This window comes from Rhizobium sp. P2_G2 (genome assembly GCF_056403555.1).
In genome coordinates, this window is sequence record NZ_JBFUFF010000022.1 from 1 (window position 1) to 55,537 (window position 55,537).

58 protein-coding genes and 1 pseudogene (1 of these 59 cut by a window edge) are annotated in these 55,537 nt (G+C 61.2%); 29 read left to right on the forward strand and 30 right to left on the reverse strand.

Annotation, left to right across the window (positions count from 1 at the left end):
* Together AC1D06_RS17390 and AC1D06_RS17395 are read left to right on the forward strand one after the other, a co-directional pair.
* Positions 1-151: transposase domain-containing protein (locus AC1D06_RS17390; RefSeq protein ID WP_477987275.1), on the forward strand; the 151-nt coding region annotated here is incomplete at its 5' end.
* A 19-nt stretch (positions 152-170) separates the two neighbouring features.
* A complete protein-coding gene (locus tag AC1D06_RS17395; RefSeq protein WP_477987177.1) occupies positions 171-1,166 on the forward strand; it encodes a hypothetical protein in 996 nt (331 codons plus the stop codon).
* Between the two features lie 389 nt (positions 1,167-1,555).
* Here the strand turns inward: AC1D06_RS17395 and AC1D06_RS17400 are convergent, their stop codons facing one another.
* Positions 1,556-2,527, reverse strand: a complete 972-nt coding sequence (locus AC1D06_RS17400; RefSeq protein WP_477987178.1) for a fumarylacetoacetate hydrolase family protein — start codon at positions 2,525-2,527, stop codon at positions 1,556-1,558.
* Between the two features lie 22 nt (positions 2,528-2,549).
* Positions 2,550-3,473, reverse strand: a complete 924-nt coding sequence (locus AC1D06_RS17405) for an NAD-dependent epimerase/dehydratase family protein (RefSeq protein ID WP_477987179.1) — start codon at positions 3,471-3,473, stop codon at positions 2,550-2,552.
* A 173-nt stretch (positions 3,474-3,646) separates the two neighbouring features.
* Here AC1D06_RS17405 and hisD point away from each other — a divergent pair, with 173 nt between their 5' ends.
* From hisD to AC1D06_RS17430, 5 genes are all read left to right on the forward strand, one after another.
* Positions 3,647-4,963, forward strand: coding sequence for a histidinol dehydrogenase (gene hisD, locus AC1D06_RS17410; protein ID WP_477987180.1), 1,317 nt, complete (start codon positions 3,647-3,649; stop codon positions 4,961-4,963).
* A gap of 5 nt (positions 4,964-4,968) precedes the next feature.
* Positions 4,969-5,733, forward strand: coding sequence for an SDR family NAD(P)-dependent oxidoreductase (locus AC1D06_RS17415; RefSeq protein WP_477987277.1), 765 nt, complete (start codon positions 4,969-4,971; stop codon positions 5,731-5,733).
* Positions 5,734-5,888: 155 nt separating this feature from the next.
* Positions 5,889-7,049 carry an alpha/beta hydrolase family protein gene (locus AC1D06_RS17420; RefSeq protein ID WP_477987182.1) on the forward strand — a complete coding sequence of 387 codons (1,161 nt, stop codon included), beginning with the start codon at positions 5,889-5,891 and terminating at the stop codon, positions 7,047-7,049.
* A gap of 74 nt (positions 7,050-7,123) precedes the next feature.
* Positions 7,124-7,474, forward strand: coding sequence for an antitoxin Xre/MbcA/ParS toxin-binding domain-containing protein (locus AC1D06_RS17425; protein ID WP_477881057.1), 351 nt, complete (start codon positions 7,124-7,126; stop codon positions 7,472-7,474).
* Complete coding sequence (locus AC1D06_RS17430) at positions 7,475-7,972, forward strand: RES family NAD+ phosphorylase (RefSeq protein ID WP_477987183.1); 498 nt, start codon at positions 7,475-7,477, stop codon at positions 7,970-7,972.
* Between the two features lie 6 nt (positions 7,973-7,978).
* Here the strand turns inward: AC1D06_RS17430 and AC1D06_RS17435 are convergent, their stop codons facing one another.
* Positions 7,979-8,989, reverse strand: coding sequence for an SMP-30/gluconolactonase/LRE family protein (locus AC1D06_RS17435; RefSeq protein ID WP_477987184.1), 1,011 nt, complete (start codon positions 8,987-8,989; stop codon positions 7,979-7,981).
* 205 nt (positions 8,990-9,194) lie between these two features.
* Between AC1D06_RS17435 and AC1D06_RS17440 the strand changes: the two genes are divergently transcribed.
* Together AC1D06_RS17440 and AC1D06_RS17445 are read left to right on the forward strand one after the other, a co-directional pair.
* Complete coding sequence (locus AC1D06_RS17440) at positions 9,195-10,784, forward strand: phytoene desaturase family protein (protein ID WP_477987185.1); 1,590 nt, start codon at positions 9,195-9,197, stop codon at positions 10,782-10,784.
* Positions 10,781-10,999, forward strand: a complete 219-nt coding sequence (locus tag AC1D06_RS17445; protein ID WP_477987187.1) for a hypothetical protein — start codon at positions 10,781-10,783, stop codon at positions 10,997-10,999. Before AC1D06_RS17440 ends, AC1D06_RS17445 begins: the two co-directional genes overlap by 4 nt.
* Here AC1D06_RS17445 and AC1D06_RS17450 read toward each other — a convergent pair.
* The gene (locus tag AC1D06_RS17450; RefSeq protein ID WP_477987189.1) at positions 10,994-11,776 is read right to left on the reverse strand and encodes an SDR family NAD(P)-dependent oxidoreductase; all 783 of its coding nucleotides are present in this window, start codon (positions 11,774-11,776) and stop codon (positions 10,994-10,996) included. The two genes, AC1D06_RS17445 and AC1D06_RS17450, sit on opposite strands and share 6 nt — an antisense overlap.
* Positions 11,776-12,372, reverse strand: a complete 597-nt coding sequence (locus tag AC1D06_RS17455) for a cupin domain-containing protein (RefSeq protein ID WP_477987190.1) — start codon at positions 12,370-12,372, stop codon at positions 11,776-11,778. Before AC1D06_RS17455 ends, AC1D06_RS17450 begins: the two co-directional genes overlap by 1 nt.
* 182 nt (positions 12,373-12,554) lie before the next feature.
* Here AC1D06_RS17455 and AC1D06_RS17460 point away from each other — a divergent pair, with 182 nt between their 5' ends.
* Both AC1D06_RS17460 and AC1D06_RS17465 read left to right on the forward strand, forming a co-directional pair.
* Positions 12,555-13,163, forward strand: coding sequence for an NAD(P)-dependent oxidoreductase (locus tag AC1D06_RS17460; protein ID WP_477987192.1), 609 nt, complete (start codon positions 12,555-12,557; stop codon positions 13,161-13,163).
* Positions 13,164-13,279: 116 nt separating this feature from the next.
* Positions 13,280-13,669, forward strand: a complete 390-nt coding sequence (locus AC1D06_RS17465) for a DoxX family protein (protein WP_477987193.1) — start codon at positions 13,280-13,282, stop codon at positions 13,667-13,669.
* Positions 13,670-13,696: 27 nt separating this feature from the next.
* Here the strand turns inward: AC1D06_RS17465 and AC1D06_RS17470 are convergent, their stop codons facing one another.
* The 7 genes from AC1D06_RS17470 to AC1D06_RS17500 are packed head-to-tail and all read right to left on the reverse strand — an operon-like array spanning position 13,697 to position 22,534.
* Positions 13,697-14,695 (reverse strand): FAD:protein FMN transferase, encoded by a 999-nt coding sequence (locus AC1D06_RS17470; protein ID WP_477987194.1) that lies wholly within the window; start codon positions 14,693-14,695, stop codon positions 13,697-13,699.
* On the reverse strand, positions 14,688-15,251 hold the full coding sequence (locus tag AC1D06_RS17475) for a nitrous oxide reductase accessory protein NosL (protein WP_477987195.1): 564 nt from the start codon (positions 15,249-15,251) through the stop codon (positions 14,688-14,690). The genes AC1D06_RS17470 and AC1D06_RS17475 overlap by 8 nt, the downstream gene beginning before the upstream one ends.
* Complete coding sequence (locus AC1D06_RS17480; RefSeq protein WP_477987196.1) at positions 15,248-16,075, reverse strand: ABC transporter permease; 828 nt, start codon at positions 16,073-16,075, stop codon at positions 15,248-15,250. The genes AC1D06_RS17475 and AC1D06_RS17480 overlap by 4 nt, the downstream gene beginning before the upstream one ends.
* The gene (locus AC1D06_RS17485) at positions 16,072-16,992 is read right to left on the reverse strand and encodes an ABC transporter ATP-binding protein (RefSeq protein WP_477987197.1); all 921 of its coding nucleotides are present in this window, start codon (positions 16,990-16,992) and stop codon (positions 16,072-16,074) included. The genes AC1D06_RS17480 and AC1D06_RS17485 overlap by 4 nt, the downstream gene beginning before the upstream one ends.
* Positions 16,989-18,359: a nitrous oxide reductase family maturation protein NosD gene (locus AC1D06_RS17490; RefSeq protein WP_477987198.1), complete on the reverse strand. Its 1,371-nt coding sequence runs from the start codon at positions 18,357-18,359 to the stop codon at positions 16,989-16,991. The genes AC1D06_RS17485 and AC1D06_RS17490 overlap by 4 nt, the downstream gene beginning before the upstream one ends.
* Positions 18,359-20,281 carry a TAT-dependent nitrous-oxide reductase gene (nosZ, locus tag AC1D06_RS17495; RefSeq protein WP_477987199.1) on the reverse strand — a complete coding sequence of 641 codons (1,923 nt, stop codon included), beginning with the start codon at positions 20,279-20,281 and terminating at the stop codon, positions 18,359-18,361. Before nosZ ends, AC1D06_RS17490 begins: the two co-directional genes overlap by 1 nt.
* A gap of 45 nt (positions 20,282-20,326) precedes the next feature.
* The gene (locus AC1D06_RS17500) at positions 20,327-22,534 is read right to left on the reverse strand and encodes a 4Fe-4S binding protein (RefSeq protein WP_477987201.1); all 2,208 of its coding nucleotides are present in this window, start codon (positions 22,532-22,534) and stop codon (positions 20,327-20,329) included.
* Positions 22,535-22,726: 192 nt separating this feature from the next.
* Here AC1D06_RS17500 and AC1D06_RS17505 point away from each other — a divergent pair, with 192 nt between their 5' ends.
* Entirely contained in the window at positions 22,727-23,605 is an 879-nt protein-coding gene (locus AC1D06_RS17505; RefSeq protein ID WP_477987202.1) for a ferritin-like domain-containing protein, read from the forward strand.
* A 58-nt stretch (positions 23,606-23,663) separates the two neighbouring features.
* Here AC1D06_RS17505 and AC1D06_RS17510 read toward each other — a convergent pair whose 3' ends face one another.
* The 4 genes from AC1D06_RS17510 to AC1D06_RS17525 form a co-directional block, all read right to left on the reverse strand.
* Positions 23,664-23,948, reverse strand: coding sequence for a cytochrome C oxidase subunit IV family protein (locus tag AC1D06_RS17510; RefSeq protein ID WP_477987203.1), 285 nt, complete (start codon positions 23,946-23,948; stop codon positions 23,664-23,666).
* A gap of 5 nt (positions 23,949-23,953) precedes the next feature.
* Positions 23,954-24,499, reverse strand: a complete 546-nt coding sequence (locus AC1D06_RS17515; protein WP_477987204.1) for a cytochrome c oxidase subunit 3 family protein — start codon at positions 24,497-24,499, stop codon at positions 23,954-23,956.
* A gap of 103 nt (positions 24,500-24,602) precedes the next feature.
* Positions 24,603-26,207, reverse strand: coding sequence for a copper resistance CopC/CopD family protein (locus AC1D06_RS17520; protein ID WP_477987206.1), 1,605 nt, complete (start codon positions 26,205-26,207; stop codon positions 24,603-24,605).
* 21 nt (positions 26,208-26,228) lie between these two features.
* Positions 26,229-26,753, reverse strand: coding sequence for a YcnI family copper-binding membrane protein (locus tag AC1D06_RS17525; protein ID WP_477987207.1), 525 nt, complete (start codon positions 26,751-26,753; stop codon positions 26,229-26,231).
* 413 nt (positions 26,754-27,166) lie between these two features.
* Here AC1D06_RS17525 and AC1D06_RS17530 point away from each other — a divergent pair, with 413 nt between their 5' ends.
* The 5 genes from AC1D06_RS17530 to AC1D06_RS17550 all read left to right on the forward strand — a co-directional run bounded on the left by AC1D06_RS17530 (position 27,167) and on the right by AC1D06_RS17550 (position 31,116).
* On the forward strand, positions 27,167-27,613 hold the full coding sequence (locus AC1D06_RS17530) for a pseudoazurin (protein WP_477987208.1): 447 nt from the start codon (positions 27,167-27,169) through the stop codon (positions 27,611-27,613).
* Between the two features lie 217 nt (positions 27,614-27,830).
* The gene (locus AC1D06_RS17535) at positions 27,831-29,342 is read left to right on the forward strand and encodes a PAS domain S-box protein (RefSeq protein WP_477987209.1); all 1,512 of its coding nucleotides are present in this window, start codon (positions 27,831-27,833) and stop codon (positions 29,340-29,342) included.
* Positions 29,329-29,964, forward strand: a complete 636-nt coding sequence (fixJ, locus tag AC1D06_RS17540; protein WP_477987210.1) for a response regulator FixJ — start codon at positions 29,329-29,331, stop codon at positions 29,962-29,964. The genes AC1D06_RS17535 and fixJ overlap by 14 nt, the downstream gene beginning before the upstream one ends.
* 84 nt (positions 29,965-30,048) lie before the next feature.
* Entirely contained in the window at positions 30,049-30,393 is a 345-nt protein-coding gene (locus AC1D06_RS17545; protein WP_477987211.1) for a hypothetical protein, read from the forward strand.
* 81 nt (positions 30,394-30,474) lie between these two features.
* Positions 30,475-31,116 carry a helix-turn-helix domain-containing protein gene (locus tag AC1D06_RS17550; protein ID WP_477987212.1) on the forward strand — a complete coding sequence of 214 codons (642 nt, stop codon included), beginning with the start codon at positions 30,475-30,477 and terminating at the stop codon, positions 31,114-31,116.
* Positions 31,117-31,185: 69 nt separating this feature from the next.
* Here the strand turns inward: AC1D06_RS17550 and AC1D06_RS17555 are convergent, their stop codons facing one another.
* Entirely contained in the window at positions 31,186-31,365 is a 180-nt protein-coding gene (locus AC1D06_RS17555) for an AbrB/MazE/SpoVT family DNA-binding domain-containing protein (RefSeq protein WP_477987278.1), read from the reverse strand.
* 218 nt (positions 31,366-31,583) lie between these two features.
* On the opposite strand from AC1D06_RS17555, the gene pepT reads away from it, so the two are divergent.
* From pepT to AC1D06_RS17590, 7 genes are all read left to right on the forward strand, one after another.
* Positions 31,584-32,816, forward strand: coding sequence for a peptidase T (gene pepT / locus AC1D06_RS17560; RefSeq protein WP_477987214.1), 1,233 nt, complete (start codon positions 31,584-31,586; stop codon positions 32,814-32,816).
* Between the two features lie 78 nt (positions 32,817-32,894).
* Positions 32,895-34,580 (forward strand): hypothetical protein, encoded by a 1,686-nt coding sequence (locus AC1D06_RS17565; RefSeq protein WP_477987215.1) that lies wholly within the window; start codon positions 32,895-32,897, stop codon positions 34,578-34,580.
* Between the two features lie 115 nt (positions 34,581-34,695).
* Positions 34,696-35,115: a DOPA 4,5-dioxygenase family protein gene (locus AC1D06_RS17570; protein ID WP_477987217.1), complete on the forward strand. Its 420-nt coding sequence runs from the start codon at positions 34,696-34,698 to the stop codon at positions 35,113-35,115.
* Positions 35,112-35,813 (forward strand): SDR family NAD(P)-dependent oxidoreductase, encoded by a 702-nt coding sequence (locus AC1D06_RS17575; RefSeq protein ID WP_477987218.1) that lies wholly within the window; start codon positions 35,112-35,114, stop codon positions 35,811-35,813. Before AC1D06_RS17570 ends, AC1D06_RS17575 begins: the two co-directional genes overlap by 4 nt.
* 131 nt (positions 35,814-35,944) lie before the next feature.
* On the forward strand, positions 35,945-36,544 hold the full coding sequence (locus AC1D06_RS17580) for a GNAT family N-acetyltransferase (protein WP_477987219.1): 600 nt from the start codon (positions 35,945-35,947) through the stop codon (positions 36,542-36,544).
* Between the two features lie 259 nt (positions 36,545-36,803).
* Entirely contained in the window at positions 36,804-37,061 is a 258-nt protein-coding gene (locus AC1D06_RS17585; protein WP_477987220.1) for a type II toxin-antitoxin system VapB family antitoxin, read from the forward strand.
* The gene (locus tag AC1D06_RS17590) at positions 37,058-37,462 is read left to right on the forward strand and encodes a type II toxin-antitoxin system VapC family toxin (RefSeq protein WP_477987221.1); all 405 of its coding nucleotides are present in this window, start codon (positions 37,058-37,060) and stop codon (positions 37,460-37,462) included. The genes AC1D06_RS17585 and AC1D06_RS17590 overlap by 4 nt, the downstream gene beginning before the upstream one ends.
* A gap of 10 nt (positions 37,463-37,472) precedes the next feature.
* Here the strand turns inward: AC1D06_RS17590 and repC are convergent, their stop codons facing one another.
* The 3 genes from repC to repA form a co-directional block, all read right to left on the reverse strand.
* A complete protein-coding gene (gene repC / locus AC1D06_RS17595) occupies positions 37,473-38,759 on the reverse strand; it encodes a plasmid replication protein RepC (protein WP_477987222.1) in 1,287 nt (428 codons plus the stop codon).
* A 249-nt stretch (positions 38,760-39,008) separates the two neighbouring features.
* On the reverse strand, positions 39,009-40,070 hold the full coding sequence (gene repB, locus AC1D06_RS17600; RefSeq protein ID WP_477987224.1) for a plasmid partitioning protein RepB: 1,062 nt from the start codon (positions 40,068-40,070) through the stop codon (positions 39,009-39,011).
* Positions 40,067-41,311, reverse strand: coding sequence for a plasmid partitioning protein RepA (repA, locus tag AC1D06_RS17605; RefSeq protein ID WP_477880998.1), 1,245 nt, complete (start codon positions 41,309-41,311; stop codon positions 40,067-40,069). The genes repB and repA overlap by 4 nt, the downstream gene beginning before the upstream one ends.
* A 612-nt stretch (positions 41,312-41,923) precedes the next feature.
* Here repA and AC1D06_RS17610 point away from each other — a divergent pair.
* Positions 41,924-42,334 (forward strand): DoxX family protein, encoded by a 411-nt coding sequence (locus tag AC1D06_RS17610; RefSeq protein WP_477987225.1) that lies wholly within the window; start codon positions 41,924-41,926, stop codon positions 42,332-42,334.
* A gap of 228 nt (positions 42,335-42,562) precedes the next feature.
* On the opposite strand, the gene AC1D06_RS17615 is transcribed toward AC1D06_RS17610, so the two are convergent.
* From AC1D06_RS17615 to AC1D06_RS17645, 7 genes are all read right to left on the reverse strand, one after another.
* Positions 42,563-43,447 (reverse strand): NmrA family NAD(P)-binding protein, encoded by an 885-nt coding sequence (locus AC1D06_RS17615; RefSeq protein WP_477987227.1) that lies wholly within the window; start codon positions 43,445-43,447, stop codon positions 42,563-42,565.
* 112 nt (positions 43,448-43,559) lie between these two features.
* Entirely contained in the window at positions 43,560-44,378 is an 819-nt protein-coding gene (locus tag AC1D06_RS17620; RefSeq protein ID WP_477987228.1) for a helix-turn-helix transcriptional regulator, read from the reverse strand.
* Between the two features lie 67 nt (positions 44,379-44,445).
* Positions 44,446-45,798: an LLM class flavin-dependent oxidoreductase gene (locus AC1D06_RS17625; protein WP_477987229.1), complete on the reverse strand. Its 1,353-nt coding sequence runs from the start codon at positions 45,796-45,798 to the stop codon at positions 44,446-44,448.
* Positions 45,799-45,819: 21 nt separating this feature from the next.
* Complete coding sequence (locus tag AC1D06_RS17630; protein WP_477880989.1) at positions 45,820-46,590, reverse strand: ABC transporter ATP-binding protein; 771 nt, start codon at positions 46,588-46,590, stop codon at positions 45,820-45,822.
* Positions 46,591-46,601: 11 nt separating this feature from the next.
* On the reverse strand, positions 46,602-47,609 hold the full coding sequence (locus tag AC1D06_RS17635) for an ABC transporter substrate-binding protein (protein ID WP_477880987.1): 1,008 nt from the start codon (positions 47,607-47,609) through the stop codon (positions 46,602-46,604).
* 53 nt (positions 47,610-47,662) lie between these two features.
* Positions 47,663-48,508 carry an ABC transporter permease gene (locus tag AC1D06_RS17640; protein ID WP_477880985.1) on the reverse strand — a complete coding sequence of 282 codons (846 nt, stop codon included), beginning with the start codon at positions 48,506-48,508 and terminating at the stop codon, positions 47,663-47,665.
* Positions 48,509-48,535: 27 nt separating this feature from the next.
* Positions 48,536-49,882 (reverse strand): LLM class flavin-dependent oxidoreductase, encoded by a 1,347-nt coding sequence (locus AC1D06_RS17645; RefSeq protein WP_477880984.1) that lies wholly within the window; start codon positions 49,880-49,882, stop codon positions 48,536-48,538.
* 340 nt (positions 49,883-50,222) lie between these two features.
* Between AC1D06_RS17645 and AC1D06_RS17650 the strand changes: the two genes are divergently transcribed.
* Positions 50,223-50,807: a deoxynucleoside kinase gene (locus AC1D06_RS17650; RefSeq protein WP_477880982.1), complete on the forward strand. Its 585-nt coding sequence runs from the start codon at positions 50,223-50,225 to the stop codon at positions 50,805-50,807.
* A gap of 72 nt (positions 50,808-50,879) precedes the next feature.
* On the opposite strand, the gene AC1D06_RS17655 is transcribed toward AC1D06_RS17650, so the two are convergent.
* Positions 50,880-51,782 carry a LysR substrate-binding domain-containing protein gene (locus tag AC1D06_RS17655; protein WP_477987230.1) on the reverse strand — a complete coding sequence of 301 codons (903 nt, stop codon included), beginning with the start codon at positions 51,780-51,782 and terminating at the stop codon, positions 50,880-50,882.
* Positions 51,783-51,889: 107 nt separating this feature from the next.
* Here AC1D06_RS17655 and AC1D06_RS17660 point away from each other — a divergent pair, with 107 nt between their 5' ends.
* The 3 genes and pseudogenes from AC1D06_RS17660 to AC1D06_RS17670 all read left to right on the forward strand — a co-directional run bounded on the left by AC1D06_RS17660 (position 51,890) and on the right by AC1D06_RS17670 (position 53,268).
* The gene (locus tag AC1D06_RS17660; protein ID WP_477987232.1) at positions 51,890-52,291 is read left to right on the forward strand and encodes a tautomerase family protein; all 402 of its coding nucleotides are present in this window, start codon (positions 51,890-51,892) and stop codon (positions 52,289-52,291) included.
* A 14-nt stretch (positions 52,292-52,305) separates the two neighbouring features.
* Positions 52,306-52,680: pseudogene (locus tag AC1D06_RS17665) on the forward strand (cupin domain-containing protein); the annotation flags it as partial.
* A gap of 33 nt (positions 52,681-52,713) precedes the next feature.
* Positions 52,714-53,268 (forward strand): DUF4865 family protein, encoded by a 555-nt coding sequence (locus AC1D06_RS17670; RefSeq protein WP_477880975.1) that lies wholly within the window; start codon positions 52,714-52,716, stop codon positions 53,266-53,268.
* A gap of 89 nt (positions 53,269-53,357) precedes the next feature.
* Here AC1D06_RS17670 and AC1D06_RS17675 read toward each other — a convergent pair whose 3' ends face one another.
* Both AC1D06_RS17675 and AC1D06_RS17680 read right to left on the reverse strand, forming a co-directional pair.
* Positions 53,358-54,113 (reverse strand): alpha/beta hydrolase, encoded by a 756-nt coding sequence (locus tag AC1D06_RS17675; RefSeq protein WP_477880974.1) that lies wholly within the window; start codon positions 54,111-54,113, stop codon positions 53,358-53,360.
* Positions 54,114-54,169: 56 nt separating this feature from the next.
* A protein-coding gene (locus AC1D06_RS17680; protein ID WP_477987233.1) for a cytochrome c biogenesis protein DipZ crosses the window boundary here: on the reverse strand, positions 54,170-55,537 show its 3' portion. The gene runs 399 nt beyond the window's last position; 1,368 of the gene's 1,767 nt are visible here — the last part of the coding sequence; its start codon lies off the right edge, out of view; the stop codon is at positions 54,170-54,172.

Below are 55,537 nucleotides of genomic sequence, written 5' to 3' on the forward strand. Positions count from 1 at the left end.
CAGTCTCATCGGCACTTGCAAAATGAACGGCGTTGAGCCCTACGCCTATCTGTGCGACCTCTTCACCCGCCTCGCAAACGGCCACCTCGTCAAAGACATCGATGCTCTGATGCCATGGGCTTACGCCGCCCGCATCAAGGCCTCACAATGAGCTCGTCAGATACTCGTCGGTGAGCTCACACCGGCCCCCAGGCAAACCTATCAAGCCGCTGCAACTGACAAATCAATGGGGCGCAGACGCCGCATACGGTTATTACGGTGAGGTCAAGAAATTGTTAGAGCATATGGCTATCGCCTATGTCGGGCAGGGTGAGGATAACATTAAAGGTATTGCTTACCTTCTCATAGTGGTTGGGGCGATTATTGCAGGGATTGTAACCCGTTCAAATGCGGAGATGGGGCGTGCGCATTATTTCGCGTATGGGATGCTCATTTTATTCCTCTCAAGTTTCGTGGAATTGGTTTGGCTTTTTAGTGTACCGGCAATTATCGGCGGCTACCTCTGGGTCTTTGTGGCTCTTTCGTTTTTGGCGTATTTGGTGTCGGGTTTTTTTGGGTGTCGTGCGGCGATTGCAAGGTCGCGAGATGCCTTTGGACATGGCCGCAGAGCGTTTCTTGCATTTATACCGATCGCTAGTTTGTGGCTTTTGTTTAAGGAGTCGCAACAACCAGCATCGCCCAATAAAATGCCAACAATAGCGATTTTTTCCGGGGGCTTAGGCGTCGTTACAGGCTTTGTCCTTCTTGCGGCGACGGTGTGGGTGACTGTATTTTTGCAAGAACAAGCGCAGGCGATGTCGCAGCAACAGGCACAAAATAATCCAGATGCAGAGAGAGCAGGTGTGGATTTATTGATCGGGTCAAAAGGTCTCGAAGGCGCTTTGCGTGCTATGGCTGCGGCGGCGCATACCCCGATAAAGGTTGATGAGATTACATCAATCTCCAAGATTGAGGCTATAGGAATGCAATTGCAACGCACCTACACCGTGGATGGCGAGAATATGGCAATGCCAGAGACACTTCGCTCAAGGCATCGGGAGCAAATTTGCGCTAGCTCTTTCGTATCGATTTTTCGAGCAGGGGGATCGCTCCGAGAGGTTTATGTGGAGAAAAGTGGGCGTGAGATAGGTGAGGTAATGGTAACCGCCAAAGACTGCGACCACTGACCAGGCCAAGGAGGCCCCTTTAATGTTCAGGAGCTTTTATTTTATACTTGGTCCGGAGGAAAATGCAGGCCTTGACGCCTCTACAGCCAAAGCCGAGCGCGGTGAGTTTGCTACCGACGAGGAAGTTGCCGCGCTTTGGGCGAAGTTCAAGCGGTGAGACTTCGTGAAATGCGGCGAGCCTTGCGGCTGTTCGAAATCTTTTCCTACATTGAGGAAAGTTCGCCATGGGGAGCGGGGCCATCGCGCACCGGCTGGACAGCATCTCTTAGACGATGAACAAGAGCCGACCCCACGATTCGCGGAATCTGGTTCGTTCGAGCCGCTGCAATGAAATAATGCGCTTTTCAATCGGTGGCTAACAGTGACCTCCGCAAGTGACACGACATATTTCAGATGCCGCTGACCGATTGCTCGATCGCCCCGAACAGGACACCACCATCCTTGCGGCGCGCTTCCATCCGCACGGTGTCGCCATAGCGCATGAACGGCGTCTTCGCGCCGCCGAGATCGATGATTTCTATGCCGCGCCGCTCGGCGATGCAGCTTGAACCGACCTCGCGGAAATTCCGGTTGGAGACCGTGCCCGATCCGATCACCGTGCCAGGCACGAGATTGCGGGAATAGGCGGCGTGGGCAACGAGTTCGTGAAAACCAAAGCCCATCGCATAGCCGTTGGCGGCGCCAAAACGCTTGCCGTTCCAATCGACCAGCAGCTCCAGGTCAAGCCGGCCGTCGCGCCAGCCCTCGCCCGCTTCGTCCGGCGTGACCGCGACCGGCGCCATCGAGCACGGCGGCTTGGCCTGTATCCAGCCGAAGCCGGTCTTCATTTCGATCGGTGCGATTCGCCTGAGGGACCAGTCGTTGATCTGCACCAGAAGCCGGATATGGGCCATTGCCGCTTCGGGCGCTGTGCCGAGCGGCACGCGGTCGGTGATGACGCCGAATTCCCCCTCGAAATCGATGTCGTCGGCCTCCGATGGGAAGGATATCGTCTCCCGTGGGCCGTAGAACATGTCCGACACGCCCTGATACATCAGCGGCCGGCAGGTTTTTTCCTTCTTGATGCCGAAGACGGCATCCATCAGGTCGCCATGGCTCTCGAAGGCCGAGCCATCTAGCCATTGCCAGGCGCGCGGCAGCGGCGCCATGGCCTGATCAGCGTCGAAGACGATTTCACCGGCAACGGAGCCGGCATTCATCTCCTGATATTGGGATTGAAGCCGGGGTGCCAGTGTTTCCCRATCCTCCAGCAGGCGCTGCATCGTCTCGACGCCGAGGGCGGGTGCTGCGCGTTTCAGATCGCGGTTGACGACATGGAGCCGTCCATCCGCTGTGCCGTCCCTGAGGCTTGCAAGTTTCATGATCTTCCTCTTCGTAATCTGTTCACAGCGACGCGCGCACCAATGCGTCCGCGTCCACGTCGCGACCGAAGCCGAGCCGGTCGGCGATGGCGGTGGTGATCGGCGGATAGGAGCCGAACAGCGCCACCAGTTCCTCGTCCGGCGCGTAGGTCACGCGGGCGCGGCTCTGCGGAAAGCGGCGATGCAAGGCCTCGACCAATTCGCCGAATGTCAGATAGAGGGTCGGCAGAGTGAAGGCACGATCGCGGCCGAGCCTGTCTCTCTCCAGAGTGCCTGCATGCAGGAAATTGCGCGCCGCCGTCTCCACCGATGTCAGCCAGGTCGTCGAATGCGGATGGACCGGCAAGACGATATCCTCACCGCGCATGACGGCATAGAAGACGCGGCTCATGAAAGCCGATTTCAGCCTTGCATCGGCGCCGTCGCGGGCCATGACGCCCGAAAGCCGCAGCGAGACGCCGTCCAGCCAGCCGCGTGCGGCAAAATTGGAGATCGCCGCTTCCATCATCAGTTTCTGCGCGCCATAGACCATGGTCGGACCGGTCGGCGTCTCATCCGTGGCGAGCGCCGGCATCGGCTTGGCGTAGACGGCGATGGTCGAGGCGAAGACCAGCCGCGTGTTGGGATTGGCGTCGCGCAGCGCCTCGATCAGGGTGAGCGATGCGTCGATATTGACCTTACGGGCCATCGCATAGTTCGCCTCGGCGGCACCGCCGAGAATGGAGGCCAGCAGGTAAACGGTCGACGCCCCCGCGACATGTTTCTCCAGCAGCGAAGGATCGCCGAAATCGCCCTGCAGAAGGCGCAAGCGTGGATCATCAACGAGCGGCGCGGCAATCGACGCCTGATCGATGAGGACGAGTTCGGAAATATCTGCTTCGGCCGACAACAGGCTGGCAAGCCGCTGGCCAACAAAGCCGCCAGCGCCGACGACGACAACCTTCATGAACCCTCCCATCCCGTTAATTGGTTGATCAACCAATAAACTAGTCTTTTTGAAACAGAAAGCAATCGAGTGACCTATCCGTTTTATCGATAGTCCTTATCGAAACCTCTTATTTGAACAGACGACCAAATAACTCTATACCTCGCTGCGATAATCATGAGGAGGAGACCGACATGGCGCATTGGCTGAAGCGCGGAGCCGAACCACAAAGCGTTGCCGAGCAGGATCGCAAGGTGCGGGACGTGGTCGAAGCGACGCTGGCCGACATCGAAGCGCGCGGCGACGCGGCCATTCGCGAACTGTCGATCAAGTTCGATGGCTGGGATCGCGACGACTATCGCCTGAGCCAGGCTGAGATCGATGCCTGCCTGGCAAAACTTTCAAAGCGCGATATTGCCGATATCGAATTCGCCCAGACGCAGGTGCGCAACTTCGCCAGGATCCAGCGCGAGGCGATCCGCGATGTCGAGGTCGAGACCCTGCCGGGGGTGATCCTGGGCCACAAGAACCTGCCGATACAGGCGGCCGGCTGCTATGTGCCGGGCGGCAAATACCCCCTGCTTGCCTCCGCCCATATGTCTGTCATCACCGCCAAGGTGGCCGGCGTGCCGCGCGTGATCACCTGCGCCCCGCCCTATAAAGGCCAGCTCGCACCGGCGATCGTTGCGGCACAGTATCTCGCCGGCGCCGACGAGATCTATGCGCTCGGCGGCATCCAGGCCGTTGGCGCCATGGCGCTCGGCACGGCATCGATCGCGCCGGTCGATATGCTGGTCGGCCCGGGCAATGCCTTTGTCGCGGAGGCCAAGCGGCAGCTGTTCGGCCGCGTCGGCATCGACCTTTTCGCCGGTCCGACCGAGACGCTGGTGATCGCCGACGACAGCGTCGACGCCGAACTCTGCGCCACCGACCTCCTGGGCCAGGCCGAGCACGGGCCGGACAGCCCGGCGATCCTGCTGACCACATCGGAGAAACTTGCCCGTGACACCCTGGCCGAAATCGAGCGGCTTCTGGAAATCCTGCCGACGGCCGAAATCGCCCGCAGATCCTGGGCAACCTTCGGCCAGGTGATCGTTGCGGATTCCGACGAAGAAATGATCGAGATCGCCGACGAGATCGCCTCCGAACATGTGCAGGTGATGACGCGAAATCCCGATTATTTCCTTGAGAACATGACCAATTACGGCGCGCTGTTCCTCGGGCCGCGCACCAATGTCGCCTATGGCGACAAGGTCATCGGCACCAATCACACGCTGCCGACGAAGAAGGCGGCGCGCTACACCGGCGGCCTCTGGGTCGGCAAGTTCCTCAAGACCTGTACCTATCAGAAGGTTTTGACCGATGAGGCCTCGGCAAAAGTCGGCCGCTATTGCTCGCGCCTCTGCGACCTCGAAGGTTTTTCCGGCCATGGCGAGCAGGCCAATATCCGTGTCCGGCGCTATGGCGGCGACAATGTGCCCTATGCCGGCCGCGCCGAAGAGCTTGCCTGATGACGATGGCCCTCCCAAGGACGCCCTCTTTCCGCCTCGATGGCAAGCGCGCGCTTGTCACCGGGGCGGGCAGAGGACTGGGACTGGCAGCGGCAGCGGCTTTCGCTGAAGCCGGCGCGCATGTCGTGCTTGCCGCACGTTCGGAGGACGAGATTGCGCAAGCCGCCGCAGCGATAAAGGCCGCCGGCGGCGCGGCGGAAGCCACGTGCCTCGACGTGACCAGCACGGAATCGTCAGCGCAGACGATCGCGGCGAAAGGCCCGTTCGACGTCCTGTTCAACAATGCCGGCACCAACCGGCCGAAGCCGGTCTGGGAGGTGACGGAAGCCGATTACGATGCCGTCCTTGACCTCAATCTCAAGGCGGCCTTCTTCGTCGCCCAAGCGGTGGCGAAAGGCATGATCGACACCAGACGCCCCGGCTCGATTATCCACATGAGTTCACAGATGGGCCATGTCGGCGGACAAAACCGCACGCTTTACTGCGCCTCCAAATGGGGCATCGAAGGCTTAAGCAAAGCAATGGCGCTCGACCTTGCTAGATACGGCATCCGCTCCAACACGCTCGCGCCGACTTTCATCGAAACGCCGATGACCAGGCCGTTTCTGGAGGATGCAGGCTTCCGGACATCGGTATTGGCCAAGATCAAGCTCGGCCGCCTCGGCCAGGTCGAGGATGTCATGGGCGCCATCGTCTTCCTGGCTTCCGATGCCGCCGCACTGGTGACCGGTACGTCACTCGTTGTCGATGGCGGCTGGACGGCGGATTGACGTTTGAAGAACCTGGGCGGCCCGCTTTGCCACGCGCAACGGTGCCATGAGCGGCGACCGTTCGATAGGGTGCAGGTGGCAACGATTGGCCCCTCCTTCTCGTGGGGAGAGGGAGGAGCCAATCCGATACAATTTTGCAGGAGAGGAGACCTCTGATGTTCGAACCCTTCCCCGGAAATTATGTGTGGAACCTCTCCACCAATCTGGCGCTGATGTGCGGCGGCAATCACGGCGAGCTCGATGAGGCCTGCCGGCCGATCCGCGAAGCGGCGGCGCGTGGCGAGGATGCCGGCACGGCACTGTTCTTCGACTCCTGGGTCGATGTCGCGCGAAAAATCATCGCCATGGGCGATCGCGATTTCGACATGGGGCGCGAGCTGTCGGCCGGCATCAAATACCAGCGCGCCGCCGGCTATCTGCTCGCGGCCGAGCGCATGCAAAGCCGAGACTATGCGCCGCGATGGCAGGCTTATAACGATGGTCTTGCCTATTTCCGCAAAGGCGTGGAGCTGCAGCGCAAGGGCGTCGAATTCGTCCAAATCCCTTATGAGGGCAAGTATTTCACTGGCCTGTTCGTCAAGGCGGCACCTGGTGCGGATGGCCGGCCGGCGCCCTGCCTTGTCTCCTGCAACGGCCTCGATTCGATGAAGGAGCAAATCTATGGCGCCGGCAATCCGGAAGCGTTCCGGCTACGCGGCGTCTCGACCCTTGTCATCGACCAGCCCGGCACCGGCGAGGCGCTACGCAATCTCGGCCTCGTCGGCCGCCATGACGCGGAGGCCTGGGCTTCGGCTGCGCTCGACTATCTGCTGACCCGCGACGATGTCGACCCCAAGCGCATCGGCATGTTCGGCCTGTCGCTGGGTGGCTATTTCGCCCCGCGCGCCGCCGCCATGGACCCGCGCTTCGCGCTCTGCGCCGTCATGGGCGCGAACCACAATTGGGGCGAGATGCAGAAGCGGCGCATGGCGCGCGAGGGCGACCGGCCCGTGCCGCACTATTGGGACCATGTGATGTGGGTGTTCGGCAAGAAGACGATCGAAGACTTCATGGACTGGGCGCCCAGCATGGACCTGAATGGCGTGGTCGAAAAGATCAAAGTGCCCTTCCTCATCACGCATGGCGGCGGCGATCGGCAGATCCCGGTCGAATATGCGCACCAGAGCCATGATCAGGCCGTCAACAGTCCCAAGCGCACGCTCTTCATCACCACCGGCGACGATTTCGAAGTCGAGCATTGTGGCGCCGACAATGGCACGATCCTGCGCGACTATATCGCCGACTGGGTCGGAGAGACGTTTGCCGAAATGGCCTGAGCAACCATCAGGCTTGAACAACGCCAAATGTGACGCTATATTACGTCATAATTCATGGCATGGAGTTCAAGCTCATGGCACTCGCCCAATATGCGGACAATGGATTTTTCGCACCGCGCAAGATTGCCGATGCATTCCGAACCACCAGCGAGGAAGTCGCCCGCACGGCCGGTCTTGGCCGGGACGCCATTCAGCGGAAAGAGCGTGTCCTTTCGGACAAGACGCAGCGGCGATTGCGGGAAATGATCGAGATCGTCAACAAGGTCGAACCGCGTTTCGGTTCGGCGCTGATTGCCTATGCCTGGTACCGTTCGGAACCGCTGGCGGGATTCTCCGGCCAGACGGCGATGCAACTGGTGCAAAGCGGGCGCGCCGCCGAGGTGCTCGACTATATCGACGCGGTCGATGCCGGCATTCATGCGTAAATGCGTTACCAGGGGAAGCTTTTTCGGGCATTGAACCCGGTCTACGCGCGCGAACCGCTCTCCGGCCGCGGCGCCGAACTCTATGGCGGTCGATTCAATCCGAAGGGCGTGCCGGCGCTCTATACCTCGCTCTCCGTTCTTGTCGCTCTTCGGGAGGCCAACCAGATCGGCAACCTGCAGCCGACGACGCTGGTCTCGTATGAGGCGGACATCGAGCGTGTTTTCGACAGTCGGGATGTGGCCGCTCTCAAGGCAGAGGACATGGACCCAGCCGGCCTTGCGGACACGACATGGCGCGATCAGATGAAGAAAAGCGGCGAAGCGCGGACGCAGGCTTTCGCCCGCAACCTCGTCGCCAAAGGCTTTCATGGACTGCTGGTCAGAAGTTTCGCTCCCGGCACAGATCCGGATGATCTCAATCTCGTCCTTTGGACATGGGGCAATCCTGCCCCATCCCGCCTCGTGCTGATCGATGACGAAGGCCGCCTTTCGCGTTGAGCCGCGCTACCAGTAGATCAGCGGCAGGCCCGCAACAGGACTCCCGAAATACGGAATGCGGCTGCCCCTGAGCGAACCGAGATAGACCGTCTTCAGGTCCGTGCCGCCGAAGGTCAGCGACGCCATCCAAGGGCAAAGCGTTCCGGTCGCGGCCGCCATCAGGTCCGGCGTCACCTTGCCTTCCTCCCAGGCCTTGTCGAGTTCGGCGGTCTTTTCCGGATTGCCATCGTCGAGCACGGTCAGGAGATCGCCCTCGGGCGTGATCGCCACCAGCCGGTCGGCCATGATCAGCGTCGTCCAGAGATTGCCATAGGCGTCGAAGGCGATACCGTCGCAGAAGCCGCCGACATTTGACGGGCCGTAGATTTCGCGATTGGTCAGTGCGCCATCGGCCTGGACGCGGAAGCGGGTGATGTTGCGCGACGTGGTTTCCGCCACATAGAGCCATTCCTCCTTGGCGTCGAACCTGAGCTCATTCGTGCCGCAGAGATTATCGGCAACGATGCGGGCGCCCTTGTCATCGATCAGCGCGATATAGCCGTCGCGGCTCATGGTCTTCACGTGATCGGTCCAGGGCACCATCTGGGTCGTGACCGTCAGCCATAGCCTGCCCTTGCTGTCGCGGGTGACGAAATTCGCCTTGCCGACCGGTCTGCCGTCGATGTTGTCGATCAGCACCCGGCTCTCGCCATCGCGCCGCATGAATTCCAGTCGGTCGGTGCCGAAATTGGCAATCAGGAAATCGCCATTGGCATCGAAGGCTAGGCCATTCGGCAAGCTGCCCATCGTATTGACGTAGCGATCTTCGAAGGAGGCAGCGGCACGGTTCTCCAGCCCCTTTTGCAGGATGAGTTCCTGCTTTCCGTCCGGATCGATGCGCATCACGCCGCCACGCGCATCGGCCGACCAGAGCGTCCCGTCGCGTTCGGCCAGGATGCATTCCGGCCGCTCTAGGCCTGAACCAATGAAGTGGATATCCTCGCGCCGCACTTGAAATCCCGCCAGCGGGTTCGTCATCGACCTTTCTCCTTATTTAGTTGTTCGACCAACCAAATAATTTTCGGCGGCGATTGTCAATGCTTGCTGCTTGAATTCGTTTGAATTTTTGCACGTAGACGATGATGCGATCGGACTGGGAACAAAAATGTTCCTTCTTCTCAGCCGTCGCGAGCTCGACTAGCGTGCCCCGAAACGACCGCATCGGCGCTTTGGGGAGGATCGCGTGGCCAATCGATATGACATCATTTCCGTGGGTGGCGGGCACAACGGCCTGACTGCTGCCGCCTATATGGCCAAGGCCGGCAAGAAGGTGCTGGTGCTCGAACGCAAGGGCCACCCCGGCGGCGGCGTCTCTACCCGCGAACTAACCCTGCCGGGCTTCTGGCATGACGAGCACTCCAATGTGCATATCATGCTGCAGGGCAATCCGATGATCACCGATGACGAGCTCGGCCTGTTCTCGAAATTCGGGTTGAAATACCATTATTCGCCCCTGCCCTCGGCCACCGTCTTCGACGATGGCACCGCGGTGAAGCTCTACAAGGACCTGGACAAGACCTGCGAAGGCATCGCAGAATTCTCGCAGCGCGACGCCGAGGCCTATCGCCGCTTTGCGCAGAAGAGCATGGCCTTCCTGCCGATGTTCATGTCCGGGCTCTATTCGCCGCCCTTCCCCATGGGCGCTTTCATGGCGATGATGGACCAGACGGATGAGGGCCGCGAAATCCTCGATTTCATGAGCCGGTCTTCGGTCGATCTCGCCGACCAGTTCTTCGAAAGCGAGCGGCTGAAGGTGCATCTCGTGCGGCTGGTGACGGAAAACCTGCAGGCGCCCGACGATCTCGGCACCGGCATGGGCGTATTTCTGATGCCCGGCATCATCCACAAATTCGGTGTCGCCCGTCCGGTCGGTGGCTCCGGCGAACTCACCAAGGCAATGATCAAATCGATCGAGCATTTCGGCGGCGAAGTGCGCTGCAATTCCGAAGTCCGCCGCATCCTCACGTCGTCGGGCCGCATTACCGGCGTCGAATTGACGACCGGCGAGCGCTTCGAAGCGAAGGATGCGGTAATCGCCGGCATCCATCCGAAGGTGCTGGGCAAATTCGTCGACGGCATTCCGCCGCGCGTCGACGAGCGCGCCCAGCGGATCACCCAGTCGCATTTCTCCATCATGCTCAGCCATTATGCCCTGAAGAAGCAGGCGACGTTGAAGGCCGGCGGCGATCTCGACCAGGCTGTCATGACCGAACTCATGACCTCCGACCGCATGAACGATATGCGCACCTCCTTCGACCAGCTCAAGCAGGGCAAGATCCCGGCCGTGCCGCTTTGCGCCGGCTCGGATATCGCAGTCGGCGATCCCAGCCGTGCGCCGGCCGGCTCCGGCACATTCTACGGCGTCACCTTCGCGCCCTACGACCTGGAGGGCAATCCCGCTCTTTGGGACGAGCGAAAGGAAGAAGTCGCCGACAAGAGCCTCGACTATTATCGCAAATTCTTCGATGGCATGGACAGCGACAACATCCTGGCACGCGTGGTCAAGAGCCCGCTCGACATGGAGCGCGACAGCCCCAATTCCTTCCTGCGCGGCGATATCCATGGCTGCGCGCCCTATATGTACCAGACTGTCGGCCATCGCCCGACGCCGGATTACGGCCAATATGCCGTGCCGGGGGTCGAAGGCCTCTACCTTGTCGGCCCGTTCATGCATCCCGGCGGCGGCGTGTTCGGCGCCGGCCGCGGCACGGCCATCCGGATGATGGATGACATGAACATCGACTACGACAAGGTGATGGGGGCACGCCTATGAAGTTTCTCGACGCGCAGAACAAGGAACTTATGGCTGTCCGCAAAGTGTCGATCGAGGACGGCGAACTTGTAATCCGCGGCAAGATCTTCGGCGCCATGCCGATGGTAGCCAAGCTGACGCCGGAGGAGGCACGCGCCGGCCTCAAGCTTCTCGGCCTGAAAATGTTCTTTCAGCTCATCCCCTTCATCATCAGGCGCTCGCCAAAGAAATCATGATCCGTCAGAGATCAGGGTTCCGCCATCCACGACCAGTGTCTGGCCGGTGATGAAGGCCCCGGCGTCGCTGGCCAGCATGAGCGCAACGCCGGCGATTTCGTGCGGCTCGCCGACACGCCTGAGCGGCGTCATCGACAGCCGCCGCACCATGAAACTCGAATTGGCCATCAGTTCGCGCGCCAGCGGTGTGCGGATCAGGCCGGGCGCGATGGCATTGGCACGGATATTGAGCGGTCCCCATTCGACCGCGAGATTGCGCGCCAGCTGCGCCAGCGCTGCCTTCGACAGCCCGTAGAGGCCGATCGCCTTGTTGCCGCGCAGTGCCGCAATGCTCGCCATCAGGATGATGCTGCCGCCGCCGCGGCGTGCCATGGCCGGGGCGAAAGCCGATGTCAGCGCATGAGCACTGGCGAGATTGACGGTCATGACGCGATGCCATTCAACCTCGGTCACGTCACTGATCGGACCGGCCGGCCCCTGCATGCCGGCATTCAGCACCAGCACATCGGGCACATCCCCCTTGTTGACCATGTCAAGCGCCGCGGCGCGCAGGGCCGGAATATCGCCGAGATCCAATCCAAAAGTCCTGATGGCGGTGCCCCGGCTTCGGATCGATGCCGCCGCGGCCTCGGCATGCGCAAGCGTCTGGTCGGTCAGGATCAGCTCTGCGCCGGCGCTGGCAAACAGGTCGGCAATCGCCTGTCCGAGGCCGCCAGCGGCGCCGGTGATCAGGACGGTCTTGCCGTGAAGACCGAAAAGCTCGTTTGGATCCGGCATCAGCGCCCCTCTAGGCTGGCAGCGATTTCGGGCGAATAGGCGCCATCGACCAGCATGAATAGCATCCGGCAGACGCGATCCGATCGATTGGCCCAGGCATGATTGGTTCCGCGCTGGACCACGACCGAGCCGATGCCCAGCGTCACCTCCTCCTCATCGAGCACCAGGACCAGTTCGCCTGAGAGAACGATGCCGTAATCGATCGATTGGGTGCGGTGCATGAGCGGATGCGGCGAGCTGGCCTTGACTGTCGAAGCCCCAGCCTCGCCGATCGAGGCAAAGGCTGCCTGCATCCGGGCGGCACCGTTTTTCAAAAAATCCTCGGTGTCCGGCGGGATATCGACGATACGGATACGGGTGCCATTCCGTGGCGGCGGCAACATCAGCCCGGCGAGCGTCGGATCATCGCCATTGCCGACCGGCGCCGGCACGCCTTCCGTCGACCATATTTCGTGAAAGACTGTACCTGGAATCGCCTCCAGCCTTTGCACCAGGGACAGCGGACCATTCGAGGCAATGCAGGAAGCGCCATCCGGGCGATGGCCGGTGACGATCCGGCGGATATCAGGCAGTGCCGGTGGTGTATCGATTTGCATAATGCCTCGTCAGCGAAAGGTGGGCCGACCACAGGCTAGTCACCCGAGAGCAGGTGCAGAAATCGATTTTTCGGATTGGCGGTATCGCTTTTACGAATTCGCATTTCCCGCCGTTCTGGTTTATTGGTTGGTCAACCAAGCAATAATGCCGCTTGCGATCTACCGATGAGGAGGAGGTTTGCATGAAAGTCGCCCTGATCGGCGCCACCGGCAAAGCCGGCTCGCGTGTTCTGACCGAATTGGTCGCACGCGGCCACACGGTCACCGCGGTCGTGCGCAACGCCGGTCGCGTTCCACAATCGGCTGGCGTCACCGCCAAGGGCATCGACGGCAGCCGGGAACAGATTGCCGATGCCGTCCGTGGCCATGATGCCGTCATCAGCTCGGTGCGTTTTCTCGATCTGCCGCCGGACATCCTGTTGCCGGCGATCCTCGATTCCGGCGTCAGGCGCTATCTCATCGTTGGCGGGGCGGGCAGCCTCATCCACCCGGACGGCATCGAGGAAACCGACCAGCCTGGCTTCCCAGAAGCTGCCCGGCCGAATTCGCTGAAGGGAAAAGACCTGCTCGAAGGCTTGAGAAAGACCGACGACCTCGACTGGACCTTTATCTCGCCGCCGCGCTTTTTCATCGCCGGCGAGCGGACCGGAACGTTCCGCCATGGCAAGGACCACATGCTGATGGTGGCTGGAGCGCCGACCAGCCTTTCTTTCGAAGACATGGCCGTCGCCATCGTGGATGAGCTCGAACACGGGCAGCATCTGCGCGAACGCATTACGGTGGGATACTGAAACGCTTGGCGAGCAACGTCAGCCCACAGAGATCAATAGCGGATTTTGAGCATCGACTTTGTCAACCCCCGCCGGGCGACCGAAGCATCGCACGGAATACCAACCAGGAGACCTCCATGCCTCTTTTCGACCGGCTCAGCGTATATTGGCCCTACGCCCTGACAGCCCTCCGCATCATGACCGGACTTCTTTACCTCGAGCATGGCACCCAAAAGCTGTTCGGCTTTCCGATGGGTGGCCAGGGCGGACCGCTTCCAACCTTGTTTCTTGTCCAGGGTGTACTCGAAGCCGTCGGCGGTCTCTTGATTGCGCTTGGGCTTCTCACCCGCCCCGCCGCCTTCCTCCTGTCGGGCAATATGGCAGTCGCCTATTTCATGGTCCATAATCCGCAGAACTTCTTCCCCGCCAACAATGGCGGCGATGCCGCCGTGCTGTTCTGCTTCACCTTCCTTTTTCTTTTCATCGCCGGCCCCGGCGCGTTGGCCATCGACAATAGGAAGAGCTGACAGCAGTTGTGGGCGACATGGCGGGCGTCAGACGCGTGCCGCCAGGCGCCTGTGAACACCGCTGGCATTGACGAAATCGACGGTCAGCGCGGGCGAGGCATCGACCACGGACGCGATCGCATCTTCGTCCATTAAGGTGAACGCAGTCGACATCGCGTCGGCTGTCGTCGCATCGTCGGCCACGACGCTCATCCGCCTGTAGAGCGTCGGTGCACTGCCATCGCGCGGATCGAGGATGTGGCCGAACCGTCCCGCGTCGTCGAAATGAAAACCCTCGGCGCTGGATGTGGCGACTGCCCGGTCAACAATGTCGAGAATCTGGTCGGGGTGAGCATCGTCTTCATGTTCCGCGAGGCCGACCCTCCATGGGCTGCCGTCCGCCTTGGCGCCGATGGCGCGGTCCTCGCCCATATCCACAAGGCTGCTCGTCACCCCGGCGTCGCGCAAGAGATCGACGATCCGGTCGGTTATGAAGCCTTGGGCGACGCCGTTAAGCGTCAACGCCGCTCCCTTGGGGAGGACGACACGGTCATAGTCGAACGCCACGGCATCGAAACCGACGCGCGTCAGCACCCGGCCTATCTCCGATGCCAGCGGCCCGGAAGGATCGGGGTTTGGGGCTGTGAAATGATCCCGGTAAAGGCTCCAGAGCGGTTGGACGGTCGGATCGAACGCGCCGGCAGTTGCGCTCCAGAAGCGGCGACAAGTTTGAAGCAGCGAGACCATTTCCGCCGGAGGAGCGACAAGCACGCCGGTCTTGTTGAGGATGGAAATGGCCGAATCCTCTCTGTAGAGGCTGAAAATCGCCTCCAGGCGTGACACTTCCGCGGTGACGCGCTCGATCAGCCGGTTGCCCGCTACACTGTCGACATGGTTCAAAATCAAAGTCGCCGGCGCGCCAAGCGCCTGCCCGGTCCAGGTGATCGGTGCCCGAGCCGTCGCTGCCCGCGCGCGCGACAACAAGGGCAAACCGGCCATCGCCGCGAAGATCATGATCGCCCGGCGGCGGCTGAAATTTCTAGCCATTGTTCTGTCCCTTCACATCCGACGCGGCCGGGGCATCGTCCTTGGGCGCGTCTGCGCCGGAGCCGAGGACATAGTCATGCGGCACCTGGTCGAAGGTGACGACCCGCCCGCCATTCTTGAGTGCAAACTTGGCCGCGGCATCGCGGATCGAGAACGGCACTGTCTCTTCGTTGCCCATGCTGCCGCGCATCGTGCTGCCGATGACGTAGAAGGCTTTTCTCGCATCCACCCAGTTTGTCGTGCCGGGCTTTTCCCAGCTCGGCGCTTTGGCCATGTCGGAGACATAGATGGCGACGTAATCCTTCGGCTCCTCCGGCAGCATGGTGAACGCCAAAGTGTCCCGCGCCGACGAAAACCAGATGGGTTCACCGACCTTGGCGTCGAGGATGACCTGCCCTTTTGGTCCGGCATGTTCGAGCACGTTCATCCCGCAATACCGGCCCACAGCATCGGCCGTCAGGGCGAAGGGCGGCGGGGGCGTGGCTTTCCCCTCGTTGTCGCAACCGGCAACCAACAGCGCCGACAGGAACGGCGCCAGCATCCAGAAATATTTCATAGCTCTCTCCTTGAGAAAGTTGCTGCGGCGAGCGCGAGCGGAAGAACCGTCCACAGGCAGAGTGCGGCGACAAGGACCGTGGCCGTGAGGCCGGTATGTTCGGCGATACCACCCATGCCCGAAAGCGCGCTCGCCCCGCCGGATCCGAGATTCAGCAAACGATAGGCATCGGCGGGGTTGAGAAGCAGGAGCGCATCGAGAAGCCCTGCCGGAAGCGCATGGCCTCCCGCAGCGACCAGCGCTCCGAGGAGCGCCATGTCGTAGATCAGGACGAAGACCAGCCATATGCCGATGGCAATGCCGCCCGCAGTGCTGCGCTCACGGACGAGCGTGCTGACGAGGTAGCCGACCGCCAGGAAGACCGCACCCAGCAGAACGGACGAACCGAGCATGGACAGGAACGACGTCCAGCTGCCGGCGTCGATATCCGCGCCCATCGCGACCAGGGCAATTGCCGCAGCGCCGTAGCCGAAGAGCGTCGCAAAGCCAAGGATAGCGACATGGCCGAGGAATTTTCCCAAGATGACCTGGTTCCTGCCGACCGGATAGCTCAGGAGCAGCAGCATGGTGCCCCGCTCCATCTCGCCGACGATCGCGTCATGCGACAGGAGCAGCGCGATCAGCGGCACAAGGAAGATCGTCAGGCTGGAAAGGCTGACGATGACGACGTCGAGCGGGTCGACGCCGACATTGCCCGTCGGCGCGCTTCCGAGAAAAGTGAGCGTCAGCGCGAGCGCCGCAAGAAGCAGCGTCGTCGAGACGACCCAGCGATTGCGCAGGCCCTCGCGGATCTCCTTGCGGGCAACGATGAGGATGTTGATCATTGGGCTGCCTTCCTTGCGTTCAGAAAATGCGCGTAGAGGTCGTCCAGCGTTGGCTCTGTCACGTGAAGGGCGGCGATATCGGCGGGATTGGCGGTGACCTCTTTCAGCAGCACGATCTTGTCTTCCATCGCGACCTCGGTCTCGATCGAGTTGCCGCCCCTAGCGGTCCAGGCGACGCCGCCGAACTCGCGCTTCCTCGCGGTACCGTCGCCGGCCAACGTCAGGCTGATGCGGGTCGGCAGGCGGGCAAGGCCGCGCAGGCTGTCCAATGTGCCGTCGGCGATCTTGACGCCCTCATTGATGATCATGACACGGTCGGCGCGGTCCTCGAGCTCCGACAGAGCGTGCGAGGAGAGCAGGATCGTGGCCCCTGTCGCGCGGAGTTCCGCCAGCACGTCGTAGACCCTGTGCCGCAGCGCCGGATCGAGGCCGCTCGTTGGCTCGTCCAGAAGCAGGATGCGCGGTTGGCCGAGCAGTGCCTGCGCAAGGCCCAATCGCTGCCGCATGCCTTTCGAATAGGTCCGCACGGGGCGGTCGGCGGCCTCAGGCGCAAGCCCGACGCGGTCGAGAAGTTCCGGCGCGTACGCCATGTCGACCCGCTTCAAGCGAGCATAGAATGCCAGCGTCTCGCGCCCGGTCAGCGCCATATGGAAGGCCACGCTTTCGGGCAGATAGCCGAGCCGCTGGCGCACCACGAAATCGCCTCTCGCGGGGTCTTCTCCGAGAACCTCGACAGTACCGGAGGACGGACGGATAAGCCCAAGCAGCATTTTGATGATCGTGGTCTTGCCCGCGCCGTTGTGGCCGACGAGGGCGACCGTTTCGCCTTCGTTGAGCGTGAAGGAGACATCCTTCACCGCGTCGACGTTTCCATAGCGCTTCGCCACACCGGACAAGACGACCGTGGGTTTGGTCATTGCTGTTTCTCCTCGATTTTCGGAGGTGTCATCAAGGGATGGCTGTCGGTCACGCCGCCGGGAAGGATGGCTGGGAATTGCGCCTGCGCCCATCGGATGACCTGGACCGCCGGGCTGGTGGTCAGCACCTTGGCCTGCGGCGACGTCCAGAGCACCTTGTCCACCAGGTCGTTCGGCCGATAGGGGTTGTCGCCGATGCCGTCGCCATCGAGATCGAAGGCCTGGTTGTCGCTCCAGTAATTACCCCTGCCCTTGTCCGACCAGTCGACATAGCGCGTGCCGGCATATTTGACCTGGGTCCGGTTGTTGATGAAGGCATTGCCGCTGATGACATTGCCTTCCGAACCGGCCGTGAAGTGGATGCCGATGGCGCAGCCGTTGAATTCGTTGCCGGTAATGCGGTTCTTGTTGGCATTGTAGATGAAGACGCATTTTTCAGGACCGGGGCGGAAATCCGACTGGTCTCCCTCTTCCTGCGTCGAGGTGTTGTCGGTCACCATGTCCGGCGAAGCGCGGTTGCCAGCCATCGCCCAGCGGCTTTCGGGCTGCAGGTGTCCCCGAATTCTATTGCCGGTCACAAGCGAGTTGTTGGCGAAATTCAGCAGCAGTCCGTGGTCGCGGTCGCCGTCCGACAGATTGTCTATGATCTTGAGATGACTGGAGAACATGATCGCGTAGCCGACCAGGTTTCCGATCGACACGTTGTCGCGGATCTCGCTGTCGTTCGTGTACATGTAGTGAATGGCGAAACGGACATTGGTGAACCGGTTGCCGCTGAAGACATTGTGCTTGCTGGCATTGGTGGCGATGCCGTCGCGGCCGAAACTGATGTCGTTGTCGACCACCTCGGCGCCCGGAGCGTTCCATACGGTCACGCCGTTTCCGGACTCGCTCAGGCGCGCCGTCTTCAAGCCGACGATCTTGTTGTGGCGGGTCAGCGACTTCGCGGCTCCGTGGATGTAGATGCCGTAAAGATTGCCGGTGACGGTGTTGTCCTCAATGACCGCGCCCGTCGCGGCCTGCGTCGCGAACACGCCGGAATCCATGGTTTCGAGGTCCATGCCCGAACCGCTGATATCGAGGCCGCGAAGGGTGACGCCGGCTGCGTCAATGGTGATCACGGTGCCGGTATTGTCGCCCACGATCGCAGCGCCGGAGTCGCCCGCGATGGTCAGAGCCTTTTTGATGATGATCCGGCCCCGGTACTGGCCCGGCCTAAGCAGGATGCGGTCGCCAGCGGCCGCCTGTTCGACGACAGCCGACAGCGTCAGCCGATCCGACGGCGTCACGATCCGGTCCGCGGCAATGGCGGACGATGCGATGGCGGCCCAGAGGGCCACCATCATGATGATTACCGCGCGCGCCATCACGCTGACTGCGGCTCGACCAGCATCCGGCCCTTCATCTCCATGTGCATGGCATGGCAGAACCAGCTGCAATAGTACCAGTAGACGCCCGGCTTGCTCGCCTTGAAGGTCACCGAAGCAGTGGCCTGCGGCGCGACCTCCATGTTGATGCCGTAGTTGATGATGGCAAAGCCGTGGGTCAGGTCTTCGACTTCGTCGATATTGGTGACGTAGACAGTGACCTCGTCGCCTTCCTTGACCTTGAAGGATTCCAGCCCGAAGGCCGGCGCGGAAGACGTCATGTAGACGCGCACTTTGTCGCCGTCGCGGATCACGTCCGAATCCGTCATCAGGTCGATCTTGTCCTTCTTGGCCTGTTCGACCGCGTCAGCGAACATCGGGTCGTCGCGCTTCCAGATGCTGATCGGGTTGATCTTCGAGGCATGCACAATCGTCGCGTCATGCGGCTCGGCAAAGGACGGGCTGTCGTGCACGAGCACCATCTCATCGCCCGATATGTCGATCAGCTGGTCGTTCTCCGGCTTGAGCGGGCCGACATTGAGGTAGCGGTCCTTGGAGAACTTGTTGAGCGACAGCAGCCACTTGCCGTCGGCTTCCTTGGTCTGGCCCATCGAGCTGTGATTATGGCCCGGCTGGTAGCTGACGTCGAGCTTCTGCCGGATCGGATCGACCTTTTCGCCATTGAACGCGCGGATTGCGTCCTCGATGTTCCACTTGCAGATCTGGCTGTCGAGGAAGAGCGTCGTATAGGCATTGCCACGGCCGTCGAAGGCAGTGTGCAACGGTCCGAGACCCAGCTGCGGCTCGGCCACGACCGTGTCGCGCGGCTTGATCTTGTCGTCGAACAGATCGTCGAACTTGCGCACATCGAACACCGTGACTGTGGGCGACAGCTTGCCCGCCGCCATGGCATGAATGCCATCCGGTGCGGTGTTCATGCCATGCGGACCGTTCGATACCGGGATATAGCGGGTGTAGCGCGAGCCGTGGCGTCCGTCGATGACCGGCACGCCGTTCATCTCCTTGAAGTCGCCCTTCTTGACCGCTTCCTCGATCCGCTTGATGTTGAAGACCACGACCCAGTCCTGGTCCTTGGCCGTCATCTCCGCCAGATTGACGCCGTTCTCGGAATTGTAGCAGGTCGCGTAGCAGTATTTGCCCTGGTAGTCGGCATCGACATTGTCGAGATTTCCGTCGACCATGACCTGCCAGGCGACCTTCATCGTGTCGCCGTCAATGGCGCTGAAGATCGCGCGGTACTGCTTGGGATCGTCCAGCACCTTGCCGTCGTTCGGCAGCGGCACGCCGTCTTCGCCATTGGCGAACACATAGCCGGTCCGCGGATATTTCTGCACGCGCAGACCATGCACGGTGTGCTGGTTGGGCAGCTCGATGATCTTATCGCACTTCATCACGTCGAGACGAATGCGAGCGACACGCGTGTTGGCCTTGTCATTGGCAAACAGATAGCGGCCGTCATAAGTACCGTCGGTGAAGGAGGGATGCGGGTGGTGAAGGTCGCCGTTGTGATAGACGCCGCCGCGGTCCTTGAGGAGTTCGACCGTGCGCGGCAGAAGACCTTCGGTCAGGACCTTACGGCTTTCATTCGTCAGGCCCCAGCCCGTGGCGCTGCAGCGGTTGAAGACCGGAACGCGCATCAGTTCCCGCATGGACGGGAGACCGACGATACGCAACTCGCCTGACTGGCCGCTCGAGAAGAAGGTGTAATACTGGTCCAGTTCGCCCGGCTTGACTTCGGCGCTCTGCCCGGAGCGGGTCGCCGCCTTGACGGGTGTCGCGAAGCCGCCCGAAAACGTGAGCGCACCGCCTGCCGTCGCGACTCCAGCGGCGGCTGCAGCAGCGGTCGTGCCGAGCAGCTGCCGCCTGTTCAGTTTTGGTTGGTCTTTCTCTTCGTTTGACATGTCTGCTTCCTTCATTTTGGCCCGGACCCGATGTCCGGCGCCGATTTAAGAGCGGGTGATCGGTTCGCCGTTATGCGTGATCACGGTTCGTGGCGTCGGCTTTTCGCCGCGCGATTCCGGGGTCGACAACGCCTTGAATTTCTCGCGTTTCAGCCGAACCTGGATCATGTGCGGGCATCGCTGGTCGTCGTGATAGAGTTCCTGGCAATGCATGCAGTAGATGCATTCGTTGACATTGATCTGCCCTTCGGGATGGATCGCCTGGACAGGGCATTCCTTCGAGCAGCGCTGGCAGGGTGAGCCGCAATCGGGATAGCGCTTCAGCCATTCGAACATGCGGATGCGGCCGGGAATGGCGAGAGCAGCGCCGAGAGGGCAGAGATAGCGGCAGTAGAACCTCTCGATGAACAGGCTGGCAATCAGCAGGGCGAAGGCAAATATTACGAACGGCCAGTCGCGGACGAATTTCAGCACGATCGCCGTCTTGAACGGTTCCACCTCGGACAGCATTTCGGCATAGGACATCGAGTAGAGCGACATGCCGAACAGGCCGAGGAAGATAATGTACTTGATCGGCCACAGCCGCTCGTGCAGGCCCCAGGGCAGCTTGACCTGCGGTACCTTCAGGCGCTGGGCCACCTTGCCGAGAAGCTCTTGCAGCGCACCGAAAGGGCAGAGCCAGCCGCAGAAGGGCCCACGTCCCCAGAACAACAGGCCTGCCGCCACCGCCGCCCAGAGGATGAAGATCAGGGGTGCGGCGAGGAAGAATTCCCAGCTGAAATTGGTGACCAGCGCATTGGTGAATGTCAGGACATTGACCACCGAAAGCTGGGCACCGGCATACCAGCCAAGCCAGACCAGGGTGAAGAGCAGGTAGCCTTTGCGCACCCAGGCGAACAGCTTCGGACGCTTGACCAGCCAGTCCTGGAAAAAGAAGATTGCGGTGAGGATCAACAGCGCCGCGGCGGTGACGGCGACGGATACGCGGTCCATGTTCCAGATGCGCATCCACAAAGGCTGCTCATCCGGCGTGGCGTTGATGGCCGCAGGCTTCACGACCGGGGCCGCGGGGACAGTCGCTTTCGTCACCGTATAATAGGCCGCCGGAAGCGTGTATCCGAGATCGAACGGGATGAACTGCTTGTCACGCGCGCCGACGCTCCGCTGCACCAGCAGCTGCAATTCCCACGGCTCGGTGACGTCGAGCGAGAACTCGGCCGGCACGACGAACAAGTCGACATCCCGCAATTGAGGGGCATCCGCGGGCGCGAGCCCCGCCAATCTCGTGTGATTGCGGTCGCGGAAGCGCACCCCCTGATCGTTCTGCAAAAGCTCGATGCGATCGAAGATTCCGCCTCGGACATAGGCAGAGCCTTTGAACGAATAGGCTCCGTCGCCAGCGACGAGAATGGCCGACTGGCCGGGCTTGAGGTTTGCCGCCAGCCGCCGATAGGCGTCTTCGCCGAGAAGCGTCTTGCCGATCGCAGGAACGCTGACCGGAGCGACATAGAGATCTACGAAGTGATCGCCGGGATTTGCCGTTTCCGGGCGGGCGGCGGCATCGGCGTGTTTCGCGTCCTGGAAGGCCTTCGAGACTTCGCCGACGGTCAAATGCAGGCTGCGGATCGAACCGTCGCCCAGCAAAGTCTGCCAGTCGGTCACCTTGTCCTTGGCGAGGTCGAGCTTCCGCACATCCGGCAAGGCCGCTGCGGTCACCGCGCCGCTTTCGCTCAGCCGGCCGCTCCGGATCAGCGAGACAGCGGACCGCACGATGCTGTCACTCATGACAAGCACCGTCACCGTGGCCCCGCTGACGATATCGACCTGGGGCGGATGCTCGGTGCCTGCCGCGACGCCTGTAAGGTTCTTGCCGACGATCGAGTTCACCGCGGCTACCACTTTGGCCTGCGGTATGCCGACCAGAACGATCGGCTCGTGATGATCGATGAGCTTGAAGCCGCGGACGACGCCCGTTGGATCGATGCCGACGGCGACATGGATGGGCTTGCCCGAGTAGCCGATCGAGTTGGTAAAATCGGAATTGAGATAGGCGTAGCCGACAAGTTGCTGGCCGCGATAGACAGGCGCGATGGGCGGCTCGCCCCTGAGATCGCCGAACCGGTCGGCGCCCTGGAACAGTTCTCCCGGCTGAACCTTACTGAGATAGGCGGGCAGTTGGCTCGCCGCGAACGCCGATGATAACATCAAGAGGGAAACACAGACCGCGGCGAGCAGGATGCCCGCGACCCTCATGGCCCAAGTTTTTCCCGAATTCCGCATTGACCTGCATCTCTCCAGATTTCGACCCGTTGTCGGGCCTGAAATTAGGCGAGTTGCGCATTCGGTCTTTGTCCCAAGACAAATATTTCGATCGTAACTTCTGCGACATCTATCAGCATGCCGCTCGCTGCGGCGCTGCGGAAGAATGTCAAAGGGAGAATTGCGATGTCGCCGACAAACCCCGATCCCTGGGAACTCGCGTCACTGGACCAATTGCTTGCCATCGCGCGCGCCATGGAGCGGCAAGCTGTAGAAGGCTACGAGGCGCTCAGTCGGCGCATGAGCACGATGGGACGGCCCGATCTCGCCGCAGTGTTCAATTCATTGGTCGTGGAAGAAACTGGACATCTGAGCAAAGTGGATGAATGGCAACAAACGTCGGGACGAGATGGGATCGACATCGCGGCCGCGGCTCCGGATGACCTGTTCCAGGATGAAGGCGCCGCAACCGTGGCGCCGGAACTGATGTCCGCCTATCGCGCTTTCTCGACGGCCGTTCGCAATGAGGAACGCGCCTTCGCCTTTTGGACCTATGTCTCGGCCCATGCAAAATCCGATGCGATCAAGGAAGCAGCCGAGCGAATGGCCAGGGAAGAATTGGGGCATATTTCGACGCTCAGAAGAGAACGTCGCAAGGCCTTTCACATCGAGAGAGCCGGCAGTCCCGACGTCAAGGTCACCCTGAACGCCCTCGAGCAAGAGCTTCGCCGGCAGATCAAGGCGGTGGTGGCGACGATTTCGCCGAATGGGGCGACGACTTTGCGAGACCATCTGCGGGAAGCGCATGCCAGAGGTGAATCCGTCGCTCTTCATCCGTTCAACATGAGGCCGCCCTATAAGATCGATCCCACAAAGATCGTCGAGGCGTTGCCGTTGAACGAATATCTGCTCGATTGGTATCTCGACATCGGAGACCGCGCCAAAAATGAAGAGGACGCCGGCCGCGCGCGTCTGTTCGCCGCCCAACTGGTCGCCTGTCTGAGGACGCTGCGCAGCTTGAAGGAAGCGGGTCGACTGCCATTACGGAATGAAATGAGCGGCTGATACCCAACCGCCGCAACTATGCCGGCGCGGACGGCGGGCGCCAAAGCGCCCCTATCCTTCAATTGCCGAGGACGACGAAAGCGGCCTTTGCGGCGGTGACGAGAGCAAAAAACGCCGGCCACGCGACGAGCGCTGCGGAGAGCGTTGGGCGGGCACCCCGAAGACCTATGAAGTCCATCACCACCAGGCGCGATTTCACGACCGAAAGGACGAGGATCGCGCCGAGCGCGGCGAACGGAAGCGCCTCGTGGTTCCATTGTGCGGCGATCAGGGCGGCGACGGCTGCGACGAGCATCAATACTGTGGCCGTGCCCATAAGCCATGTCGAGTTGTTGTTCTGCATTTCGCTTATCCGAGATAGACGACGGGGAAAATGACCAGCCAGACGATGGTGACGACGTGCCAGACAGTGGCGACCAGGGCGACATTCGAACGCTCCGGCCGATATGCAATAATCAGCATGACCAGGCCGAGCAGTGCCACATGGGCGAGGTGAAACCCGGTGATGATGAAATAGAGATCGAAGAAGACGTGGAACGTCGCGTCGCCGACAAAACGCAGCTCCCCGCCATATTCAGCCAGCTTGACGCCGGCGAAGACGAAACCGAGCGCCGCAGCGCCAAGCAGCGCCAGCCGCATGATCCGTTCGCTCCTGGTGCGTGCCGCCTCCGCAGCAAGCCAGCTGCTGGTGATCAGCACGAGCGTGCTCACGCTTGCCAGCCGCCCGTTCAGATGAAGTTTTGCCAGGGAGAAGCTTTCCGGGTGCAGGAAAGACATCACCATGAAGCCGCCGAGCAGCGCGCCGAACGCGACCAGCTCGCACCACACCAGAACCCAGAGGACCAGGTCTCCGCCTGAGTCTGCGCTTTCACTGACGTCTTCGACAACCGCCATATTTCATAATCTCCGCTTGTTGGCGGTATTTATCGCTGCCGATGGCTGGCTTCTTTGCGCGAGCGCAAGGAAGTTCGTATCGGTCGCGCGAATCAGGCAGCCGCTACTGCCTTGGCAACAACCTGATCTTGCCGTCCAGGTCGACCATGTCGAACTCGGAGACGAGGACCTGGAGGCGAAGGTTCCATTCGCAGTCGCATGGCGCCTGGACATGCTCCGCGCTCCAGAAGCCTTTGGATTTCCTCCGCAGCGGAATCTTGAAGGGAGCGATGGCGCCATCGGCCGATGACATCCTCAGTGTGAGTTCGCGCGGATCGAGCGGGTAGAATTCCCCCTTCGTCAGCGACACATCGACATCGAAACGGAGATCGGACGTCGTCCGGAACGACAATGTGGCCATAGCCRCCGGCTGATGCAGGTGCAGCGAGGTCGATACGGGTGGCATCAATGCGAGCGCGCGGGGCGGCGCCGTGAACCGCCAGAGCGAGGTGACGCCGAGGACAAGAACGATCAACGCGATTTCTGCCGCCACGATCCTCCTCATCGACCGCGCGGCCCCGGCATGTCCATCCACAACCCCATTCGTGAGCCAGATGCGGTTGAAGCCGCCGAGCAGCAAGGCGGACACGACCAGAACGAGTTTGCCTATGAGGACCCTGCCATAGGCAGTACCCCACAACGCTTCCGGAGCCCCCAATTGAACGGATGCGAGATAGGCTCCTGCCAGCACGATCACGGTGACCGAATACGGAATGGCCATCGAAAACCGGCGTAGCGCCCCATCCCGCCCGGGACGCCCCGGTCCGAGGAGAAACCACAGGCGAGGCAAGGCGCCGGCCCAGAAGCAGGCGGCGCAGACATGGAGAGACAATGCAGCGAACGAAAGCCACTTGATCCCGGCGTCCGAGGCATGCCCGGTCAGGGCAAAGCCGGGTCCGAGAATTGTCAGCGCGGTCAGGGAAAGGTTCCGCCCCGCGCTCGGCCGGCCGATCGCCGCAAACGAGAGGAACAAAGACACGGCCACCAACGCCATCGACCTGGCAAGGCTGCTGTCGAGTGCCGCCGTCCATGGTCCCATCGCCATCAGTCCAGCCAACGACGATCCCGTTTCCTCGACGCCCAAAAGACCGACCAGAATCACCGCGCAGACGCCCGCTCCCCCGAGCAGCGCCGCGCAGGCACGGCCGGGCGGCGCGCCGCCAATCCAGAATGCGAAGAAGACACCGCCCACGCCGAAAAGACAGCAGCAATAAAAGCCGAATTTCACCGCCCAGGTCAGGATGGATGTCGCGTCGCCATGGTCCGAAAGCGCGCCCATATCCTGGATAGCGTCCTTCCGGCCGATCGAAAAAATCACTGCCGCCCGCACCGGATGCCCGTCTTCGGAGACGGCGCGCCAGTTGAGAGCATAGGTGCCGGCATCGAGCGGCCGCTCCAGGCGCGCGGCCACCTCGCTTCCCGAGGTCACGGCGTCGAGATCAACGGACTTGCCGACGCGATCCACCAGCGTGAGGACGACATGGCTGACGGGTTCGGAGAATCGCAACGTCAACCGAGGCGGTGCTGCGGCGAGCACCTCGCCTTGTGCCGGAGAGGACGACAGCAAGACGGCGTGGGCGGTTGCCTGCCGTGGAAGGAACAGGAGAAGCGCCGACATGGTCAGCAAGGCGATGAATGCGGCGCGAAAAAGTCCGTGCGTCGACGACATCGCCTGCGCTCCGTCCCTGTCTTACTTGTTGATGACGGTTATCGCGGGCGCCGGGTGCTCGTAATCCTCAGCTGTCTTGCCCGGCGCAGGTACTTCGATCCAGCGCGTCGTAGCACCACCTTCGCATTCCTGCACGACCGGAAACGCAATCGCCTGCCCGGGTTTAAACGCGTCCGTGACATAGGCACGGAAAACGAATTCGTCATATTCGTCGTCGGGCAGGTTGCCGCCGGACCAGATCAATTCGCGCACGCCGCTCTTCTCCTGCTCGCCATAGTGCTCGTAGGCCTTGGCATATTCGCCGAGCGTCTTGTCGATCTTCCAACCCGGCTTCGGCATCGGCTTCACGGAGATGATACCTTCCGGCAGGCGGACCCGGATCGCTACGGTCGCCTTGCCGTCGCAGCCATGCGGCACGCGGAGAATTGCCTTGTAGTTGGAATTGGCCTTGGCTGTCGGGACTTCCAGCGAGATATGCGCTACCGCTGGCAGGGCAACGACTGCGCTGAGGACAGCGGCAGCCAGGGAAATCTTGAGAACGGACATTCGATCTGGTCCTTCGGGCACGACCGTCGGCGGGAGAGCGTTCGGTCCGGTTGATGCTACGACGCCACTTCTTGGGCGCGGCGTCCATTGGATATGCTGAGGCCGACCCGTCAGACTTTGTCCCGCATCAAGTTAATCCGAATTTGCCGCTCAACCTTTCATAGTCCTGTTTGACCCAAGACAAAGAAGACGCGATCTGCCGCCCTATTCTGGGCACGCACTTCTCAAGAAGCGCAAACGAGGGCAGGGCTACGGCGGACGGTCCTCCCTCGTTCCCTAATTTGCTTTGCCATGATCGGCCGCGACGTATCCGGCAAACACCGAAATGTTTGTCTTACGTCAAAGAGCCAGTCGGCGCGGACAGTAAATTGGCTGCCACGAAGTCAGACATCTTCGCAAACAGGAGTATTGAAATGAAAAAGCTGGCAACCGCAGTGATCGGAATGACGATAGCAATGGCCATGATGGCATCCTACGCCGTCGCCGCGGATTTCGAAGTCCATCTGCTGAACAAGGGCAAGGACGGCATGATGGTGTTCGAACCCGGCCTGACGAAGATCGCCAAGGGCGACACCGTCACATTCGTTCCGACCGACAAGGGCCACAATGCCGAGACCTACAAGGACCTCCTGCCGGCCGGCGCCAAGCCCTTCAAGGGCAAGATGAACGAGACGATCAAGATCACCTTCGACGTCGAGGGCGCCTATGTGGTCAAATGCTCCCCGCACATGCCGATGGGCATGGTCGGTCTGATCGTGGTCGGCGATCCCAAGTCCAACATCGACGCCGTCAAGAGCGCCAAGATGCCGCCGGTGGCACGCAAGCGTCTCGACGCCGACCTCGCCGCAGCCGCGAAGTAACTGAATTCCAAGACAATCCGGCGCCCGCGCGACCTTTCTCCCGCGCGGGCGTTTCTTTTGGTGCGATCGCCTGAATGTGTAGTCGCACTCCTCCCCCGCCCTTCCGAATCCGCCGCGAACCTCATCTTCCTGCGTAGACTGCCCGTACCGTGCATGATATTCATCGGCCAGACAATGGCATGCGGGCAGGCATGAGCGGGGATCGCGGATAGCAGGGATGATGTCGAGCGGTGAAAGCGGTATTGCCCGCGCAGTATCGAACTTCGTCCTGCGCAGGAACTGGCCGCGGCGCTATGGCTACGCGCTCGCCGTAACGGCCGTCCTGGTCGCTTTCGTTCTCAGATACTTTCTCATCGGCGTGCTCGACGACCGCGCGATCTACATCCTCTTCGTCCCAACCATCCTGCTTGCTTCGATCGTCGGCGGCATCGGGCCCGGTTGCCTGGCGGTGCTGCTATCCATACTTTCGGTGGTCTATCTCCGCTCGTTGACTACTGGCGGAGTTCAGTTCCCGGAACTACTGGTCTTCGTTTTCGTCGACATTACCATCGCAGTTCTGGCCCAACTACTCCATGCAACGCGCAACGGTATCGCCAAAGCCCAAGAGGCGCTCGACACCAGGGAGGCTCATCTCCGGTCGATCCTCGACACGGTGCTGGATGCCACGATCGTCAGCGAACAGGACGGCACCATCGTTTCCTTCAACGCCGCCGCCGTCAGGCAGTTCGGCTACTCGGAGGAGGAGGTCGTCGGCCAGAACCTCCGCATGCTGATGCCTCAGCCATACCGTCAGGAACATGACGGCTATCTGCAACGATATCTTTCCACCGGTGAGAAACGCATCATCGGCACCGACCGCGTCGTCGTCGGCCAAAGAAAGGACGGCTCGACCTTTCCGATGAAACTCGCCGTCGGCGAGATGCGCACCGGCGGTCGCAGCTATTTCACCGGTTTTGTCCGCGACCTCACCGAGCGTGAGGAGTCGGCCGCGCGGCTGCAGGAAGTGCAAACCGAACTGGCGCGGCTGGCCCGCCTCAACGAGATGGGAGAAATGGCCTCCACCCTGGCCCACGAGCTCAATCAACCCCTGTCGGCCATCGCCAACTACGTCCATGGAAGTGCGCGGCTATTACAGGACTGGGAGGGCGAAAAAGCCGAGCGGCTGCGCGACGCCTTGAAGGAGGCGGGCCAGCAGAGCTTACGGGCGGGCCAGATCATCAGGCATCTGCGCGAGTTCGTCACCAAGGGAGAGACGGAACAGACGCCGCAGAATCTCAGACAGCTGATCGAGGAAGCGGGAGCATTGGCTCTGGTCGGCTCGCGCGAGAAGGGTGTCCGGTCCGTCTTCGAATTTGCGTCTGGCACGGACCTTGTCCTGGTCGATCGCGTTCAGATCCAGCAGGTCATGACCAACCTCATGCGCAATGCCGTCGAAGCGATGAAGGACACGCCGTACAAAGAGCTCAGGGTGCAGATCAAACCCCAGGAGCGGGACGTCGCGGTGGTCGTGGAAGATTCAGGTCCCGGCATTGCCGAGGAAATCGCCGCCGAGCTGTTCAAGCCGTTCACCACCACCAAGGCAGGAGGCATGGGCGTCGGGCTTTCCATATCGAAGCGCATTATCGAGGCGCATGGGGGCCAGATGACAGCCTCCCGCAGTGTGCTGGGCGGCGCGAGCTTCAGTTTCACGCTGCCGATATATGACGAGGAAGAAGATGCCGATCGATGATTTCACCGTCCATATTGTCGATGACGAAGAGGCGGTCAGGAAGTCCCTCGCCTTCATGCTGACAATGAACGGCTTTGCCGTCAGGGTGCACGAATCCGCGTCGACATTTGCCGATCTCGCCGCCGGCCTGCGCCAGGCCGTACTGGTCACCGACCTGAGAATGCCTGACATGAGCGGCATCGACCTGATCGGCAGGCTGTCGTCGGTCGGCAAGGGCATTCCCGCGATCGTGATCACCGGACACGGCGATGTGCCGCTCGCGGTCGAGGCGATGAAAGCCGGGGCCGTGGATTTCATCGAGAAGCCGTTCGACGATGTCGTCATCATGGATGCGATCCGTCGCGCCGCCGAGCGCCTGTCAGACGATTCGGGTCCGGCGGAGTCCGCCGATGACATTCGCGCGCGCATTGCCACGCTCAGTGACCGCGAACGCCAGGTGCTGGAGGCGGTCGTGGCTGGCCAGCCAAACAAGGCAATCGCCTTCAATCTCGATATCAGTCCGCGCACCGTCGAAGTGCACCGTGCCAATGTCATGACCAAGATGAAGGCGCGCAGCCTGCCCGACCTGGTTCGGATGTCGCTGGCGATCGGCACCGATTCCGGCAACAATCGAAAGACTTGACGCAGGACAAAGCGGCATCCGCCCTTTGGGTGATTGATTGGACAGTCCGCCGCAGTTTCTGCGGTCAATGTCCATGGTGTCCGATTGTCGACCAAGCCTGCCATTGTCGCCATAGTCAGCGATCCGGCTTTGCTCCGGTCGCTTGCGTTTGCGCTCGAAGCATATGGCCACCCGGTCGAAACATTCAGTTCCTGGAGGAGCGCCCGTGAGCGGGCGTTGATGGCGCTCTGTGTGGTCCTTGACGGCTGCTTGGCCCAAAAGGATCGCGAAGCCTGCCTGCAAAGCATCGCCGCCGATGTGCCGGTCATCCTTCTTGCCGACAACGGAACCCAGGCGCCCGAACGCGACAACGTCTTCATCCTGCATAAGCCGCTCGCAGGACCCGATATCGTGATGGCGCTCGCCACCCTCAGGGTCAGCGCTACGTAGTAACCCGTAGTGGAACGACCGAATTTCGCGCCGTTCCCGCATCGGGCATCATCCTCTCACCATCAAGAAGGGGATTGAACCATGTACGCAGCGGCCCAGACGGCTTATCACCCAATCGCACGCCACATCGCCACTGCCGAGAGGCTGCCGCAGACCCGCACCCACCGGATTGCGCTTTTCGCCGCCGACAGCGAAATCTATGCCCAAGGCGAACGTTCGGGCACGCTCTACCACATCGCCTTCGGCGCCGTGCGGATCTTCCGGCTGCTCTCAGATGGCCGGCGGCAGGTGGTTGCCTTCCATCTGGCGGGCGAAACCTTTGGCTTCGAGGCCGACCGCAACCGCGGCTTTTTCGCCGAAACCACAGTGGAGACCGGACTGCGGACCATGGAAGCCGGAGAATATGACGCGTGCTCGCCGGAACTCATGGCGACGGCGCTGCGCGGAATGGCGCGCGCGCAGGAACATCTCCTCGTCGTCGGCCGCCAGAGCGCTGTCGAGAAGCTCGCGGTCTTCCTGGTCGACCTTATGGAACGCCAGGGCGACCAGGATCAGATCGATCTGCCGATGACCCGCAACGATATCGGCGATTATCTGGGCATGACGATCGAGACGGTGTCCCGGAACCTGACAAAGCTCCGTTCCGCCGGCATCCTCCGGCTGCATTCGAGCCGCTGCGTCGAGGTTTTGAAGCCTGAGCATTTGCGCAAGCTGTGCCAGTAAGACGCCATAATAGCCGCTTTGAGAAAGGCACCCAAGTCCTGGATGCGCTGAAAACATCCTACAAGGTGGTCACGCCTCGCCGCGCGGCAGCGCCATGATCGCATCGGTGCCGAGCCCTGCGCCAGCATGACCGCGCAGTTTCTGGAAGCGGCTTGCCGGCCTTTGCTTATCCGTGGGCGCTATGCCGCGTAAGTCCCGAACTGTTTTCGGAATCGCAACCCGGCCCTTCGCTGTGACGGTCGTCGCCAGGACAACCTCCTTATAGTTTCTACACGCGGAAAGGTATTATTTGGTGGCCCCAGATCAATGTCAAATGCTTAGAGTGAGCCGGCAGGGCGGCAGACGAATTGTGCTTTTGCAGCCCTGCCCCCTCCCCCGCTCTCCAGCAATGGATGGAAATGACTGGTACAAACGCCACGCTCGGCTGTATACCGGGCCAGTCGTTTCAGCATGGGCAGGATTTTGTGATGGCAGACACCGTAGTCGATCGTTTCCTCCGTTATGTCACCATCGACACCCAGTCAGACCCAACCTCGACAACACAGCCATCCACCGAAAAGCAGAAGAATCTCAGCCGCCTGCTCGTGGACGAGCTTCTCGGGATCGGCGTCAAGGATGCGCATCTCGACGCGCACGGCTATGTCTATGCGACCATTCCTGCCAATAACACGAAGGCCGTTCCGGTCATCTGCTTCTGCTCACATGTCGACACCGCGCCGGACTTCACCGGCACCAATGTCAAGCCGCAGATCGTCAGGAATTACGATGGCGGCGACATCCGGCTGACCGGCGATCCGCAGCAGGTCATCCGCGTGGCCGAGCATCCCGCGCTCAGCAACCAGGTCGGCAACGACATCATAACCACGGATGGCACCACCCTGCTCGGCGCCGACGACAAGGCGGGCGTGGCCGCGATCATGAGCATGGCGCAATTCCTCGTCGATAATCCCGGCGTTAAGCATGGCACGATCAAGGTGCTGTTCACCCCCGACGAAGAAATTGGCCGCGGCGTCGACAAGGTCGATATCGCCAAGCTGGGTGCGGCCTTCGCCTACACTGTCGACGGCAGCACGATTGGAGATATCGAGGACGAGACGTTCTCGGCCGACGGTGTCGAGATCGCCATCCAGGGCGTCGCCATCCATCCCGGCTTTGCCAAGGATCGGATGGAAAACGCCATCAAGATCGCCAGCGCCATCATCGACCGGCTGCCGCGCGACACGGCTCCCGAGACAACATCGGGGCGCGAAGGCTTCGTCCATCCGGTCTCGCTATCGGGTTCGATGGAAAAAGCCAATATCGGGCTGATCGTCCGCGATTTCATCGAAGAAGGCCTGGCAGAGAAAGAAGCGATGCTGGAGCAGATCGTCCGCGACGTGATGAAAGACTATCCCGGCTCTCGGCACACATTCACGGTACGGCAGCAGTATCGCAACATGAAATCGGTGCTCGACCGCCATCCCGAAATCGTCGAAAATGCCATGGAAGCCACCCGGCGCAGCGGGCTCACACCCCGGCGCGGCAGTATCCGTGGCGGCACCGACGGCTCGCGCCTGTCGTTCATGGGCCTGCCTTGCGCCAATATTTTTGACGGCGGCCACGCGTTCCACTCGCCACTCGAATGGGTGAGCCGGCAGGACATGGAAAAGACCGTCGAGACGTTGATCGAACTCGTCAAGATCTGGGAAGAACGAGCCTGATCTTGGCGAGATCTCCTCGTAAGAACGTCCCGTGACCTCACGCGCTTGCTGGCAAACATGATGTGAGACGAAGGCAGAATGGATCGCTTCAATCTCGGCAGCTATCGACGCCCCATCTCCACCCGCTCCGCGGAGACGCAGCGCTGGTTCGATATCGGCCTGAACTGGTGCTACGGCTTCAACCATGAGGAAGGCATCAAGTGCTTCGAGAAGGCGCTCGAAACCGATCCGGACTGCGCCTTCGTGCATTGGGGTATCGCCTATGCCGCCGGCCTCTTCTATAATCTGACCTGGAAGGAACAGGGCGCAGCCGAAGCAGAAAGCGCGGCCAAACGCTGCTTCGAGTATGTCGCGCTCGCCCGGGCCAGGGCCGCACATGCCAGTCCGGTCGAACAGCGATTGATCGAAGCCCTCGCCTGCCGCTTCCAGAAGCCGCATCGGGTGACGGCGCCGGAATTCGAGCAATGGGATGACGCCTACGCCGATGCGATGCGCCAGGTCTATGCCAGCTTTCCCGATGACCACGATGTGATGGCCCTGCTGGTCGAGGCGCTGATGATGCGCACCGTGCGCCGCCTGTGGAACCTGAAAACCGGGCAGCCGGCGCCGAATTCCGATGTCCTGGAGGCGCTCGATGTCTGCGAGCGCTCGATCCGGCTGGCGGACGGAGCCGGAATGGCGCAGCATCCGGCCATCCTTCACCTGCATATCCACCTGCTGGAAATGTCGGCCATGCCAGAGCGTGGGCTCCGCTCGGCCGACCAACTCGGTGAAATGTGCCCCGATGCCGGACATATGAACCATATGCCGGGGCATATCTATGTACTCTGCGGCGACTATGAGAAGGCCCGGCTTGCCAGCGAGAAGGCGGTTCGGGCCAACGATCTCTATCTCGCCTATGCCGCCGAGCCGACCTATTATCTGCTCGGCTGCTGCCACGACCTGCATCTGATGATGTATACCTCCATGTTCCTCGGCCAGTACCGGCCGGCACTCTGGGCAGCCGACAAGGTGCGCAGCCTGGTGACGCGGGACGTCGTCAGCCTGCCGGATCGGCCAAAACTGACCCAGACGGTAGAAGGTTACCACGCGATGAAATCGCATGTGATGGTGCGCTTCGGCCGCTGGCAGGAGATCATCGACGAGCCCTTGGCCGAGGAGCCGGCGCTCTATGTGGTGACGGCGGCGATGCAGCATTACGCCAAGGGCATCGCGCATGCGACGCTTGGCAATTTTGCTGCCGCGGAGCAGGAACGCGCGCGATTCCACCGGCATATGGAGGGCATTGCGCCCGAACGGCGTTTCCTCAGCAATCCGACGCGCGCCTCGCTTGCCGTCGGCGCAGCCCTTCTCGACGGCGAGCTCGCCTATCACCAGGGCCGGCACGACGACGCCTATAGTCATCTCCGGCACGCGGTCGAGCTCGACGACAATCTGTCTTACACGGAGCCCTGGGCCTGGATGCATCCGCCGCGCCATGCCCTCGCCGCCCTGCTTCTCGATCAAGGACATAGCGTGGAAGCCGAACAGGTTTACCGCGACGATCTCGGCCTGAGCGGCCGCGTGCAGCGCTGCGCACAGCATCCCGACAATGTCTGGGCGCTGCATGGGCTGGTGGAATGCCTGAAACTGCGCAACGACGTCGAAGAATTGCCGGCTCAGCAGACGAGGCTTGCCAAGGCGCTGGCCAGGGTCGATGTGCTGATCACGTCTTCCTGCCTGTGCAGGACAAGCGCGCAAATTGGGCATCACTGCTGCCACTAAGATAGTCTTCGCCGAGGCCGAAGAAGGCTTGAAACAGCGACTGGCTTCCATAGATTTAATCCATGGCCGGCCAACAAGGCAGCGCCGGCCTTTCGATGATCGGGGGAATATATCTATGCCAGCAGGTGATCCGACGCAGCCAATCGATGCGATCCAGAACTATCACGCCCATATCTACTTTGACGGGCCGGAGCAGCGCGCCGCGGCGGAAATCCTGCGCCAGGAGATTGGCGAGCGCTTCTCCGTTCTTCTCGGCCGCTGGCACGATCGACCGGTCGGGCCGCATATGCGCTCGATGTACCAGGTGGCGTTCCAGACGGGCGAATTTGTTCGGTTCGTGCCGTGGCTGATGCTCAACCGTCGCGACCTCGCCGTGCTCCTCCATCCCAATACCGGCCGTCCCAGGAGCGACCACCTGAACCATGCCATGTGGCTCGGCGAAATCCTCGGCGTCAATGCCGAGCCCCTGCCCGAGCACGAGACCGAACCCGAGCCTGAAATCATCCCCAACACACATCCAACGGTGAAGCCATGACCGACATTCCCTATCGCAGCGCGCTGATTATCGGCGCCGGCCCCGGCATCAGCGCCTCTCTCACCCGTCTGCTGCGCGCGGCCGACATTCCCGTCGTGGTCGCCGCCCGCAATGTCGGCAAGCTCGCATCACTGGTCAGTGACACGGGTGCCATCGCATTGCCGGTCGATGCCGCCAGCCCTGCTGAGGTCGAACGCCTTTTCAGCGAGACGGAAGCGCGGATCGGCGCTCCGGAAATCGTCGTTTACAACGCAAGCGGCCGTCTGCGCGGTCCGATAGCCGAGCTCGACCCGGCGGCGGTCGAAAAAGCCGTCACCGTCTCGGCACTCGGCGCCTTCTACACCGTACAGCAGGCGGCCAAACGCATGCTGCCGGCCGGCAAGGGCGCGATCCTGCTGACCGGCGCCACCGCCGGCGTCAAGGGCTTCGCCCTCTCCGCCCCCTTTGCCATGGGCAAGTTTGCGCTGAGAGGCCTGGCGCAAAGCGCCGCGCGAGAACTGGCGCCACAAGGCATCCATGTTGCCCATGTCGTCGTCGATGGCGGCGTGCGCTCGGAGAACCGCCCTGATCCCGCGGACAAGCCGGACAGCACGCTCGATCCCGATGCGATTGCACAATGCTATGTCGACCTGCTTCGCCAACATCGCAGCGTCTGGTCCTGGGAGATCGAGATCCGGCCCTGGGTCGAGAGATTCTGACAATCGGCCGCAGAAATGCGAGTAAAATCAGATATTTGCGGTGGAGACCAAAGGCTCTAATTCGAGACGCTCGTCACTTCCCTAGCGGGCGATAAACGAATGGATCAAGACCCATATTTCGGAGAATTCGAATGTCAGTTTGGCCAGACCGGTTTTCTGTCGAAGGCGACCACGTCTCCGTCGTCCCGCTTGCGATGGAGCATCATGATGACCTGGTAGAAGCGGCCGCCGATGGCGAGTTGCACCGGCTTTGGTACACGAAAGTGCCGGAGCCGGAAAATATCGGAGCGGAGATTGCGAGACGGCTCGAGCTGCAGACTGTCGGCTCGATGCTGCCATTTGCCGTCATCGAAAGAGCAAGCGGCAAAGCGGTCGGCATGACCACCTATATGAACATCGATGCTGCAAACAGAAGGCTCGAAATCGGTGCAACCTGGTACCGTCAGTCCGCGCAGCGTTCATCGCTGAACACCGAGTGCAAATTGCTGTTATTGCAACACGCCTTTGAAAAACTCGATTGCATCTGCGTGGAATTCAGGACGCATTTTATGAACCTCCAAAGCAGGAGGGCAATCGAACGGCTCGGGGCCAAACTCGACGGCATCCTTCGCTCCAACATGATCATGGCAAACGGCACCATTCGGGACACGGCAGTTTATTCCATCATCGCTTCAGAATGGCCCGCTGTTAAGGCCAACTTGCGATGGCAGTTGGATAAGCCGAGGTCTTAGCATGCCAGGCGAACAAGGATTCACGCGAAGTGCTATAAGTTATTGTTTTGTCACATTTTCTCGAGAAGCCGCTGCACATTGCGTTTGCCGGACTGACCATCGGCCGGATCAACATGATGGCCGCGACAACTATTTCGACTAGCCGGCGTCTAACCGGATCGATGAGGCTCTCCCGATTACCGCTCGCACCGGTTCCTTGCCGCCTCGATCTGCAATTGCTATCTTCTAGGGCAACTCGCCATCGGGAGCACCTCGATCCATGTCCGAACCGCAATTTTCCATACGCAGCGCGAAGGCCAAGGCGCTCGCACATGCTCTGGCCGACCGCACCGGCATGCCCGTGAACAAGCTCGTCGAACAAGCCCTCGAACACTACGATGACGAACTACGCCAGCGGGACAATAGCCATTCCATCGATACGGTCTGGGAGATCGCGTCCGAAGGACGACACAGGATACCGACCGGCGCTGTCTCCGATCACGCCGACCTCTATGACGACAATGGTTTGCCACGGTGATCGCAATTGATACTTCCGCTATTCTCGCGATTGCGCTCGACGAGGCTGAAGCGGAGATTTTCAAGGACGTCCTGCGCCGGGAAATGCTCCTCATCGGTTGGCCTACACTTTTCGAGACACGGATCGTACTCTCCGTCAAAGGCTTTTCGAATGCCGGTGACATCGTCTCGCGTCTGTCTGAAGCATCCAATGTCACTGCCGTCGCCTTTGACGGCAGTCATTTTAGCGCTGCCGAGAGTGCCTATGAGCGCTACGGCAAAGGACGGCATCCGGCGGGCCTGAACATGGGTGATTGCTTCTCCTATGCGGTGGCGAGTGTCGCCGGCGTTCCGCTGCTGTTCAAGGGCGGCGACTTCGCGAGAACCGATGTGAAATGTCATTCGGCGTCAAAAGTCTTGTGACCAAGAGGCCCTACCCCGCTTTCCGCGCCGGCCCGTTCACCTTGGCTCGCGCCATCAGCATCGGTCCAAGCGAGAATTCACCACGTCGCGCTCGATCGGTCAGGTTCCTGAGATAACCGCCGGCCGAATTGATATGGCCGGCGCGTTCGAGAATGCAGGCGATCACGGTAGCGGCATTTTCAGGTCCCAGCACCTCGCAGGCTTCCTGATAGGCGCTCGGGCTGACATTCAGCATCGAACGGACGACGACGGCGGCCGCCATGAGATCACGCCAGTGGCGAATTTCGCCGCCCGGCCCATACATCACGACTTCCGGGCATGCCTGCAGCACCATGCCGAGCGGGAACGGCCGCATTCGTTCGGCCGGCGCGCCATCCTGCTCACCTGCCCCACTCTGCCATCCTTTCGGCTGGCTTTCTACAGTCCCCTCCCCATCCGCCAAGGGCATCTGATGGATCGCAGACGGCGCCCCCTGCTTCGTTTCGAAGCGAGGTTCAAGTTCATTGATGGATTTTGGGTTTGAATTATGTATGTGTCGCTCAGTTTGAGACTCATTGGCGCTTATTTTTTTTGTTTTTATCTGCCTTTCCAATTCGTTGAGGATTTCGGCCCGCAACGTCTCCATGTCTTCGAGTGCCCCGTCGAGCTCCTCCTGCCCTGCCTTGCGTCCAAGACCGGCGACCAGCGATCGCGACTGGAACATGACCCCCTCCCAATCGGCGGCAATCCCCGTTTCGAGCCCGGTCTCGATCAGCTTTGCGATATCGCGACGGCAGAGTGAAATCCGCTCCCTGGTGATCCGCATGGTCTGCTGCGCCGCCCGGACCTCTCCGGCAGCCGTCTCGATCTCGCTGGCGCGGGCAAGCAACGGCGCCAGGCTGAAACCGAAGGCTTGCTCGATGCCACCCTCAGCTCCCTTGCGGGCGTAGCGCTTGCCATTCGGGCTGTCGCGCCGGATGATCAATCCAGCATGGACAAGATCGGCGAGGTGGCGGCGCAACGTCGCCGGGGCCATGCCATGGGCACGGACCGACAATTGCGCATTGGAGGGGAAGACAACAAGTCCCTGCCCTTCCGCGAGCTGCGGCTCGGGATGGAAGCTCAGAAGCGCGTTGAGCACCGAGAGCGCCCGATCGCCAACGCCGAACCGAATTCGCGCTTCGCAAAGCGCGCGAAACAATTTCCATTTGTCGGCCGACGCCTCGGGCGGAATCTCGCTTGCCTCCAACTGGCTAGCGAGCATGCCAAGCGTCATCGGCCGCTGCCCAAAGGGCGTCGTCACAGTATGATCCATCATGCGGGTCCCCTTTTCGAAGAGGCAAGACAGTCCCCGCGATGGCTCACTCAGCCAAAATATCTCCTTTCGCCAAAGCAATTGCTCTGCCGACTCTTGACTTTAGGCCTTGGAAGTGATTCTCTCGAATTGCTACATTGAAGAGGGCTTCCGGAATGGCGACATTTTGGGGGCCTTTTTTCTTGTCTCGATCTTCCTTTCCTAGTTCAAATCATTATGCCGAAGGCTTGATGGCTCTCCGGCAGCTATGTCTCAGTTGTTCCCGGCTTCCGCCAGGAAACGGGCATAGTCGTGCTCAAGGCGCTCGGCGAGCATTGCGGCGAAGGTTGGATCGGCGCTCGACGCGAAATCGATCCGGACACCCTTCCCTGTCTGGCTGACGCGCGCGAAAACCTTGCCGTCCGGTCCTTTCAGATCCTCGGCCGAGGCTTTTTCCGGCTTGGCCTTTCGCATCAACCGGTCGAACAGGATGCGGAATCGCTCGTCGGTCGCTGCCTCACGAAAACGCACCGAACCGATCTCGTCGGTCGCCTTCCTCGCGGCGGCATCACTACCGAAAAGAGCTGCCAGCGCCATCCAGCGTTCACGGCCCGCCTTGGGCGCCGGACCGATGGCGCGGACGATCTGATTGGGTACAGCGTCGGCCACCTGCAGAAGCCGTGACAATTCGCTCTTCTGCACAGCCAGCGCGTCGCCCACGAGTCTGCGGTCAAAGCCGCGCACCACCAGCGCATTGGCGAACACGGCACGCTCGATGAAGCTCAGATTGCGCCGCTCGGCATTTTCCTTGCCCTGGGCGACGACCAGTTCTTCGTCGGTGAGCGGCCGCACAAGTGCCTTGACCGATTGGCCGAGCCGTCGCGCCGCCTTGAGCCGGCGATGGCCATAGGCGACCTGATAGCGATTGGCCTCGGACGGATGCGGGCGGACCAGGATAGGCGCCTGCTGGCCGCTTTCACGCATGCTTTCCACAAGCGCCAGGAAATCCGGATCATCCCGCTCTTCATCACTCAGCCGGTCGCTGACGAAGGAGGCATCGATCAGGCTCGCGTCGAGCGATACGACATGTTCCCCCGCCTCGATCGCCTGCCGCAACAATTTAGCTTCCTCGGCCTCGCGGGTGATCGACGACAGCGACAGGCCCATAGCCTTGACTGCGCCGGACGCCGCTCGCATCGGCTGGGCGGCGTCGACAGACGGATTGCCCCCGTCGGTCGCGTCTTTGTTGACAGCTGTCAACGCCGACTTCGGGTCCGACACCAGCGGCTCGCCGAACAATGCTTTCAATGAACTCTTGCGATCGCGACTGTTCATGCCGGACGTCCCCAAGCGACATGGATGAGCTTTTCGATTTCGGCATTCACGGCGTCAAGGGCTTCAACCGCCCGGTCATAGGTGCCGCGGCTGAAATTTTCGCGCCCGACTTCATAGAGCGTCTGCTTGGTCAATCCGGCATCCGAGACTGCGGTGGATTTCAGCATCGGCGCCGTCAGTACACGATCACCGAACAGCGACCGGAGGAAGCCGACGATCTGCGCCTGCGGCCCGTCATGTGGCTCGAAGCGAGTGACCAGATAACGCAGGAAATCGAAGTTGAGCGTACCGCCCGCCTCGCGCACGACGTTGAGCAGGTCCGAGGTCATGAACAGGAACTGGCTCATCGAGGCGACGTCGAGCATCTGCGGATGCACCGTCACCAGCACCGAGGTCGAAGCACAAAGCGCCGATAGCGTCAGATAGCCAAGTTGCGGCGGGCAATCGAGCACCACGACGTCGTAGCTTTCGGCAACGCTTTGCAACGCGGCTTGCACGCGGCTGAAGAACAGGTCGTCGCCCGTCTGCCGCATCGAAAGCGCTCCGGGCGTGGCATGCTCGAATTCCTGCAGTTCGAGATTGCCGGGCACCAGATCGAGGCCATGGAAATAGGTCTTGCGGATAATGTCGACGAGCGGCCGCGCATCGGCATCATAACGGATTGCGCCGTAGAGCGTATCATTGCCGGAGAGATCGAGCTCCGGCTGGTAGCCGAAGATCGATGACAGCGACGCCTGCGGATCGAGATCGACCGCCAGCACGCGATGGCCTGTCATGGCTAGATGTTGCGCAAGATGGACCGCAGTCGTCGTCTTGCCCGAACCGCCTTTGAAATTGGTGACCGAGATCACTTGCAGGTGTTCATTGCGTCGAGGATCGCGCCAGCGCACATAGGAGCGAGCTTTGGCATCGTTTCCCTTCGCCAGCGCCTGTTCGGCAAGGAAATTGCGCAATGCATCAATATTAGCCAGCGAATAGTAGCGCCGGCCGCCCGGACCAACCGCCGGCTGGGGTCCTTCACCGGCGAGCGACAGCTGCCGGAGGTAACCGTCGGACACACCGATCAGCCGCGCGGCTTCACCCGAAGTAAAGGAGCGTAGCGTCTTCTGTGAGGCGGGCGGAAACAGCCGTTCGCGCATCGCCTGCAATTGCGCCGACAGCGCCCGCGCGTCGGCAGCGATCGCCTGGTCGGCGGTCAGCTCATGGCTCTCTGGTTTCCTCGTACCGGACGGACGTGCCATCCCTCTACTCCATCTGCCGACCGACACTTAGCCGACTCACATCATGAGCTTCGGCGGCGCCACCAGCGTGTGATAAACAATATCTCTCCGATTCTCACCGCGCATCATACGCCATGGCCATCTATTAACAGGAAAGACGCTTACTTACGGCAAACCACTCAGCATTCACCGTTTTCCGTAATAACGCTGCGGTAATCTGCGAGTCGCGTCAAGCAGTTTTTGGTTAATGAAGCTTTAACGCGAATAGACGGAGCAAAGCCGGGGAAAGCCCCGGGCGTTGACAGGTGTCAACCAGTCGCTGCGTGTCGGGATGGCGAAATCAATTCTGGTTCACCAGCTTGCGGCGGGGTAGGGGTGCGGGCCTGCACGACCGATGAATAATCGAATCGGCCCGCAATCGCCACCGGATAGATAGCATCCGCGTTACTGCCGACGCAGCATGCGCTAGAGGGGAAGGGGGCGACGCCACTCCCGAGGCTCCGCCGAATACGAACTCAACCCATTTATTTCGCACGTCCTGTCGGAATCGGAATTGCTCTGGCGTTCTTAGGGAAGCCGCGGCCAAGAGCGCCCGGGCACTCGATCAACAATTCTCGAACAGAGGAAAATCCCATGCTGAAAACCATTGCCATCATCGTCGCGCGCCTCATTTTCGGCGGCGTCTTCCTCATGGCGGTCAGCTTCAAATTCATGGATATACACGCGACGGCAGGCTATATCGCCTCAGCCGGCTTCCCTCTGTCGCTGCCGCTCGCCTGGCTCGCCGCCATCTTCGAAGCCTTGCTGGTGCTCGCCTTTTTCAGTGGCGCATTCTTCAGCGAGGCAGCACTGCTCGCTGCGCTCTACGTCATCTTCCTGGCCTTCGCCTTTCATGGCCCGAACCGCTGGAGCGGCAACCAGACGGAATTCGGCTTCTTCATCGATCACTTCACCTTCTTCGCCGGTCTGCTTTTGGCCGCCGCCAGCGGCTCCGGCCGCTATGCCCTGGATTGGCGCCTGATCAACGCGGGTTCGCGGCCGTAAGCAGAGCCATGCGAACACCGGGATGCAGTCAGTGATCAGCACCAAGCTGCCGCGGCAGGACCGCGGCAATTCCGACTTGGTTAGCGTCCTTGCAAGGGGAGGGGAGGGGGCTTGATCGGCGTCTCGATGAGAGCAATGGCCGTCATAAGCGCCGGTGCCATTCGCCAACGGTGCTCTCGATGTACTGGTCGGCTCCATCATCCAAGCCGATATAGATTTGGAAGTTCCTCATCCACCGGCCGGAAGCGTCAGACTGGTAAGCACCTCCTTCATCGGCGTTGTGCCCAACCGCGTCTGTCCGACCCCGGCCTCGACATCGATCAAACCTGCATTGTGGACCTTGAACATGGTAGCGACCAATTCGGCATAGCTGCTGCTGATCCCGCCGGCGATGAGCGCTGGAATCCGCTCCGCCGGAGAAAGCGACCGAGCTGTGATCGCATGCCCGACGATCTCCTGCAGAATGTTGGCAACGTCCTCGGCGCTATGGCGCTCCGGACCTTCTGCATGGACGATGCGAAGCGGCAGATCTCGATCCGCCGACAGCAGCAGGTCTGCAGCAATCACGCCGACATCGGATGCAGATATCGTCGGAAATTTCTTCGTCACCGGATCGTGCAGGCTGGGCAGTATTCCAGTGTCGATGGCGCGCTTTGCAACGCGTGCCCAATTTTCCATATGCTCTGCCGATCTCAGGATCGTCAGCGGCAGACCGATCTTTTCCAGATCATCCTCCAAGTAGCGAAACAGCCTTGTGATGCCCGTATCCTGCCCAAGATGTGCACCATAGTCGGAAATCGCCAGGACAGAGCGCGGTCGAGCCGCGCCAAGTGCCCCTGCGATAGCCACGATGGCGGCCTGCATTTCGGCTTCGGCGTGTTCGGCACGGCTATCTACCGGGCAGATGACTTGAACCGCCTCGGAATCTCGCAGAGCTTCGGTGAGAGCGCCTTTGTCCCGGATATCGGCGACAGCAATCTCGCAGCCCGTGGCCTGAAGATCTCCGGCAGTGGCGCGGTTTCGAACAACCGCCTTCACAGGTGCTCCCGCTTTGCGTAGCGCGTAGATCGTGCTTCGGCCGATCTTGCCGGTTGCACCAAGAATGGTGAACATCGTCAGTCTCCTCAATATTTCCAGAACGCGCAATGAACGCTGCTTCGCCGTCGGTTTCGCGCAGAAACCGCCAGGCAATAGCAGAAACAGCCAAATCATTGGTGGGTGAGTATCAGGATACCGCTCGCAAAAGCCCTGATGGTGTCACGCCGAGAACGCGCTTCATCATCCGCGCCATGTGACTTTGATGCGAAAACCCCGCCATCAGCGCGATTTCGCTGAGGGGGAACCGTCCCGCAATGATCAAAGCCTTTGCCCGCTCGACCCGCTGGCGGATGATATATTGATGCACGGAAAGGCCGAACGACCGGGGGAAAAGCGCCTTGAGATGCGAGACGCTGACGCCTGCCACGCGGGCTAGTTGCTCCAGCGACAGATCCTGTTCCAGATGGCTTTCGACGAACTCGACCATTCGACGCCGCTGCCCAGATGTGAGCGTCTGCCCGCCGGGGATGTTCGCCGTGATGGCTTCGCTTCCGATCAGCTGCAGCGCCAAGGCCCTGGCCAGGCCTTCCGCAATCAGATTGTCGTGGCGTCCGGCCGGGTCGGACTGTGCCTCGAGCGCAAGCGCAATGTGCTCGATCCGGGCATTCCTGTGCTGAAATTTCGGTTTCAGCCTGACGCGAGCCGGATCGAGATCCAGATCCTCCGCAGCCCGATGCAGGAGTGCCGGGGTCAGCCACAGCCGCAGGATCGTGCACTCGCCATCATCTTCCCATTCGCCGTCCAACCCTGCCGGCACGATATCGATATCGCCATGCGACTGGACCCGGATATGCTGCTGATCATCACAGCGGCACGAGGCATTGACTGGCTTGCCGAGATGAATGCCGAGGCGGTGATAGGGCGTCGCCGGAATAAAGTGGGCGCCCGGCGCGATCGTCCATCGCTGAACTCTGATACCTGTCGTTTCCAGCCACGCATCCGACATGAAATTTCCTGTTCGTCCGGCATTACGGGCGCCCAGCCTATCAGATCGTCGTTCTAAAAGCGCGCTGCTATTCTGCCGCCAGGGCATGGGCAGGGATTTTGGGGGCGGGGCGCTTCAGGCCGAGATGCTCGCGCAGTGTCGAACCCTGATATTCGCTACGGAACAGGCCGCGACGACGCAGTTCCGGCAGGACGAGTTCGACAAAGTCCGTGAGTCCCCAAGGCAGAACCGGCGACATGATGTTGAAGCCATCAGCGCCATAGTTGACGAAGCGTTCTTCGAGCTGGTCGGCAACCTCCTCCGGCGTGCCAACCACCTGCCAGTGGCCACGTGCTCCGGCGACACGCTGGTAGAGCTGGCGGAGAGTCAGATTTTCCCGGGCGGCGAGTTCAAGGAAAAGCGCTCGGCGGCTCTTGCCACCCTCGGTCTCGGGCAGCTGCGAAATCAGCGCATCGATAGGAAGCGTGCGGACTTCTTCGACGCCGGCGAGTTCCGCCAGCATGTCGAGGCCCACCGATGACTCGAGCAAGGCCTGCAGCGACTCGAACTTGTCGTCAGCTTCCTGCCGCGTCCGGCCGACAACGGGAAATACACCCGGCAGGATCTTGACGTCGTCCGTCGACCGGCCGTGTTTTGCCAGCCGGCCCTTGAGGTCACTATAGAAGGCGACGGAGCTTTCGAGCGTCTGCTGGGCGGTGAAAATCGCTTCGGCCGTCCGTGCTGCAAGCTCCTTGCCGGGCTCGGACGATCCGGCCTGTACCACGACCGGGCGGCCTTGCGGCGCGCGAGGAATATTCAACGGCCCCCGCACCTGGAAGAAGGTGCCGCGATGATCAAGGCGGCGTACCTTCTCGCGATCGAAATAGATGCCGCTTTCCCTGTCGCGCAGGAAAGCATCATCGTCGCTCGTGTCCCAGAGACCGGTGACGACGTCGACGAATTCTTCCGCGCGCTCATAGCGGTCGGCATGGGCGATGATCGCATCGCGGCTGAAATTATAGGACGAACCGGGATCCGCCGAGGTGACAAGGTTCCAGCCGGCCCGGCCGCCCGACAGGTGGTCGAGAGAGGCGAATTGCCGAGCGAGATTGTAGGGATCGGAGAAACTGGTGGATGCCGTCGCAACCAGTCCGATGCGGCTGGTGACAGCGGAAAGCGCCGACAGCAGCGTGATCGGCTCGAACGGGTAGAAACCGGAATGCGCCTTGCGGCTCGCGGCATCGGTATTCTGCCCGCGCACATTCACCCCGTCGGCCAGGAACACTGCGTCGAACTTGGCCTCCTCGGCGATCCGGGCAAATCCGGCGAAATCCCGGAACTGCGTGCTGTCCGAAGCACCAGGATGTCGCCAGGCGGCAAGATGATGGCCGGTAAACAAGAGGAAGGCGCCGAGACTCATCTGTTCGTTGCGCTTGGCCATGGTCTTCTCCTTCTCGAAAGCTCAGTGCAGCCCGAATTCATTCAGCAATTGTTCGCGGAACCTGACGAAGCGTGCCTCGCTGCGGTTGCGTGGGCGGGGCAGGTCAATATCGATCTCACGTGTCCGGCCGCCCTTCTCCTTGGAGAGGATCAGCACCCGGTCGGCGAGAAAGACCGCCTCTTCGAGGTCGTGGGTGACGAGGATCATCGTCACCTTCTCCTCCCGCCAGATGCGGGAAAGCTCTTCCTGCATGGTGATCTTGGTCATGGCATCGAGCGCGCCGAAAGGCTCGTCGAGAAGCAGGATTTCCGGCTTGACCGCGAGCGCCCTGGCAATGCCGACCCGCTGGGCCATGCCGCCCGAAAGCTGTGACGGCAGGGCTTCGGTGAACTCGGAGAGCCCGACGAGTTCGACATAGTGCTCCGCCCGCTTGCGCGCCTCCGCTTTGCCCAGCCCGCGATTCTGCAGCGGAAAGGCGACATTGTCGAGCACAGTGAGCCACGGCAGCAGCCGCGGCTCCTGGAAAATCACGGCGCGGTCCGTGCCCACGCCGCGGACAGGCTGGCCGTCGATCAACACATCGCCCCGATCAGCCTCTTCGAGCCCGGCAAGTACCCTGAGCAGCGTCGTCTTGCCGGAGCCGGAGGCGCCCACGACCGCAAGGCTCTCGCCAGCGCGAATATGGTTGCTGACTGCCTGCAGCACGCTCAGATGCCGGCCATTGATCGAAAAGGATTTCGAGAGATTGCGGATCGTCACCTCTCCGCGCGTGGTGAGTTCAGCGACAGCCATCGGTCTCGTCCTCAGTTGCTCGCGGTGGAGAATTTCGCCGGGTCATAAAGAATATCCTCGGCCTTGAGCTGGCCGGGCTTCAGCACGCCATCGCGCGCGAGAATGTCGATCCAGAACTGCAGATCGCGCGGCACGGCCTTGCCGCCTTCACGCACGCCGTAACCGGTGAAATATTGCGCAATAGCGGCATTCTCGTTGCGAGAGGCAAGGACCTTAGCGATTACCTTCTTGGTCTCTTCGGGATGGAGCCGGGCATATTCGAGCGCTGCCTGCGACTTCTCGACAAAGATCCTCGCTGCCTGCGGATGCTCCTTGATCCAGTCACGGCGCATGACTGTGAAACCGCCGGCAATCTCGCCGAGCACGTCGGTATCGCCAAAAATCTTCTGCATCGGCCCGTTCTTCAGCGCCGCGCCCTCAAACGTCTTCTGCCAATAGCCGAACGCGGAAATGTCGACCTGCTTCGAGCGCAACACCTGTTCGAGCTGCGGACCCGGCACGACGACGAGCTTGGCGGCGTTCTCCGGCAGGCCAACCGAGTGGAGCGCCTCACGCACTGTATAGTCGAGATGGGCGCCGAGCGTGTTGACGGCGATCGTCTTGCCGGCGATGTCCTTGATCGATTTGATCGGGCTGCCCGGGAGCGTGTAGAAAATGCTCTCTGTCTGCTTGTTGATGCCGTTTGAAGCATAGACGGCGACGAAATCATTACCGCCGGCGATGGAATTCAGCACGGCCGCCGTTGCAGCACCGCCAAGCTCGACATCGCCCGAAGCCAGAGCAAACAGCGATGCCGGGCCGCCCTGGGCATAGCCGACATCCTTGAGTGTAATGCCCGTGCCCTTGAAATAGCCGAGTGCATCGGCGAGTTCGTGGGCAGAGAGACCGCCCTGGCTGGCGAGATAGCGGATCGTCACCTGCTCCTGCTCGGCGGCAAAAGCGAGACTGGCGGGAGCGGCCAGGAAGAGGCCGGCAGCGAGCGCGGCCGCGCGGCCGAAGGTACGGCGGGAAATCGTCATCTTGAACTCCGTTGTTTGATGGGTTGAGTTGCGCCTCGGTACGAGCCGGGCGTTCAGTCCTTGACGCTCGACCAGCGGCAGAGCCGGGCCTGGAGCCGCTGCAGGACGAAATTGGCCGCCAGTCCGAGAAGCGCCAGCAGCAGGATTGCCGCATACATCAGCGGGATCTGGAAATTGTATTGGGCGTTCATCACCTGGAAGCCGACGCCGGAATTCGCACCGATCATCTCCGCCGCGATCAGCAAGAGCAATGATGTCGTCGCGCTGAGCCGCAGGCCGACGAAGATCTGCGGCAGCGCGGCGGGCAGCACGACGCGACGGAACACGGTGAGCCGCCGGGCACCATAGACACGCGCCATTTCAATGAGCTTCGGATCGACCTGCTTGACCCCGCCAATGGTGGAGAGAAGGATCGGAAACAGCGTCGCCCAGAAGATCACGAAGATTTTCGAGGTCTCGCCGAGGCCGAGGAACAGGATGAACACCGGATAGAGCGCGAGTGCCGAGGTCTGGCGGAAAAGTTGCAGGATCGGATCGAGGCTGCGCTCGATGACCCGCATCTGCCCCATGAACAGGCCGAGCGGGATGCCGAACCCGATAGCAGCGCCATATGCGATCCCCGCCCGCTGCAAGCTGATCGCAATGTCGCTGGCGAAGGTGCCGGTTGTGACGCCGTTCCAAAGTGCGATCAGGATGGCGTGCAGTGGCGAAAACACCGCCGGATTCACCCAGCGAAGCAGAGGCGCCACCTCCCAGAGCAGCGCAAAGGCGATGAGCAATCCATAGCGGGACAAAAAATTGCCGAGGATCGCCAGCGCATTCCTGACTAGGCCACTGAACCAGAACGGCGTTGCGCCATAGCCTGGCAGGATGACTTGCTGTTCGGTCTCGATTGCCATGCACTTTCCTCCGTTTGAGGGTGTCGATTACTCGGCAGCTTCAGTATAGGCGGTGCGCCAGCGGGTCTCGGGAAAGGGCAGGCCAAGATTTTGCCTGAGTGTCGTGCCCTCATAGGCGGTGCGGAACAGGCCGCGGCGCTGCAGTTCGGGAATGACCAGATCGACGAAGTCGTTGAGACCGGTGGGGAGCCAGGGCGGCAGGATATTGAATCCGTCGGCGCCCTCGTTCTCGAACCATTCCTGCAGCATGTCGGCAATCTCCACAGCAGAACCGACAATGGTGAAATGGCCGCGCGCCGAGGCGATCCACTGATAGAGCTGCCGGATGGAGAAATTGTTTTCGTCGGCGATGCGGCGGATCAGCTCCTGACGGCTCTTCATACCTTCCGTCGGCGGTGCGGGCGGCAACGGGCCATCGAGATCGGCGCCGGCAAGATCGAGCTCACCGCCGCTCAATCCATTGATCAGCGCCAGTCCGTCCTCCTCAATGATGAGGCTCGTCAGGCGCTCATATTTCTCGCGCGCTTCCGCCGTTGTGCGCCCGACGAATGGCGAGACGCCAGGCATGACCAGAACATGCGACGGATCGCGGCCGAGGCCGCGCGCACGCGCCTTGATGTCGCGATAGAATTCCCGCGCGGTGTCGAGCTTCTGATGCGCCGTGAAGATCACTTCGGCGGTTGCCGCGGCGAGGCCGCGCCCATCGTCCGATTGTCCCGCTTGGACGATGACAGGATGGCCCTGCGGCGAACGCGGCACATTCAGCGGGCCTTCCACGAAAAAATGCTCGCCGCGATGGTCTGTACGATGCACCTTGTCCACGTCGAAATAGACGCCGCTGTCGCGATCGCGGAGGAATGCATCGTCCTCGAAACTTTCCCAGAGCTTCTTGACGACGTCGACATGTTCGGCGGCCCGCCTGTATCGGGCTGCATGCGGCAATTGCTGTTCGCGATTGAAGTTCCGCGCCGCAGAGTCCGTCGCCGTGGTGACGACATTCCAGCCGGCACGACCGCCGGAGATCAGGTCGAGCGAGGCGAATTTGCGCGCGACGGAATAGGGCTCCTCGTAGGTGGTCGACGAGGTCGCGATGAAACCGAGATTTTTGGTGAACGGCGCCAGCGCTGAAAACAGCGTGACCGGTTCGAAGCCCACCACCCGCGCATTGCCGCCCTCGATGCCGCCGCCGAAGGCGACCGCCAGCCCATCGGCCAGGAAATAGGCGTCGAAGAGACCGCGTTCTGCCGCCTGCGCCAGTTCGACATGGAATTTGAAATTCGTCGCCCCATCGACCGGTTGGTCGGGATGGCGCCAGGATGCAATATGCTGGCCGCCGCCGGGAAGGAATGCGCCGAGCTTGATCTGTCTCTTCATCAACGACCTCCATATGCTGACCACTGGACGTCCGCCTCGATCGAAGCAGGCATTCGCAATCTACACAGGAAGACTGTCATATAAAACACTAATTTTATAGATTTTATTTTTTAAGTGATTTTTAAAATTGCAGGAGGTTTTTCTAATCATTTACGGAATTGAGGCATGGGCGGCTAAACCGAATGACATAATCGAAACGAGGAAGCGGCCTTCCCCTACACATCAAGGCGGGGTTCCAAGGGTCTCGCTGGACATCGACAGGCTCTCCCATCTCTTGCCGGGCATCGGCCGGAATGATAACCCCTCATGCAATTCATTTTGCTGGCGATGTTAGGCGGGCATGTTCATCGCATTCGAAGGTCCTATCGGCGTAGGAAAGACAACCCTGGCGGAGGGGCTCTCGAATCGGCTCGGTGCGCGTTTTTTCGCCGACCCGATCGAGAAGGTCAGCCGCTTCCTGACGGTCGCGAGCAAGGATGCCCTGGCCACAGAGATGGAATTCCTGTTTCATCGCCTGCGCCAGCTTGGCGATATGAAACGGGCGCTGGAACAGTCAAACCAGCTCATCGTCGCCGACTGGGATTTGCACAAGATAGAATATTTCGGCCGCGCCAATCTCAATGCGTCCGACTTCAAGATCCTGAGGGAATTCGCCCACCTGGCAGGGGCCGAAACACCTCGGCCAGACATGCTGATCATCGTCGAGGCTCCCGACGGCATCGTTCTCGAACGGATCAAGCGGCGGGGCCGTAGCTACGAGCAGGAAATCACGCCACACCAGATCGACGAGATGGCTTCACGGTTCGAAAAGATCGCCGTATCCGTGGAACGTGACAGCAAAGTCCGCGTGGTTCGGTTTGAAAACGCCGATGGCATAGAGGCAAGCGTCGACAAGCTCGTCTCGCGGATACAGCCTCTCCGCTGAACATCCATTGACGCGGCCTTGATATGCAACTTTGCGTCAGGCACCACACTTGCAATGGCACTCACTTCGGAATCAGTGCCGAAGCCATTCCTGCGGCAGCGTCTCGTTGAGCGACTGGCGGATGATGGAAGCAAGATGTTCGGCAATCGGGCTGACCTCTTTGCTCGGTCGGTGAAGCACCAATCCAAGCGACGATAATTTCGGCAGGCCGTGAAGAGCGGGTTCGAGCAATCGCACCGATGATGGCTTGCCGACGGATGTGCGGAGCGCGATGCCCAATCCCGCAGCGGTCGCCGCCCATAGGCCGCCGAGACTGGGACTGACGAAGGCGATGCGCCAGGGGATGCCCGCCCGGTCGAGCACGTTGCAGGCAATGGTGCGCAACATGCAGGGCGCTTCCAATGCCACGAGCGGCAATAGCTCCCCACTTGCGCAGCTCCACGCCACGTCGTTGTCGGCCGATCCCAGCCAAGCGAGCGGCAGTGCCGCGAGGGGCTGCGCCGTCGACGATAGGCTTCCGTCGTCCCATGCCAGCGCGAGGTCGAGCTGGCCGGATGCGATCTTCTCGATCAATTCGGCATTGCGGGCGATCCGGCCTTCGATCTTCACCTTCGGGTGGGCGCGGGCGAAACGGCCGAGGACGCGCGGCAGCACGGTTTCACCGAAATCCTCCTGCAGGCCGAGCCTTATCCAGCCCTCCAGCTCGACGCCGCGCACGGCGTTGATCGCCTGGTCGTTGAGGTCGAGCATGCGCCTTGCATAGGCGAGCAGCACCTCGCCGCCATCCGTCAGCGCCAGTCCGCGGCCGGATTTACGAACCAGCGACACAGCCGCCTGCATCTCCAGTTTCTTGAGTTGCGCACTCACAGCCGATGTCGACCGGCCGAGACGATCCGCCGCCCGCGCGAACGAACCCGTGTCCATGCCGGCCACGAAGCTGCGCAGCGCATCCATATCGAGATTTGTCAGGCGCATGATATTCATCCCGAAAATCAGGATTTACAGTCCTGAATTATCCGATTTTCAGAATGATCATGTCGCGTCAAAATGGGCCTGTCAATCATGCTCAAGGGAGAAAAACCATGCCCTTTGCCCGCATCTCGCTCCTGGCCGGCAAGAGCCGGGATTATCTCAAGTCGGTGACCGACAGTCTTGATCGCGCGCTCGTCGAATGCTTCGACGTGCCGGAGCACGATCATTTTGTTGCGATCCACCAGCATCAGCCGGAGGAATTGATCTTCGACCGCAACTATCGCGGCGGTCCCCGTTCCGACAATTTCATCCTTTTCCACATCACCACCGGCAAAGCGCGGACCGACGAGACCAAGCGCCGCTTTTATCGCCGGCTTGTCGATCTTCTGGCCGCGGCGCCCGGCATTCGGCCGGAGGATGTCATGGTCATAATCGCCAACTCGACTTTCGAGGATTGGTCCTTCGCCTCGGGCGTCTCGGCTGCTCAACCGGGGGAGGGGAGGGGCGCATGAGCAATCCGTTCGAGATGGCGGATGCCTGCCCGCCGGCCATGACAATCAAGCGCGCCGGCAGTGACATCGTCCGCGCACCGGATGGCGTGGCAACGGCACCGTTTCTCGTCCAGATGCTGCTATCGAGCAGAAGGGAAGGGGAGATGACGGCGATGCGCGCCTTTGTCGAACCGGGTACGATCACCCATTGGCACACGCATCCGCGGGGTCAGCTGCTGTTCGTGCTCGACGGGATCGGCCTGGTCCAGCGCGATGGCGGCGAGGTGACGGAGGTGCACGCCGGCGATAGCATCTGGTTCGCGCCAGAAGAGCGTCATTGGCACGGCGCGAGCCCAAAAAGCCCGTTCAGCTATGTCAGCATCCAACCCGTAAAGGATGGGACAGCGGTCCATGGAACCCGTCGAAGAGATCGGAGGACAATCATGATTGCCATGCAATACAGCATCGCCTTGCCCGCGGATTATGACATGACCATCATCGACCGCCGCATCCGTGACAAGGGACCGGCGCTCGATGGTTTCCCGCATCTCCGCTTCAAGGCCTATCTCACTGCCCGGAAGCGGGACGGCGCTCTTGCCAGCTCTGAAAATCTTTATGCGCCGTTCTATCTCTGGGACCAGCCGGAAGGCATGAACGATTTCCTTTGCGGGCCGGGTTTTGCGGTCCTGTCGGGGGATTTCGGATGGCCGGTCGTGCGGACCTGGTCGGTCTGGCGTGCAGAACTCGGCGCGGATTTGCGAGCGGCGAAATTCGCAACCCGCCGGGAGATTCCGATAAAACCACATGCCGATCTGGCCGCACTTCGACAGCAAGCAGAGGGAGAAGCCCGGGAGGCTGCCGATCGGGGCGCCGTAGCAGCGGTCGCCGCCTTCGATCCTACCGCTTGGACAATGGTGCAGTTTCGTCTTTGGCAGACCCTGCCGAAGACAGAGGGCAGCGCACAAAGCTATTGCGTGGGATATGTCGCGCTGCCCTGACCCGCGCCGACTGAATAATATGGAAGCGGCCCCGGCGGCCCAAATATTGAGGCGCCGGGGCAGTGCATGAACAGCGGCGGGTAGCCGGCTTACTTTTCAGCGGTCTTCGCTGCTTCAACAATGACATCCGCCACCTTCTGCGGCTGTGACGTGAAGACGGCATGGCTAGCCTTGATCTCCGTCACTTTGCTGCCGGCGCGCTTGGCCATTGTGCGTTCGAGGTCCGGATTGATCGAGCGGTCCTCGGTCGCCACGATCGCCCAGCTCTTCTTCGTCCGCCAGGCAGGATCGCCGACCTTGGCCGAGAAGGCATCGACCGAAGCGAAGACCTGTGAATTCGCCAGGAAGGCAGCCTCGTCCTTGGGCAGGTCGGCGGCAAAATCCTGGGCGAAGGCGGCGGGGTCGAGATAGAGATATTTGCCGTCCTTGGTTTGCTTGATGCTCTTGCCGGCCGCCGGCTTGGTGCCGGCAAGCGCGGCCAGGCTCTCACCCTTCTCCGGTTCGAAGGCCGCGACATAGACAAGGCCAGCTACTTTGGGGTCCTTGCCCGCCTCGGTGATCACCATGCCGCCATAGCTATGGCCGACAAGCAGCGCCGGGCCATCCTGCAGGTCGAGCACGCGCTTGGTCGCGGCAACGTCATCGGCCAGCGACGTGATCGGCTCCTGGACGACAGTGACGTTATAGCCGCGCTTTTCGAGAATCTCGGTCGCCTTGCGCCAGCCGGAACCGTCGGCCAGCGCACCATGGACGATGACTATGTTCTTGATCTCCGCCGCCTGGGCTGCAAAGGCGATGGCGCTGGTGAAAAAGGCGAGTGCGAAGGTCGAGAGGATCTTGGACATGGACGTGCTCCTTTGCTTGGATTTAAGTTGGATTGCTGCCGGTATTGACCGATCTGTCAGCCGAAGGTGAAGGCGTAGGCTTCGACACCGGGGTCGAGGAACTGGATTTCGAAATTGCGGGCCTGGACGTCACCGGCTTGACGGACGAGCTGATAGAGCCGTGTCGCGGTCACCGTGCCAAAACCCTGGGCGTCCGTATCGGCGCCATGATTTTCGCCGGGTGCCTTGCCGTCCACGGTCACACGGAAGCGGATCGGCTTGCCGTTCGAGCCCGGACCGAGGACCAGATGCAGGTCGCGGGCGCTGAAGCGGTAACGGATCGCGCCATTGGCCTTGTCGAGATCCGCCTTTTCCGCCCCGATCGTCCAGGTGCCGGAGAGGCCCCATTCGTTCAAGCCCGGCTCGGCGATCGAATAATCGCGCGCTGCATCCGCCTGGACGTTTTCCGGCGAGGCAAAGCCCGTCGCCTTGTCATAGCCGATGTAGGTCTCGCCGGAGCGGACATCGGCGAAATCGGGCGCGGCTTCGATGCCCCCGGCATTCGGGTCGACGGGGGCGTTAACCTGCATCTTGCCGCCGGATTCATGCAACAGGTCCTGGATCGCCTGTTCTGTCTCAGCATAATTGCCTTCGCCGAAATTGTGGTAGCGGATGCGACCCTTGGCATCGATCAGATAATGCGCCGGCCAGTAGTTGTTATCGAAGGCGCGCCAGATGCGGTAATCGTTGTCGATGGCCACCGGATAGCCGATTTTGAAATCGGCAATCGCCTTGCGAACATTGTCGACATTCTTCTCGAAGGCGAATTCCGGGGCATGGACGCCGATCACGACGAGGCCTTGATCCGCATACTTTTCCGCCCAGGCTTTGACATAGGGAATGGTACGGATGCAGTTGATGCAGGAATAGGTCCAGAAATCGACGAGCACGACCTTGCCCTTCAATTGAGCCTGCGTCAGGGGCTTGGAATTTAGCCAGGTCACGGCACCATTGAGCGAAGGAGCGATGCCTTCCACCGGCAGCTCACTGACGAAGGGAGCCTTCGGGTCGGTTGAGCCGATCATCCGGTCATTGCTGGCAACGTCGGAAGCATGCGGGCGGCTGGTATTGAACCGGTCGAGCACCGCCTGTTCGAAGGACGACGTGCTGGTGTAGGAGAGCCGGGCGAGCAGGCCGGTGTCGAGACCGGTCGCGACCACCGCCACGCCGGCCAGCACCGCAACACCGAGGCCCTGGCGAATGCGTTCACTGACATTGAGCGAGCGCTTCATAGCGGAAAACACCTTGCCGCCGACGAGAAGGGCGATGGCGAGCGAACTCGCCGCGCCGGCAGCATAGGCAAGCAGCAGCAAGGTCGTACCCAGATTGGCGCCTTGCAGCGCAGCACCCGTCAGCACCAGACCGAGGATCGGGCCGGCGCAGGG

Excerpts from the sequence above, each read along its gene's own strand:
- fixJ (WP_477987210.1), top strand. The coding sequence starts at position 29,329 with ATGCCGATCGATGATTTCACCGTCCATATTGTCGATGACGAAGAGGCG.
- AC1D06_RS17525 (WP_477987207.1), bottom strand. The coding sequence starts at position 26,753 with ATGTCCGTTCTCAAGATTTCCCTGGCTGCCGCTGTCCTCAGCGCAGTC.
- AC1D06_RS17425 (WP_477881057.1), top strand. The coding sequence starts at position 7,124 with ATGGCACTCGCCCAATATGCGGACAATGGATTTTTCGCACCGCGCAAG.
- repA (WP_477880998.1), bottom strand. The coding sequence starts at position 41,311 with ATGGCACGTCCGTCCGGTACGAGGAAACCAGAGAGCCATGAGCTGACC.
- AC1D06_RS17630 (WP_477880989.1), bottom strand. The coding sequence starts at position 46,590 with ATGGCTGTCGCTGAACTCACCACGCGCGGAGAGGTGACGATCCGCAAT.
- AC1D06_RS17645 (WP_477880984.1), bottom strand. The coding sequence starts at position 49,882 with ATGAAGAGACAGATCAAGCTCGGCGCATTCCTTCCCGGCGGCGGCCAG.
- AC1D06_RS17460 (WP_477987192.1), top strand. The coding sequence starts at position 12,555 with ATGAAAGTCGCCCTGATCGGCGCCACCGGCAAAGCCGGCTCGCGTGTT.
- AC1D06_RS17655 (WP_477987230.1), bottom strand. The coding sequence starts at position 51,782 with ATGCGCCTGACAAATCTCGATATGGATGCGCTGCGCAGCTTCGTGGCC.
- AC1D06_RS17450 (WP_477987189.1), bottom strand. The coding sequence starts at position 11,776 with ATGCCGGATCCAAACGAGCTTTTCGGTCTTCACGGCAAGACCGTCCTG.
- AC1D06_RS17470 (WP_477987194.1), bottom strand. The coding sequence starts at position 14,695 with ATGGCTAGAAATTTCAGCCGCCGCCGGGCGATCATGATCTTCGCGGCG.
- AC1D06_RS17625 (WP_477987229.1), bottom strand. The coding sequence starts at position 45,798 with ATGGCCAAGCGCAACGAACAGATGAGTCTCGGCGCCTTCCTCTTGTTT.
- AC1D06_RS17650 (WP_477880982.1), top strand. The coding sequence starts at position 50,223 with ATGTTCATCGCATTCGAAGGTCCTATCGGCGTAGGAAAGACAACCCTG.
- AC1D06_RS17465 (WP_477987193.1), top strand. The coding sequence starts at position 13,280 with ATGCCTCTTTTCGACCGGCTCAGCGTATATTGGCCCTACGCCCTGACA.
- AC1D06_RS17610 (WP_477987225.1), top strand. The coding sequence starts at position 41,924 with ATGCTGAAAACCATTGCCATCATCGTCGCGCGCCTCATTTTCGGCGGC.
- AC1D06_RS17565 (WP_477987215.1), top strand. The coding sequence starts at position 32,895 with ATGGATCGCTTCAATCTCGGCAGCTATCGACGCCCCATCTCCACCCGC.
- AC1D06_RS17405 (WP_477987179.1), bottom strand. The coding sequence starts at position 3,473 with ATGAAGGTTGTCGTCGTCGGCGCTGGCGGCTTTGTTGGCCAGCGGCTT.
- AC1D06_RS17530 (WP_477987208.1), top strand. The coding sequence starts at position 27,167 with ATGAAAAAGCTGGCAACCGCAGTGATCGGAATGACGATAGCAATGGCC.
- AC1D06_RS17435 (WP_477987184.1), bottom strand. The coding sequence starts at position 8,989 with ATGACGAACCCGCTGGCGGGATTTCAAGTGCGGCGCGAGGATATCCAC.
- repC (WP_477987222.1), bottom strand. The coding sequence starts at position 38,759 with ATGATGGATCATACTGTGACGACGCCCTTTGGGCAGCGGCCGATGACG.
- AC1D06_RS17485 (WP_477987197.1), bottom strand. The coding sequence starts at position 16,992 with ATGACCAAACCCACGGTCGTCTTGTCCGGTGTGGCGAAGCGCTATGGA.
- AC1D06_RS17580 (WP_477987219.1), top strand. The coding sequence starts at position 35,945 with ATGTCAGTTTGGCCAGACCGGTTTTCTGTCGAAGGCGACCACGTCTCC.
- AC1D06_RS17505 (WP_477987202.1), top strand. The coding sequence starts at position 22,727 with ATGTCGCCGACAAACCCCGATCCCTGGGAACTCGCGTCACTGGACCAA.
- AC1D06_RS17430 (WP_477987183.1), top strand. The coding sequence starts at position 7,475 with ATGCGTTACCAGGGGAAGCTTTTTCGGGCATTGAACCCGGTCTACGCG.
- AC1D06_RS17550 (WP_477987212.1), top strand. The coding sequence starts at position 30,475 with ATGTACGCAGCGGCCCAGACGGCTTATCACCCAATCGCACGCCACATC.
- AC1D06_RS17420 (WP_477987182.1), top strand. The coding sequence starts at position 5,889 with ATGTTCGAACCCTTCCCCGGAAATTATGTGTGGAACCTCTCCACCAAT.
- nosZ (WP_477987199.1), bottom strand. The coding sequence starts at position 20,281 with ATGTCAAACGAAGAGAAAGACCAACCAAAACTGAACAGGCGGCAGCTG.
- AC1D06_RS17585 (WP_477987220.1), top strand. The coding sequence starts at position 36,804 with ATGTCCGAACCGCAATTTTCCATACGCAGCGCGAAGGCCAAGGCGCTC.
- AC1D06_RS17510 (WP_477987203.1), bottom strand. The coding sequence starts at position 23,948 with ATGCAGAACAACAACTCGACATGGCTTATGGGCACGGCCACAGTATTG.
- pepT (WP_477987214.1), top strand. The coding sequence starts at position 31,584 with ATGGCAGACACCGTAGTCGATCGTTTCCTCCGTTATGTCACCATCGAC.
- AC1D06_RS17490 (WP_477987198.1), bottom strand. The coding sequence starts at position 18,359 with ATGGCGCGCGCGGTAATCATCATGATGGTGGCCCTCTGGGCCGCCATC.
- AC1D06_RS17500 (WP_477987201.1), bottom strand. The coding sequence starts at position 22,534 with ATGAGGGTCGCGGGCATCCTGCTCGCCGCGGTCTGTGTTTCCCTCTTG.
- AC1D06_RS17635 (WP_477880987.1), bottom strand. The coding sequence starts at position 47,609 with ATGACGATTTCCCGCCGTACCTTCGGCCGCGCGGCCGCGCTCGCTGCC.
- AC1D06_RS17570 (WP_477987217.1), top strand. The coding sequence starts at position 34,696 with ATGCCAGCAGGTGATCCGACGCAGCCAATCGATGCGATCCAGAACTAT.
- AC1D06_RS17455 (WP_477987190.1), bottom strand. The coding sequence starts at position 12,372 with ATGCAAATCGATACACCACCGGCACTGCCTGATATCCGCCGGATCGTC.
- AC1D06_RS17675 (WP_477880974.1), bottom strand. The coding sequence starts at position 54,113 with ATGTCCAAGATCCTCTCGACCTTCGCACTCGCCTTTTTCACCAGCGCC.
- AC1D06_RS17575 (WP_477987218.1), top strand. The coding sequence starts at position 35,112 with ATGACCGACATTCCCTATCGCAGCGCGCTGATTATCGGCGCCGGCCCC.
- AC1D06_RS17415 (WP_477987277.1), top strand. The coding sequence starts at position 4,969 with ATGGCCCTCCCAAGGACGCCCTCTTTCCGCCTCGATGGCAAGCGCGCG.
- AC1D06_RS17640 (WP_477880985.1), bottom strand. The coding sequence starts at position 48,508 with ATGGCAATCGAGACCGAACAGCAAGTCATCCTGCCAGGCTATGGCGCA.
- AC1D06_RS17535 (WP_477987209.1), top strand. The coding sequence starts at position 27,831 with ATGATGTCGAGCGGTGAAAGCGGTATTGCCCGCGCAGTATCGAACTTC.
- repB (WP_477987224.1), bottom strand. The coding sequence starts at position 40,070 with ATGAACAGTCGCGATCGCAAGAGTTCATTGAAAGCATTGTTCGGCGAG.
- AC1D06_RS17660 (WP_477987232.1), top strand. The coding sequence starts at position 51,890 with ATGCCCTTTGCCCGCATCTCGCTCCTGGCCGGCAAGAGCCGGGATTAT.
- AC1D06_RS17615 (WP_477987227.1), bottom strand. The coding sequence starts at position 43,447 with ATGTTCACCATTCTTGGTGCAACCGGCAAGATCGGCCGAAGCACGATC.
- AC1D06_RS17445 (WP_477987187.1), top strand. The coding sequence starts at position 10,781 with ATGAAGTTTCTCGACGCGCAGAACAAGGAACTTATGGCTGTCCGCAAA.
- AC1D06_RS17620 (WP_477987228.1), bottom strand. The coding sequence starts at position 44,378 with ATGTCGGATGCGTGGCTGGAAACGACAGGTATCAGAGTTCAGCGATGG.
- AC1D06_RS17475 (WP_477987195.1), bottom strand. The coding sequence starts at position 15,251 with ATGAAATATTTCTGGATGCTGGCGCCGTTCCTGTCGGCGCTGTTGGTT.
- AC1D06_RS17515 (WP_477987204.1), bottom strand. The coding sequence starts at position 24,499 with ATGGCGGTTGTCGAAGACGTCAGTGAAAGCGCAGACTCAGGCGGAGAC.
- hisD (WP_477987180.1), top strand. The coding sequence starts at position 3,647 with ATGGCGCATTGGCTGAAGCGCGGAGCCGAACCACAAAGCGTTGCCGAG.
- AC1D06_RS17480 (WP_477987196.1), bottom strand. The coding sequence starts at position 16,075 with ATGATCAACATCCTCATCGTTGCCCGCAAGGAGATCCGCGAGGGCCTG.
- AC1D06_RS17670 (WP_477880975.1), top strand. The coding sequence starts at position 52,714 with ATGATTGCCATGCAATACAGCATCGCCTTGCCCGCGGATTATGACATG.